The organism is Delftia tsuruhatensis (assembly GCF_903815225.1).
Lineage (GTDB): Bacteria > Pseudomonadota > Gammaproteobacteria > Burkholderiales > Burkholderiaceae_C > Comamonas > Comamonas tsuruhatensis_A.
Genome location: NZ_LR813084.1, coordinates 3,324,192 through 3,381,862, shown reverse-complemented (window position 1 = coordinate 3,381,862; position 57,671 = coordinate 3,324,192). Strand labels below are relative to the sequence as shown.

45 protein-coding genes and 1 pseudogene (2 of these 46 cut by a window edge) are annotated in these 57,671 nt (G+C 64.3%); 25 read left to right on the top strand and 21 right to left on the bottom strand.

Features of this window, described 5'->3' with window-relative positions; translation table 11 throughout:
- The 5 genes from dnaE to sbcB form a co-directional block, all read left to right on the top strand.
- Positions 1 to 2,614 carry the 3' portion of a DNA polymerase III subunit alpha gene (gene dnaE, locus L1Z78_RS15265; RefSeq protein WP_234637252.1) on the top strand. 920 nt of this gene lie to the left of the window's left edge, so the window shows 2,614 of its 3,534 coding nt (coding positions 921-3,534); its start codon lies off the left edge, out of view; its stop codon occupies positions 2,612 to 2,614.
- A gap of 133 nt (positions 2,615 to 2,747) precedes the next feature.
- On the top strand, positions 2,748 to 3,125 hold the full coding sequence (gene clpS, locus L1Z78_RS15260) for an ATP-dependent Clp protease adapter ClpS (RefSeq protein WP_418921626.1): 378 nt from the start codon (positions 2,748 to 2,750) through the stop codon (positions 3,123 to 3,125).
- Between the two features lie 63 nt (positions 3,126 to 3,188).
- A complete protein-coding gene (gene clpA / locus L1Z78_RS15255; RefSeq protein ID WP_234637250.1) occupies positions 3,189 to 5,525 on the top strand; it encodes an ATP-dependent Clp protease ATP-binding subunit ClpA in 2,337 nt (778 codons plus the stop codon).
- Positions 5,526 to 5,609: 84 nt separating this feature from the next.
- Positions 5,610 to 7,064, top strand: coding sequence for a cardiolipin synthase (gene cls / locus L1Z78_RS15250; protein ID WP_234637249.1), 1,455 nt, complete (start codon positions 5,610 to 5,612; stop codon positions 7,062 to 7,064).
- A 186-nt stretch (positions 7,065 to 7,250) separates the two neighbouring features.
- Entirely contained in the window at positions 7,251 to 8,690 is a 1,440-nt protein-coding gene (gene sbcB / locus L1Z78_RS15245; protein ID WP_234637248.1) for an exodeoxyribonuclease I, read from the top strand.
- 23 nt (positions 8,691 to 8,713) lie between these two features.
- Here sbcB and L1Z78_RS15240 read toward each other — a convergent pair whose 3' ends face one another.
- Positions 8,714 to 9,943 carry a nucleoside recognition domain-containing protein gene (locus L1Z78_RS15240; protein WP_234637247.1) on the bottom strand — a complete coding sequence of 410 codons (1,230 nt, stop codon included), beginning with the start codon at positions 9,941 to 9,943 and terminating at the stop codon, positions 8,714 to 8,716.
- Positions 9,944 to 10,066: 123 nt separating this feature from the next.
- The gene (gene tam, locus L1Z78_RS15235; protein WP_234637246.1) at positions 10,067 to 10,840 is read right to left on the bottom strand and encodes a trans-aconitate 2-methyltransferase; all 774 of its coding nucleotides are present in this window, start codon (positions 10,838 to 10,840) and stop codon (positions 10,067 to 10,069) included.
- A gap of 107 nt (positions 10,841 to 10,947) precedes the next feature.
- Between tam and L1Z78_RS15230 the strand changes: the two genes are divergently transcribed.
- A complete protein-coding gene (locus L1Z78_RS15230) occupies positions 10,948 to 11,865 on the top strand; it encodes a LysR family transcriptional regulator (protein WP_234637245.1) in 918 nt (305 codons plus the stop codon).
- Between the two features lie 17 nt (positions 11,866 to 11,882).
- Here L1Z78_RS15230 and L1Z78_RS15225 read toward each other — a convergent pair whose 3' ends face one another.
- Positions 11,883 to 12,800, bottom strand: coding sequence for a LysR family transcriptional regulator (locus tag L1Z78_RS15225; RefSeq protein WP_234637244.1), 918 nt, complete (start codon positions 12,798 to 12,800; stop codon positions 11,883 to 11,885).
- Positions 12,801 to 12,875: 75 nt separating this feature from the next.
- On the opposite strand from L1Z78_RS15225, the gene L1Z78_RS15220 reads away from it, so the two are divergent.
- From L1Z78_RS15220 to L1Z78_RS15200, 5 genes are all read left to right on the top strand, one after another.
- Positions 12,876 to 13,745, top strand: a complete 870-nt coding sequence (locus tag L1Z78_RS15220) for an HpcH/HpaI aldolase/citrate lyase family protein (protein WP_234637243.1) — start codon at positions 12,876 to 12,878, stop codon at positions 13,743 to 13,745.
- A 64-nt stretch (positions 13,746 to 13,809) separates the two neighbouring features.
- On the top strand, positions 13,810 to 14,787 hold the full coding sequence (locus L1Z78_RS15215; RefSeq protein ID WP_418921625.1) for a tripartite tricarboxylate transporter substrate binding protein: 978 nt from the start codon (positions 13,810 to 13,812) through the stop codon (positions 14,785 to 14,787).
- A gap of 58 nt (positions 14,788 to 14,845) precedes the next feature.
- Positions 14,846 to 16,015 carry a CoA transferase gene (locus L1Z78_RS15210; RefSeq protein WP_234637241.1) on the top strand — a complete coding sequence of 390 codons (1,170 nt, stop codon included), beginning with the start codon at positions 14,846 to 14,848 and terminating at the stop codon, positions 16,013 to 16,015.
- A complete protein-coding gene (locus L1Z78_RS15205) occupies positions 16,008 to 16,835 on the top strand; it encodes an amidohydrolase family protein (RefSeq protein ID WP_234637240.1) in 828 nt (275 codons plus the stop codon). The genes L1Z78_RS15210 and L1Z78_RS15205 overlap by 8 nt, the downstream gene beginning before the upstream one ends.
- 60 nt (positions 16,836 to 16,895) lie before the next feature.
- On the top strand, positions 16,896 to 17,873 hold the full coding sequence (locus L1Z78_RS15200; protein WP_418921624.1) for a tripartite tricarboxylate transporter substrate binding protein: 978 nt from the start codon (positions 16,896 to 16,898) through the stop codon (positions 17,871 to 17,873).
- 22 nt (positions 17,874 to 17,895) lie between these two features.
- Here L1Z78_RS15200 and L1Z78_RS15195 read toward each other — a convergent pair whose 3' ends face one another.
- Positions 17,896 to 18,975 carry a PQQ-dependent sugar dehydrogenase gene (locus tag L1Z78_RS15195; protein WP_234642183.1) on the bottom strand — a complete coding sequence of 360 codons (1,080 nt, stop codon included), beginning with the start codon at positions 18,973 to 18,975 and terminating at the stop codon, positions 17,896 to 17,898.
- A gap of 265 nt (positions 18,976 to 19,240) precedes the next feature.
- Here L1Z78_RS15195 and L1Z78_RS15190 point away from each other — a divergent pair, with 265 nt between their 5' ends.
- Positions 19,241 to 19,942 carry a YebC/PmpR family DNA-binding transcriptional regulator gene (locus L1Z78_RS15190; protein ID WP_234637238.1) on the top strand — a complete coding sequence of 234 codons (702 nt, stop codon included), beginning with the start codon at positions 19,241 to 19,243 and terminating at the stop codon, positions 19,940 to 19,942.
- Between the two features lie 68 nt (positions 19,943 to 20,010).
- Here the strand turns inward: L1Z78_RS15190 and upp are convergent, their stop codons facing one another.
- The 3 genes from upp to L1Z78_RS15175 form a co-directional block, all read right to left on the bottom strand.
- On the bottom strand, positions 20,011 to 20,640 hold the full coding sequence (upp, locus tag L1Z78_RS15185) for a uracil phosphoribosyltransferase (protein ID WP_234637237.1): 630 nt from the start codon (positions 20,638 to 20,640) through the stop codon (positions 20,011 to 20,013).
- Between the two features lie 54 nt (positions 20,641 to 20,694).
- Entirely contained in the window at positions 20,695 to 21,714 is a 1,020-nt protein-coding gene (locus L1Z78_RS15180) for a threo-3-hydroxy-L-aspartate ammonia-lyase (protein ID WP_234637236.1), read from the bottom strand.
- Positions 21,715 to 21,819: 105 nt separating this feature from the next.
- Positions 21,820 to 23,346 (bottom strand): helicase HerA-like domain-containing protein, encoded by a 1,527-nt coding sequence (locus L1Z78_RS15175; RefSeq protein ID WP_234637235.1) that lies wholly within the window; start codon positions 23,344 to 23,346, stop codon positions 21,820 to 21,822.
- Positions 23,347 to 23,424: 78 nt separating this feature from the next.
- Between L1Z78_RS15175 and L1Z78_RS15170 the strand changes: the two genes are divergently transcribed.
- The 7 genes from L1Z78_RS15170 (at position 23,425) to rng (ending at position 30,183) form a co-directional block, all read left to right on the top strand.
- Complete coding sequence (locus L1Z78_RS15170) at positions 23,425 to 24,144, top strand: YebC/PmpR family DNA-binding transcriptional regulator (protein WP_234637234.1); 720 nt, start codon at positions 23,425 to 23,427, stop codon at positions 24,142 to 24,144.
- Complete coding sequence (gene purD / locus L1Z78_RS15165; protein ID WP_234637233.1) at positions 24,141 to 25,424, top strand: phosphoribosylamine--glycine ligase; 1,284 nt, start codon at positions 24,141 to 24,143, stop codon at positions 25,422 to 25,424. The genes L1Z78_RS15170 and purD overlap by 4 nt, the downstream gene beginning before the upstream one ends.
- Positions 25,425 to 25,428: 4 nt before the next feature.
- Entirely contained in the window at positions 25,429 to 26,373 is a 945-nt protein-coding gene (hemF, locus tag L1Z78_RS15160) for an oxygen-dependent coproporphyrinogen oxidase (protein ID WP_234637232.1), read from the top strand.
- 234 nt (positions 26,374 to 26,607) lie between these two features.
- On the top strand, positions 26,608 to 27,315 hold the full coding sequence (gene rsfS, locus L1Z78_RS15155) for a ribosome silencing factor (RefSeq protein WP_234637231.1): 708 nt from the start codon (positions 26,608 to 26,610) through the stop codon (positions 27,313 to 27,315).
- Positions 27,316 to 27,336: 21 nt separating this feature from the next.
- Entirely contained in the window at positions 27,337 to 27,804 is a 468-nt protein-coding gene (gene rlmH / locus L1Z78_RS15150; RefSeq protein WP_234637230.1) for a 23S rRNA (pseudouridine(1915)-N(3))-methyltransferase RlmH, read from the top strand.
- 120 nt (positions 27,805 to 27,924) lie between these two features.
- A complete protein-coding gene (locus L1Z78_RS15145) occupies positions 27,925 to 28,539 on the top strand; it encodes a Maf family protein (protein ID WP_234637229.1) in 615 nt (204 codons plus the stop codon).
- Positions 28,540 to 28,695: 156 nt separating this feature from the next.
- The gene (gene rng / locus L1Z78_RS15140) at positions 28,696 to 30,183 is read left to right on the top strand and encodes a ribonuclease G (protein ID WP_234637228.1); all 1,488 of its coding nucleotides are present in this window, start codon (positions 28,696 to 28,698) and stop codon (positions 30,181 to 30,183) included.
- Here rng and L1Z78_RS15135 read toward each other — a convergent pair.
- The 5 genes and pseudogenes from L1Z78_RS15135 to tssA form a co-directional block, all read right to left on the bottom strand.
- A complete protein-coding gene (locus L1Z78_RS15135) occupies positions 30,180 to 31,223 on the bottom strand; it encodes an MBL fold metallo-hydrolase (protein WP_234637227.1) in 1,044 nt (347 codons plus the stop codon). The genes rng and L1Z78_RS15135 overlap by 4 nt on opposite strands.
- Positions 31,224 to 31,293: 70 nt before the next feature.
- A complete protein-coding gene (locus tag L1Z78_RS15130) occupies positions 31,294 to 32,088 on the bottom strand; it encodes a PP2C family protein-serine/threonine phosphatase (RefSeq protein ID WP_234637226.1) in 795 nt (264 codons plus the stop codon).
- Positions 32,085 to 33,215: a type VI secretion system-associated FHA domain protein TagH gene (gene tagH, locus L1Z78_RS15125; protein WP_234637225.1), complete on the bottom strand. Its 1,131-nt coding sequence runs from the start codon at positions 33,213 to 33,215 to the stop codon at positions 32,085 to 32,087. The genes L1Z78_RS15130 and tagH overlap by 4 nt, the downstream gene beginning before the upstream one ends.
- 754 nt (positions 33,216 to 33,969) lie before the next feature.
- Positions 33,970 to 34,206 (bottom strand): annotated as a pseudogene (locus tag L1Z78_RS27960) (FHA domain-containing protein); the annotation flags it as partial.
- A gap of 91 nt (positions 34,207 to 34,297) precedes the next feature.
- The gene (gene tssA, locus L1Z78_RS15115; protein ID WP_267967015.1) at positions 34,298 to 35,323 is read right to left on the bottom strand and encodes a type VI secretion system protein TssA; all 1,026 of its coding nucleotides are present in this window, start codon (positions 35,321 to 35,323) and stop codon (positions 34,298 to 34,300) included.
- A 277-nt stretch (positions 35,324 to 35,600) separates the two neighbouring features.
- On the opposite strand from tssA, the gene tssH reads away from it, so the two are divergent.
- Entirely contained in the window at positions 35,601 to 38,393 is a 2,793-nt protein-coding gene (gene tssH, locus L1Z78_RS15110) for a type VI secretion system ATPase TssH (RefSeq protein WP_234637223.1), read from the top strand.
- A gap of 90 nt (positions 38,394 to 38,483) precedes the next feature.
- On the opposite strand, the gene L1Z78_RS15105 is transcribed toward tssH, so the two are convergent.
- The 9 genes from L1Z78_RS15105 to tssB form a co-directional block, all read right to left on the bottom strand.
- The gene (locus L1Z78_RS15105; RefSeq protein WP_234637222.1) at positions 38,484 to 38,855 is read right to left on the bottom strand and encodes a hypothetical protein; all 372 of its coding nucleotides are present in this window, start codon (positions 38,853 to 38,855) and stop codon (positions 38,484 to 38,486) included.
- Positions 38,856 to 38,863: 8 nt separating this feature from the next.
- The gene (locus tag L1Z78_RS15100) at positions 38,864 to 39,433 is read right to left on the bottom strand and encodes a glycoside hydrolase family 104 protein (protein ID WP_234637221.1); all 570 of its coding nucleotides are present in this window, start codon (positions 39,431 to 39,433) and stop codon (positions 38,864 to 38,866) included.
- Positions 39,434 to 39,637: 204 nt separating this feature from the next.
- Positions 39,638 to 40,756: a type VI secretion system baseplate subunit TssG gene (tssG, locus tag L1Z78_RS15095; RefSeq protein ID WP_234637220.1), complete on the bottom strand. Its 1,119-nt coding sequence runs from the start codon at positions 40,754 to 40,756 to the stop codon at positions 39,638 to 39,640.
- Positions 40,757 to 40,760: 4 nt separating this feature from the next.
- On the bottom strand, positions 40,761 to 42,629 hold the full coding sequence (tssF, locus tag L1Z78_RS15090; protein WP_234637219.1) for a type VI secretion system baseplate subunit TssF: 1,869 nt from the start codon (positions 42,627 to 42,629) through the stop codon (positions 40,761 to 40,763).
- A complete protein-coding gene (gene tssE, locus L1Z78_RS15085; protein ID WP_234637218.1) occupies positions 42,629 to 43,165 on the bottom strand; it encodes a type VI secretion system baseplate subunit TssE in 537 nt (178 codons plus the stop codon). Before tssE ends, tssF begins: the two co-directional genes overlap by 1 nt.
- On the bottom strand, positions 43,162 to 43,944 hold the full coding sequence (locus L1Z78_RS15080; RefSeq protein ID WP_234637217.1) for a type VI secretion system accessory protein TagJ: 783 nt from the start codon (positions 43,942 to 43,944) through the stop codon (positions 43,162 to 43,164). Before L1Z78_RS15080 ends, tssE begins: the two co-directional genes overlap by 4 nt.
- A 74-nt stretch (positions 43,945 to 44,018) precedes the next feature.
- Complete coding sequence (locus L1Z78_RS15075) at positions 44,019 to 44,558, bottom strand: Hcp family type VI secretion system effector (protein ID WP_234637216.1); 540 nt, start codon at positions 44,556 to 44,558, stop codon at positions 44,019 to 44,021.
- 57 nt (positions 44,559 to 44,615) lie between these two features.
- Entirely contained in the window at positions 44,616 to 46,115 is a 1,500-nt protein-coding gene (gene tssC / locus L1Z78_RS15070) for a type VI secretion system contractile sheath large subunit (RefSeq protein WP_234637215.1), read from the bottom strand.
- Positions 46,116 to 46,152: 37 nt separating this feature from the next.
- The gene (gene tssB / locus L1Z78_RS15065; RefSeq protein WP_234642182.1) at positions 46,153 to 46,701 is read right to left on the bottom strand and encodes a type VI secretion system contractile sheath small subunit; all 549 of its coding nucleotides are present in this window, start codon (positions 46,699 to 46,701) and stop codon (positions 46,153 to 46,155) included.
- 315 nt (positions 46,702 to 47,016) lie between these two features.
- Between tssB and L1Z78_RS15060 the strand changes: the two genes are divergently transcribed.
- From L1Z78_RS15060 to L1Z78_RS15040, 5 genes are all read left to right on the top strand, one after another.
- On the top strand, positions 47,017 to 49,275 hold the full coding sequence (locus L1Z78_RS15060; protein WP_234637214.1) for a type VI secretion system Vgr family protein: 2,259 nt from the start codon (positions 47,017 to 47,019) through the stop codon (positions 49,273 to 49,275).
- A 14-nt stretch (positions 49,276 to 49,289) separates the two neighbouring features.
- Complete coding sequence (locus tag L1Z78_RS15055) at positions 49,290 to 50,300, top strand: DUF2169 family type VI secretion system accessory protein (protein WP_234637213.1); 1,011 nt, start codon at positions 49,290 to 49,292, stop codon at positions 50,298 to 50,300.
- Between the two features lie 9 nt (positions 50,301 to 50,309).
- Positions 50,310 to 55,568: an RHS repeat-associated core domain-containing protein gene (locus L1Z78_RS15050; RefSeq protein WP_234637212.1), complete on the top strand. Its 5,259-nt coding sequence runs from the start codon at positions 50,310 to 50,312 to the stop codon at positions 55,566 to 55,568.
- A gap of 1 nt (position 55,569) precedes the next feature.
- Positions 55,570 to 56,490 (top strand): hypothetical protein, encoded by a 921-nt coding sequence (locus L1Z78_RS15045; protein WP_234637211.1) that lies wholly within the window; start codon positions 55,570 to 55,572, stop codon positions 56,488 to 56,490.
- 806 nt (positions 56,491 to 57,296) lie between these two features.
- Positions 57,297 to 57,671, top strand: partial view of a pentapeptide repeat-containing protein gene (locus L1Z78_RS15040; protein WP_234637210.1) — the 5' end (the start) only. 591 nt of this gene lie beyond the right edge of the window; the window shows 375 of its 966 coding nt (coding positions 1-375); its start codon is at positions 57,297 to 57,299; the stop codon falls past the right edge of the window.

Genomic DNA, 57,671 nt, shown 5'->3' with positions numbered 1-57,671 from the left:
TGCCAAGCGGGAGGCACAGCGCGCGCGCTATGTCGAGCGCCTGGAGTTCGAGATCGGCACCATCCTGAAGATGGGTTTTCCGGGCTACTTTCTCATCGTGGGCGACTTCATCAAGTGGGCCAAGCTCAACGGCTGTCCCGTGGGGCCGGGCCGTGGATCGGGCGCGGGATCGCTGGTCGCCTACGTGCTCAAGATCACGGACCTGGATCCGCTGGAATACAACCTGCTGTTCGAGCGCTTCCTGAATCCCGAGCGCGTGTCCATGCCCGACTTCGACGTGGACTTCTGCCAGGCCAACCGCGACCGCGTCATCGACTACGTCAAGGAGCGCTACGGGCGCGACGCCGTCAGCCAGATCGCCACCTTCGGCACCATGGCCGCGCGTGCGGCCATCCGCGACGTGGGCCGCGTGCTGGACATGAGCTACACCTTCTGCGACGGCATCTCCAAGCTCATTCCCAACAAGCCGGGGCTGCATGTCACCCTCAAGTACCCGCCCAACCCGAAGAAAGAGGGCGACAAATATACCTACGCCATCGAGGCCGAGCCCTTGCTGGCCGAGCGCATCGAAAAAGAAGAAGACGTCAAGACCCTGATCGAAATGGCCCAGAAGCTCGAAGGCATGACCCGCAACATCGGCATGCACGCCGGCGGCGTGGTGATCGCACCCGGCAAGCTCGCGGATTTCTGTCCCCTCTACCAGCAGCCCGGCAGCGATTCGGCCGTGGCCATGTACGACAAGGACGACGTGGAGGCCGTGGGCCTGGTGAAGTTCGACTTCCTGGGCCTGGCCACGCTGACCATCCTGGAGATCGCCCGCGAGTTCATCATCAAGCGCCACAAGGGCCAGGAGAACTTCGCCTTCGAGAACATTCCGCTGGACGATGCGCGCACCTATCAGCTTTTCTCGGAGGGCAAGACAGAGGCCGTGTTCCAGTTCGAATCGCGCGGCATGCAGGGCATGCTGCGTGATGCCAAGCCCAGCCGCCTGGAAGACCTGATCGCCCTGAATGCCCTGTACCGCCCCGGGCCCATGGACCTGATTCCCAGCTTCGTCGCGCGCAAGCACGGCAAGGAAGTCGTGGAGTATCCGCACCCGCTGGTCGAGAAGGTGCTGGCCGAGACCTACGGCATCATGGTCTACCAGGAGCAGGTGATGCAGACCGCCCAGGTGCTGGGCGGCTACTCGCTGGGCGGCGCCGACCTCCTGCGCCGTGCCATGGGCAAGAAGAAGGTCGAGGAAATGGTCATGCACCGCGGGATCTTCCGCGAGGGCGCTGCCAAGCAGGGCATCAGCGAGGAAAAGGCCGACGAGGTCTTCGACCTGATGGAGAAGTTCGCGGGCTACGGCTTCAACAAGTCGCACGCCGCCGCCTACTCGCTGCTGGCCTACCACACCGCCTGGCTCAAGGTGCACTACACGGCCGAGTTCTACTGCGGCAACATGACCGTGGAAATGGACAACACCGACAAGCTCAAGGTGCTGTACGAGGATGCGTTGAAGATGGGCATCAGCTTCGAGCCGCCGGACGTCAACCGAGGCATGTACCGCTTCGAGCCCGTGACCGACAAGGTGATCCGCTACGGCCTTGGCGCCATCAAGGGCACGGGCCAGCAGGCCATCGAGGCCATCATCGCGGCGCGCGAGGGTCGTGGCGTGGGGCCGCGCGGCGCGGAAAAGGGGCCGTTCAGAAGCCTGGCCGACTTCTGCGTGCGCGTGGATCGAACGCGCCTGAACAAGCGCACGCTGGAGGCCTTGATCAAGGGCGGTGCCTTCGATTCCATCGAGCTCAACCGTGCGGCGCTGGTGGCCTCCATCGACCATGCCTTCGAGTTCGCCAACAAGACACTGGCCAATGCCAACCAGGGCGGGCTGTTCGACATGATGGGCGACGATGCCGTGGGCTCCAGCACACAGGAGCCCCCCCTTGCGGAGGTGCTTCCCTGGGGTGTCAAGGAGCGGCTGACCCAGGAAAAGACCGCCGTGGGCTTCTATCTCTCCGGCCATCTGTTCGACGAGGTCGAAAAGGAAGTGCGCCGCTTCGTGCGCACGCCGCTGGCCGAACTGCGCGACAGCCGCGAACCCCAGACCCTGGCCGGCATCATCAGCGACTTCCGTGCCATCAACGGGCAGCGTGGTCGGCTGGGCCTGTTCAAGATCGACGATGGCTCGGGCGTGATCGAGGCCTCGGTGGACGAGAACACCCTCAATGCCCACCGTGAGTTGCTCAAGGATGACGAATTCGTCGTCATCACGGGGCGGCTGCAACTCGATCACTTCAGCGGCGGCCTGCGCCTGAAGGCCCAGCAGCTCTACAACCTGGCGGATGCGCGTTGCCGCTTCGCGCGCTACCTGCAAGTCAGCGTGGGCGAGAAGATCCCCGATGTGGTTGACCTGCTGCGCCAGTTCCCGGCCCAGGTCGAGCAGGGCGAGCACGGCGAACTGCAGCGCGGTCTGAAAGTGCGCCTGGGCCTGGTCTGCGAAGACGAACGTGGTTCGGCGAGCTGCGAACTGGCGTTGGGCGAGGGCAGCCGTTTCTATCCCAGCGATGCCGCGCTTGCCGCCTGGTATGCCCAGGCCGGCAGCGCCCAGGTCAAGGTGGTCTACGAATAGGCCGCGCGGCGGTACGTCGCCCGCTGGCGCCGCGGATGCACTGGTCTGGTGCGATCGTGGCGGCGCGGGCTGGCGCCGGGCTTGAATTCTTCAGGCATGTCTCGCATATCCCTTCCGGAAAACAGTGGCTCCGATGGCTAGAATGATTTTCATGGCAACCCAACCCCCTTCGACCCCTCCGGCCATTCCCATCGTGCGGCCCGTGTCCGATGACGACGGCGCCGTGGTGCTGGAGCGGCGGCGCCAGCGCGTGCAGCCGCCGCAGATGTACCAGGTCGTGATGCTCAACGATGACTTCACGCCGATGGAGTTCGTCATCGTCGTCCTGCAGGAACTGTTCAACAAGGACCGCGAGACGGCCACCCAGATCATGCTCAAGATCCACCTGGACGGGCGTGGCGTCTGCGGTGTGTACTCGCGCGACGTGGCGGCCACCAAGGTCGAGCAGGTGCTGCAGGCCGCCCAGAAGGCCGGCCATCCGCTGCAGGCGATGTTCGAGCCTGTTGAATAAACCCGGGCCGCCCTGATTTATGGTTGCAGTCAATAATCCCCAGCAAGCGAAAAGGAGTCATCAATGATCGCCCAGGAACTGGAAGTCAGCTTGCACATGGCCTTTGTCGAAGCACGTCAGCAGCGCCACGAGTTCATCACCGTGGAGCACTTGCTGCTGGCCCTGCTGGACAACCCCAGTGCTGCGGAAGTGCTGCGCGCCTGCTCAGCCAACATCGATGACCTGCGCTCGGCCCTGTCGAACTTCATCAAGGACAACACGCCCCAGGTCGCGGGGTCCGACGAGGTCGACACCCAACCCACGCTGGGTTTCCAGCGTGTGATCCAGCGCGCCATCATGCACGTGCAATCCACGGGCAACGGCAAGAAGGAGGTCACCGGCGCCAACGTGCTCGTGGCCATCTTCGGTGAAAAGGACTCGCATGCCGTCTACTACCTGCACCAGCAGGGCGTGACGCGCCTGGACGTGGTCAATTTCATCGCCCATGGCATCAAGAAGGGTGAGCCGCCCGAGCCTGTCAAGGCCGAAAACCCGGCGGAGTCCGAGGAGGGCGCCGGTGGCGAGCGCAACGAAAAGGCCTCGCCCCTGGAGCAGTTCACGCTGAACTTGAACCAGGCGGCCAAGGACGGCAAGATCGATCCGCTGATCGGGCGCGACTACGAGGTCGAGCGCACCATCCAGATCCTGTGCCGCCGCCGCAAGAACAACCCGTTGCTGGTCGGTGAGGCCGGCGTGGGCAAGACCGCGATCGCCGAGGGCCTGGCCTGGCGCATCACCGAAGGCAAGGTGCCCGAGGTGCTGACCGAGGCCGTGGTCTATTCGCTGGACATGGGCGCGCTGCTGGCGGGCACCAAGTACCGCGGCGACTTCGAGCAGCGCCTCAAGGGCGTTCTCAAGTCGCTCAAGGACAAGCCCAACGCCATCCTGTTCATCGACGAGATCCATACGCTGATCGGCGCGGGTGCCGCCTCGGGCGGCACGCTGGATGCGTCCAACCTGCTCAAGCCGGCGCTGTCCAGCGGCCAGCTCAAGTGCATAGGCGCGACCACCTTCACCGAGTACCGTGGCATCTTCGAGAAGGATGCGGCACTGTCGCGCCGTTTCCAGAAGGTCGATGTGGTCGAGCCCACCGTGGCCGAGACCGTGGACATCCTCAAGGGCCTGAAGTCGCGCTTCGAGGAGCACCACAGCGTGCAGTACGCCGCAGCCGCCCTGCAGGCCGCGGCCGAGCTGTCGGCCAAGTACATCAATGATCGCCACCTGCCCGACAAGGCCATCGACGTGATCGACGAAGCCGGTGCCGCGCAGCGCATCATTCCGCTGGAGCAGCGCAAGCAGACCATCGACAAGGCCGAGATCGAGGCCATCGTGGCCAAGATCGCGCGCATTCCGCCTGCCAACGTCTCCAACGACGACCGCAGCAAGCTGCAGACGCTGGAGCGTGACCTCAAGAGCGTGGTCTTCGGCCAGGACAAGGCGCTGGAGGCGCTGGCCTCCTCGGTCAAGATGGCGCGCTCGGGCCTGGGCAAGCCGGACAAGCCGATCGGCTCCTTCCTGTTCTCGGGCCCCACGGGCGTGGGCAAGACGGAAGCCGCCAAGCAACTGGCCTACATCCTGGGCGTGGACCTGATCCGCTTCGACATGTCCGAGTACATGGAGCGCCATGCCGTCAGCCGCCTGATCGGCGCGCCGCCGGGCTACGTGGGCTTCGACCAGGGCGGGTTGCTGACCGAGGCCGTCACCAAGAAGCCGCACTCGGTGCTGCTGCTCGACGAGATCGAGAAGGCGCATCCGGACATCTTCAACGTGCTGCTGCAGGTGATGGACCATGGCACGCTGACGGACAACAACGGGCGCAAGGCCGACTTCCGCAACGTGATCATCATCATGACCACGAACGCGGGTGCCGAGACCATCAACAAGGCCTCGATCGGGTTCACCAACCCGCGCCAGGCCGGCGACGAAATGGGCGACATCAAGCGCCTGTTCACGCCCGAGTTCCGCAACCGCCTGGACGCCATCGTCAGCTTCAAGCCGCTGGACGAGCAGGTCATCCTGCGCGTGGTCGACAAGTTCCTGCTGCAACTGGAGCAGCAACTGGCCGAAAAGCGCGTGGAGGTCACCTTCACCGATGCGCTGCGCAAGCACCTGGCCAAGAAGGGCTTCGATCCGCTCATGGGGGCCCGCCCGATGCAGCGCCTGATCCAGGACACCATCCGGCGTTCGCTGGCCGACGAGCTGCTGTTCGGTCAGCTGGTCGACGGCGGCCGCCTGGAAGTGGACTGGGTTGCCGAGGCCGACGATGCCGACAAGGGGGAGGTCAAGCTCGACATCACGCCCTTGCCCAAGCGGGACCCCGAGTCCGAGCCGGCCGAGCCCAACGAGGCCACCGCGGGCTGATGGGCATCGCCTGATGCCGGCCGCCAAAGCCGACAGCCTCCGGGCTGCCGGCTTTTTCTTTGATGTGCTTCAAGGAGATCATTCGTGCAGTGGGTTCACCAGCACCTGACCCAGGACAACGCGACCTGGCTGCTGTCCATCACCTGGTCGGTCTACGTGGTCATCGTCGGGGTGTGGATCCTGCTGCAGCGCAGCGCTCCCGTGGCCACGCTGAGCTGGCTGCTGTCCATGGCAGTGATCCCCGTGGGTGGCCTGGTCATCTACTATTTCTTCGGGCCCCAGCGGCTCAAGCGCCAGCGCATCAAGCGGCTGCGCGCGCGCAAGGCCTCGCGCGTGCGCTCTGGCGTGCAGCGCCTGCGCGAGCGCATGCCGGGCAGTCCCGAGCGGCTGCATCAGGTCGCGCGGCTGGTGGCCGCGACCAGCGATTTTCCCGTGAGCACGGCCACCGATCTGCGCCTGCTCGTGGGCGGCGCGGCCACCTTCGACGCCATCAGCGAGGCCGTGAATGCCGCGCGCCACCACATCCACCTCGAGTACTACATCTTCGAACCCGACCAGACAGGCACGGCCCTGCGCGACCTGCTGATCCAGCGCGCCCGCGCCGGCATACAAGTGCGCCTGCTGGTGGATGCGCTGGGCTCCAAGAGGCTGGGGCGGCGCTTTCTCAGGCCTCTGGAGGAAGCGGGGGCCGAGGTGGCGCTGTTCCATGATTCCAAGGTCGGTCGGCGCCTGCGCCCGGTCATCAACTTCCGTACACACCGCAAGATACTGGTCTGCGATGGCAAGGTGGGCTTCACGGGCGGTGTCAACGTCACCGACGAAGAGAATGCCCGCGTCATGCCCGAGGCCTACCACGATGTGCATCTGCGCCTGGAGGGCGCCGTCGTCAACTGGCTGCAGACCGTGTTCCTGGAAGATTGGGCCTACGCCCTCGAAAAGGACCCGAAGAACGAGCCGGCCGACATCGACCTGCTGTTGCCCGACGCACCCGAGGGGGCGTTGCCCGTGCAGATCATCACCTCTGGACCCGACAATGGCTTGCAGGCCATCTACCGCGCCCACCTTGCGGCCATCAACGCGGCCGAGGAAAGGGTCTGGCTCACCACGCCTTACTTCGTGCCGACGGAGGCTGCGCTGGCCGCGCTCACCAATGCCTCGCTGCGCGGCGTCGACGTGCAGTTGCTGGTGCCGCGCCGCTCCGACTCGGCCCTGGTCACGGCGGCTGCGCGCTCCTACTATGACGAACTGATCCGCTGCGGCGTGCGCGTCTACGAGTACAGGGCGCGCATGCTGCACTCCAAGACCCTGGTGGTGGACAACCATATTTCCATCATCGGCACGGCCAACTTCGACTACCGCAGCTTCTTCCTGAACTACGAGGTCTGCGCCATCGCCTACGGCCCCCAGCTCAACGGCGACCTGGCGCGGCAGTTCGAGCTGGACCTGGAACAGTCCCAGCGCGTGCACTTCAAGCGCGACCTGGGGTTCGCGCTGCGCCTGTTCGACTCCGGCGCGCGCCTGTGCTCCCCCTTGCTTTGAATGGACCCCCTGAGTCGCTGCGCGCCTTCCCCCTGGAAGGGGGACGACACCCTCGGTGCGGGGCTGCCCTTCCTCGGTGTCCCTGAGTTGGGCCGCGCCGGTTTTGAAGCCTGAGGCACGCGTGCCTTCTCCGCTTGCTTGGGTAGAGGACCATCGACTGCTGTTTTTCGCAGGCATACTCGCCCGATGGCCCATACCTTCTTCTGGCACGACTACGAAACCTTCGGCGCCCAGCCGCGCTACGACCGGCCCGCGCAGTTCGCCGGCATCCGCACGGATGCCGAACTCAACGAGATCGGCGAACCTGTCATGTGGTACTGCCAGCCGGCGGGCGATTACCTGCCGGACCCCCAGTCCTGCCTGATCACCGGTATCACGCCCCAGCAATGCCTGGAGCACGGCGTGCCCGAGGCGCAGTTCGCGGCCCGCATCGAGGCCGAACTGGCCCAGGCAGGCACCGTGGGCGTCGGCTACAACACCATCCGATTCGACGACGAAGTCACGCGCTTCATGTTCTGGCGCAACCTCATCGACCCCTATGCGCGTGAGTGGCAGAACGGCTGCGGGCGTTGGGACCTGCTCGACGTGGTACGCATGGTTTATGCGCTGCGCCCCGAAGGCATCGTCTGGCCGAAGAAGGAGGATGGCTCCCCAAGCTTCAAGCTCGAAGACCTGGCGCGCGCCAATGGTCTGCTGCACGAGAAGGCGCATGATGCCCTGTCCGACGTGCGCGCCACCATCGGCCTGGCGCGGTTGATACGCAAGGTCCAGCCGCGCCTGTTCGACTTCGCGTTCTCGCTGCACAAGAAAGACCGCGTGCTGCAGGAGATGGGCTTGCCCGCCACCGCGGAACATGCCCGGCCATTCCTGCACGTCACAGGCATGATCCGCCCCGAGCGCGGCTGCATCGCCGTGATGTGGCCGCTGGCCACACACCCGACGAACAAGAACGAGATCATCTGCTGGGACCTGGCCGAGGACCCGTCCGAGCTGGCCAGCATCGACGTGGAGACGCTGCGCCTGCGCCTGTTCTCGCGCGCGGCCGACCTGCCCGAAGGCGTGCAGCGCCTGCCCATCAAGAACATCCACATCAACAAGTCACCCATGGTCGTGGGCAGCCTCAAGACCCTGAGCCCGGCCATGGCCGCGCAATGGGGCGTGGACATGGACCAATGCCTGCAGCACGCGGCCATCGCGCGCGATCTGCCCGACATGAGCGCGCTGTGGCGTGCCGTGCATCAGCGTCCGGCGCTGGAGGGCATGGATGCGGACCAGGACCTGTACGGCGGCTTCGTCGGCAACGAAGACCGGCGGCGCTTGAACCACCTGCGCGGCCTCTCGCCACAGGAGCTGGCGCTGGATCGCACGGGCTTCGATGACGCGCGCCTGGCCGAGCTGCTGTTCCGCTACCGCGCGCGCAACTTCCCGGCCACCCTGGCACCTGCCGAGCGCCAGCGTTGGCTGCAGCATTGCGCGGCCTGCCTGATCGAAGGCAAGGGCGGGGCGCGCACGGCCGAGCAGATGTTCGCCATGGTGGACCAGCTGTCGGAAAGCGTGGACGAGCGCGGCGAGGAAATCCTCGGCGCGCTCTACGACTATGCGGAAGCCATCATGCCGGAGCTGTAGCCCTTGCAAGGGCTACGGCCCGTTCACCCGAAGAACTTGTAGCAGACCACGATGGCGGCCACCACGCCGGCCAGTTCCGCCAGCAAGGCGCAGGGCACGGCATGGCGCGCGCGCTGTATGCCCACGGCACCGAAGTAGACGGCCAGCACGTAGAAGGTGGTTTCCGTGCTGCCCTGGATGGTGGCGGCGGTCAGGGCGGCGAAGCTGTCCACGCCCTGGGCCTGCATGGTCTCGATGAGCATGGCGCGCGCGGCGCTGCCCGAGAAGGGCTTGACCAGCGCCGTGGGCAGGGCGTCCACGAAGCGTGCGTCCATGCCCAGGGCATCGACCGCCCAGCGGATGCCCGACAGCGCGTACTCCAGCGCACCCGATGCGCGCAACACGCCCACCGCGCACAGCATGGCCACCAGGTAGGGCAGCAGGCCCCTGGCCACGTCGAAGCCTTCCTTGGCCCCTTCGATGAAGCTGTCATAGACGGCCACCTTGCGCCAGGCCCCCAGCACCACGAACAACACGATCAACCCGAACAGCGTGAGGTTGCCCATCAGGGAGGACAGCTGCGACAGCGCGGCGGCAGACAGCGTGGCCAGGAAGGCCATGAAGCCGGCCAGCGCCAGTCCCAGCGGCAGCAGATAGGCGAGCACCACGGGGCTGTACAGCGGCAGCCGCTGCACCACGGCCACGGCCAGCAGGCCGACCAGGGTCGATGCCGACGTGGCCAGCAGGATGGGCAGGAAGACCAGCGTGGGGTCGGGTGCGCCCTGCTGCAGCCGGTACATGAAGATGGTCACCGGCAGCAGTGTCAGCGACGAGGCATTGAGCACCAGAAACAGGATCTGCGCATTGCTGGCCGTGTCGGGCCGGGGGTTGAGCTCCTGGAGCGAGCGCATGGCCTTCAGGCCCATGGGCGTGGCCGCATTGTCCAGACCCAGGCCGTTGGCGGCGAAATTCAACGTGATCAGGCCCAGGGCCGGATGGCCGCGTGGCACCTCGGGCATGAGCCTGGCGAACAGCGGGCCCAGCACGCGCGCCAGCCATTCGACCACGCCGGCCTTCTCGGCGATGCGCAGAAAACCCAGCCATAGCGTCAGCGTGCCGAACAGCAGCACCATGACCTCCACCGACAGCCTTGCCATGGAGAACAAGGCCTGGACCATGGCGGAAAACACCTCGGCCTGTCCTCCCACCAGCCACTGCGCGCCAGCCGCCACGGCCGCCACCAGAAAAAAGCCCAGCCACAAGGCATTCAGCATAGGTCTCGCCTGTCCCGATTCAATTGCAAGGCGCCATTGTGCTGCCAGTCGCAGGGAGGACGGGCGAGGGTGGGCGGGCATTGACAAGGCAGGGGACAGGCGCACAGCCCAGCCCCCCGCGCCTCAGCGCCGCGCGACGATGAACAGGCGCGGAAAGGGCAGCAGCACCGTGCCATCGTCCAGCAGGGGGTAGGCCTGGGAGATGGCCTGCAGATAGGCGGCGTAGAAATCGGCTTTCTGTGCCTCGTCAAGTGGTGCGACGAAGGGCCGCAGCGCCGAGCCCTTGAACCACTCGACCACGGCCTGATGGCCGCCCGCCAGCGGATGGAAGTAGGTGGTGCGCCAGACATCGACACTGGTGCAGTGTGCGTGCAGCAGTGCGTAGTAGAAGTCCGCGCTGTGCCGCGCGGGATGGCGCACGTCGCCGATGCGGCCGGCCCAGGGGCCGCTGGCGGCAAGCTCGCGGGCCAGCCGGTGGGCGGGTTCCTCCAGGTTGTCGGGCGTCTGCACGGCCAGGGCGCCGCCCGGCGCCAGCTGGCCGACCAGGCGGGGATACAGCCGTGCGTGGTCGGGCAGCCATTGCAGCGAGGCGTTGGCCAGGATCACGTCCACGGGCCGGTGCGCAGTCCACAGGGCGATATCGGCCAGCTCGAACGCCGTCCCCGGCATGCGCTTGCGCGCCGCATCCAGCATGTCCTCGGAGTTGTCCAGTCCCGTCACGGTGGCGCCGGCGAAGCGCTGCGCCAGCACCTCGGTGGAATTGCCGGGGCCGCAGCCCAGGTCCACGGCCAGGCCCACCTCGCGGCCGGGAATGTCGGCGATGGCGGCGACCAGGTCGCGTACGGGCCGGGTACGTTCCTGTTCAAACGTCGTGTACTGTTTTGCGGACCAGCTCATCGTGAGGCCTTTCGATTGGTTGTTGTGGTGCTGCGCGAGCGTAAGTCCGACCATCCATGATGGCAAATGCCACAATCGATGCATTGCCATACTTCCAAGGTATCGATGTGCCCGAACTTCGCCAGCTGCGCGCCTTTGTCGCCATCGCCGAGGAGGGCCACGTCACCCGTGCCGCCGAGCGGCTGGGCATGCAGCAGCCGCCCTTGACGCGATTGCTGCAGGGCCTGGAGCATGAACTGGGCGTGGAACTGGTGCGGCGCCTGCCGCGCGGCGTGCAGCCCACGCCGGCAGGGCTGGCGTTGCTGGAGGAGGCGCGTGCGCTTCTCATGCGCTCCGATGCGCTGACCGATGTCGTGCGGCGCGCTGCCCGTGGCGAGACAGGGCGGCTGGCCGTGGGCTTCACCAGCTCCGCAGCCTTGCACCCCTTCGTGCCCGGGGTGTTGCGCATGTTCCGCCAGGCCTTGCCTGGTGTGAGCGTGGCGCTGGAGGAGGCGGGTACGGGCGAACTCATGGATGCGCTGCTGCACGAAAGGCTGGATGCGGCTTTCGTCCGATCCCCGCTGCATGGTGCGCGCGGGCTCCAGGCCATGCCCATCCTCGAAGAATCCATGCTGCTGGCTTTGCCGGCCGCGCACGCGCTGGCGCGCGGTCGGAGCGGGACCCTGCGCCCCGTGCCCCTGCCGCAACTGGCCTCCGAAGCCTTTGTGCTGTACCGGCGCAGAGTGGGGCAGGGGCTTTACGACGCCATCCTCAGGGCCTGCCTGGAGGCGGGGTTCAGCCCCCATGTGGTCCAGGAGGCGCCTCGCATGACGGCCACGCTGAGCCTGGTGGCGGCGGGTCTGGGCCTGTCCATCGTGCCGGCGTCCATGCAGCGCCTGCGCAGCGACGGCATTGTCTACCGGGGCCTGGCCCGCTGCCCGGCCCTGGTGGCGCCGCTGCACCTGGCGATGCGCGCGGGCGATGCATCCGCCGTGCTGGCGCGCTTCAAGGCCATGGTGGCAGACGCTGCGGCTGCCGAGTCCTGACAGCGGGGGGCGCAGGCCTATCGCCCTTCGCGCGTGCTCCGCGCGGCGGCCCGCGGCCCGCCGCGCTGGCGCACCACGGTGCGCGCGCATTCCACCAGCTTGTGGATCAGCGGCAGCCGCGCCGACGACCGCAGCCACATCACGCCAAAGCGCCGCGACTGTGACTCCTCGGGCAATGCCAGGCGCACCACGCCCCGGCCGTCGGGCAGATCGAGGGCCGTATCGGGCACCAGCGAGACGCCCAGCCCCCGGTCCACCATCATGGCGATGGCCACCAGCGAACTGAGTTCGAAGCGCTCCTGCGGTGCGATCTGTGCGGCGCGCAGGTAGCGCTCCACCATCTGGCCGCCGCCCAGGCTGCGGTCATAGCGGATCAGCGGCTGGGTGCGCAACAGGGTGTGCGGCTCCAGGTGGGCCAGCTGGCGCGGCACCAGCAGCACCAGGGGCTCCTCGCGCAGCAGGGTCCAGTCGAAGGTCTTGGCCAGCGCGAAGCTGGGGTGCAGGCAGACCGCGGCGTCCAGTTCGCCCTGCTGAACGGCCTGGTACAGCTCGCGGGTGGTGGCCGATCGCAGGAAGACCTTGGCATCGGGGCACTTCTTCACGAAGCCCGCGAGGATGTCCGGCAACAGGCTGTGCAGCGCCGTGTTGATGGTGCCTATCACCAACTCTCCCGCCGTTCCCTCCTGGCTGACATGGGTCTTGGCATTGGCCAGCTCGCGCAGCAGCAGCGGCGCGGACTGCGCCAGGCGGTGGCCGGCAGGGGTGGGCAGCACGGTACGGCCCGCGCGTGCCAGCAACGGTGCGCCGAATTCGCGCTCCAGGCCGCGGATCTGCTGGGCCACGGCGGCGGCCGTGAGGTCCAGGCGCCGTGCGGCCTCGGCCATGGAGCCGGTCTCGACGACGAGCAGAAAACTGTGCAGGTAGCTGGTTTCCATGAACAAATATTTTGTTGGTTTTGAAGAAATATTACCTGTGTTTCTGTTGGGTATTCGCCGCCCACAATGCGGCCCATGAGAAGCAAACTGTTTGTCCCCGGGTCGCGCCCCGAGCTGTTCGCCAAGGCCCTGCAAAGCCAGGCCGACGCCCTGTCCTTCGATCTGGAGGACGCCGTCGCCGAGGCCCGCAAGGACGAGGCGCGCGGCCTGCTCTGCGACTTCCTGCAAAGTCCGGCGAGCCAGGGCCATGGCAAGACCTTCATCGTGCGCGTCAATGCCATGGACACGCCGCATTTCGAGAGCGACATCGCCGCCGTGGTGCGTGAAGGCGTCCACCTCGTCAATCTGCCCAAGCCCGAAACCGCCGAGCAGGTCCGGCAGGCTGCCCAATGCGTGCAGCGCGCCGCCCGGGCCAATGGGGTGGCGGCCGTCCCTGGCCTGCTGCTCAACATCGAGACGCCCAAGGCGCTGCGCTGCGCGGCTGAACTGGCTGGTGCCCATGCCAGCGTGGCGGGCCTGCAGCTGGGCCTGGGCGACCTGTTCGAGCCCTTCGGCGTGAACCGGCGCGAGGCCGGGGCCATCGTCCAGACCCTGTTCGCCCTGCGCATGGCCGCTGCCGAAGCCGGCATCTACGCCTATGACGGCGCCTTTGCGGACATCCAGGACCGCGATGGCTTCGAGGCCGAGGCCCGTCTCTCGCGCAGCCTCGGGTTCCTGGGCAAGACCTGCATCCATCCCAGCCAGGTCGCCCTGGCCAACGCCGTCTACCAGCCCACGCCGGCCGAGATCGCCTCGGCCCTCAAGGTGGTCGATGCGGCCCGCCAGGCCGATGGGCAGGCGCTGGGCGCCTATGTGGTGGACGGAAAGATGGTGGACCGCCCCTTCGTGATCCGCGCGCAGGCCATCGTCGCCAGCGCGCGCGCCGCAGGCCTGCTGTCGGGCTGAACGGGTGTGCCGGCCTCGCCGGAGCCCGATGAAAACGATTTTCAAGGAGACAAAAATGTACGGATTGCAGACTTCCCTTCGTGCCGCCAGCCTTGCCGCCGCCGCACTGGCCGCCGTCTCGGCCCAGCCCGCGCTGGCCCAGGCCGGCTATCCGGCCAAGCCCATCACCATGGTCGTTCCCTATCCGCCCGGCGGCTCCAACGACGTGTTCGCGCGCCAGGTGGCCAAGGAGATGGGCGACCTGCTCAAGCAGCCCGTGATCGTGGACAACCGGCCGGGCGCCAGCGGCAACACGGGCACGGCCTTCGCCGCCAAGTCCACGGCCGATGGCTACACGCTGGTGGCGGTCTCGTCGAGCATGACCACCAATGCTGCCGTGCAGAGCAAGATGCCCTTCGACCCCGTCAAGGGCCTGGCGCCCGTGGCCATGTTCGCGAAGGGGCCACTGGTGGTGGCGGTCAACAACGAATTCGCCGCGAAGACGCCAGCCGATCTGGTGCGCGTGGTCAAGGCCAGCCCCGGCCAGTTCAACTATGCGACCTCGGGCACGGGCAGCGTCAATCACTTCGCCACCGAGCTGATGCGCTCCATGGTGCCGGGCCTGGACATCATGCATGTGCCCTACAAGGGCCAGGGCCCGGCCGTGACCGACGTGATCGGCAACCAGGTGCAGATGCTGGTGTCCAGCGGCCCCTCCATCCTGCCCATGGTGCGCAGCGGCAAGCTGCGCGCCATCGGCATCACCAGCTTGAAGCCCAGCCCCATCGCGCCCGAGCTCATTCCCATGGCCACGGCCATCCCGGGCTACGAATTCGACCTGTGGTGGGGCCTGCTGGCGCCGGCAGGCACGCCGGCCGATATCGTCGCCAGGCTCAATCAGAGCGTGAACCAGGTGCTGGCCAAGCCCGAGATCCAGGCCAGCTTCCTGCGCGAGGGAGCCATCGTCAACCCGGTGACGCCGCAGCAGTTCGGAGAGGTCATCCGCACGGACGTGGCGCGCTGGAAGCAGTTGGCCAGGGAGCGCAACATCCAGGCGGATTGAGCCCCGCCGCCGGGGGAGCGCATGCAGCGCTTGCCCCATTCCTACCAGGAGAGAGTCAATGAGTTTTGTGCCGGCTGAACGTCAAGGTCCCAGGGGCCCGCTGAGTGGCGTGCGCGTGCTGGACCTGAGTGCCTACATCGCGGGGCCTTACGGCTGTTCGCTGCTGGCCGACCAGGGCGCGGACGTGGTCAAGATCGAGCCGCCCGTGGGCGACAACCTGCGCAAGTACCCTTCCACGCTGGAGGCCGAGAGCCGCGCCTTCCTGGGCGTCAACCGCAGCAAGTGGGGCATGGTGCTGGACCTCAAGCAGGAGGCTGAACTGGCCGTGCTGCTGCGCCTGGTGCGCGAGGCCGACGTGCTGGTCCACAACTTCCGGCCCGGCGTGCCCGAGCGTCTGGGCATCGGCTTTGCGCAGCTGTCCGCCATCAACCCGCGCCTGATCTACTGCAGCGTCACGGGCTACGGCAGCAAGGGGCCGCTCAAGGCCAAGGCCGGCTACGACCAGGTGCTGCAGACCATGACGGGCATGTGCGCCATGCAGGGCAAGGCTGGCGGGCCGCCCGAGATCCTCTATGGCTCGGTGGTGGACTACTACGCCTCGGCCCTGGTGGCGGGCGGCGTGGCCTCGGCCCTGTACGAGCGCGAGAAGAGCGGGCTGGGCCAGCATGTGGGCGTGTCCCTGCTGCGCGCGGCGCTGACCATGCAGTCCGCGCGCATGGTCTGGGCCGAGGGGGAGCCGCGCGAAGTCGGCCGGGACATGCGCTCGGGCGGCATCACCGGCATCCACCCCACGCGCGAAGGACATATCTACATCTCGGCCAATACCGCGCATTTCTGGGCCGCTCTGTGCGACAGGCTGGGTCTGCCGGAGCTGGCGCAGCAGGAGCGCTACGACACCGTGCGCAAGCGCGCCCAGCACCGCGACGAGCTCGTGCCCCTGCTGCGCCAGGCGCTGGCCTCGCGCAGTGCGCTGGAGTGGGAAGCCCTGTTCGGTGAAGAGGTGCCCTGCGCGGCTGCGCGCACCGTGGAAGACATGTTCGACGACCCGCAGGTGCAGGCCGAAGACATGATCCGCCACTTCGCCCATCCCGTGGTGGGCAGCTACCGGGGCTTTGCGGGCGCCGTGGAATTCGACCGCACGCCCGGGCCCCAGGCATTTGCCGCGCCCACGCTGGGCCAGCACACCGAGGTGTTGAAGCAGTCCGCCACGGAGATGCCGGATGCATGACGCGCTGCCAGCGGGAGCCTGCGATGCCCACTTGCATGCATTCGATCCGCGCTTCGCCCCCGAGGCACCGGGCGCCATGCGCGAAGGCGCCACGTCTGCCGACTATGCGGCACTGCGTGCGCGCCTGGGCCTGGCGCGTGCCGTCATCGTGCAGCCGCGCGCCCATGGCACGGACAACCGCGCCACGCTCGAAGCCATACGCCTGCTGGGTGCCGCCGACACGCGAGGCGTCGCCGTCGTGCGGCCCGATGTGGGCAATGCCGAATTGCACGCGTTGCACGAGGGCGGGATCCGGGGCATCCGCTTTTCGCTGCACAGCGACCGCGACGCGGCGGTGAGCCTGGACATGCTGGAGCCCCTGGCACAGCGCATCGCGGCGCTGGGCTGGCATGTGCAGTTGCACTGGATGGCCGATCAGATCATGGCCCAGCGCGCACTGCTGCAGCGACTGCCCTGCACCCTGGTCTTCGACCACATGGCGCGCCTGCCCGTGGGGCAGGGCATGGCCCATCCGGCCTTCGGCGTGGTGCGTGCGCTGGTGCAGCAGGGCAGGGCCTGGGTCAAGCTGTCCGGCCCCTATCTGAACAGTGAAGCGGGACTGGCGGCCGGCTATGCCGACAGCGACGCCATCGCCCGCGCCTGGGTGCGCGAAGCGCCCGAGCGCCTGGTCTGGGGCAGCGACTGGCCCCACGTCACCGAAGCCGACCATCCGCCCGATACCGCGCTGATGCTTGCGCTGCTGCAGCGCTGGGTTCCCGATGCCGGCCAGCGCGCCCGCGTGCTGGCGGCCAACGCTGCCGAGCTGTATGGCTTCGGCTGACGGTGCCGGCGCAGACAAGAATTTTTTCAATCGCAAGACAAGCCAATAGGAGTCAAGGAGATGATGAACACACAACGAACCATGCTGCCCCTGCTGGTGGCGCTGGGCGCTGCCCTGGGTCAGGGCGCGCTGCACGCGGCCGAGTACCCGGCCGCCCAGGCCATCACCCTCGTCGTGCCGTTTTCGGCCGGTGGTGGCGCCGACAACGCGGCTCGCATCATCGCCAAGGCACTGGGCGAGGTCTCGGGCCAGAGTGTGGTGGTCGACAACAAGGCCGGGGCCAGCGGATCCATCGGAGCGGCCTTCGTGGCACGCGCCAAGGCCGATGGATACACGGTGCTCTATGACGCCTCGTCCTTCGCCATCAACCCGGCCCTGCGCAAGCTGCCCTACGACCCCGTCAGGGATTTCATCGCCGTGTCCCAGGCGGTCAGCGTGCCCAACATCCTCGTGGCCGCGCCGTCGTCGCCCTACAACAGTCTGGCCGATTTCATGAACGCCGCGCGCCAAAAGCCCGGCAGGCTCACCTATGCCTCCTACGGTCCCGGCAGCCTGGCGCAGATGGCGGCCGAGCTGCTCAAGGCCGATGGGAAGTTCGATGCCGTCCACGTACCCTACAAGGGCGGGGCACCGGCCATCGTCGATGTCATGGGCGGCCAGGTCGATGTCTACTTCGCCAACGCGGCCTCCAGCATCAACTATGTCAAGGGCGGCAAGCTCAAGGCCCTGGCCGTGTCGTCGGCCAGGCGCATGCCCGACCTGCCCGAGGTGCCTACGGTGGCGGAGAGCGGCATCAGGAACTTCGAGGTGACGGAGTGGAACGGCTTCTTCCTGCCTGCGGGTACGGCGCCCGACACGGTCAAGAAGCTGCAGGAGCTGGTGCAAAAGGCCCTTGCCCTGCCGTCCACGCGCGAAAGCCTGGACAAGCTGGGCCTGACGCCCGTGGGCAGTTCCTCGACGGCGTTCTCCACCTTCGTTGCGGCCGAGCGCAAGCGCTGGGATGCCGTGGTCAAGAGCAACGGCATCACGGTGCAGTAAGCCGGCGACCGGGGCGGGGTCCTCAGGGTGTGGTGGCAATGCGCAACAGTTGCCCGTCCGGGGAATCCGTCAACACATAGAGCCAGCCATCCGGACCCTGGCGCACATCGCGCACCCGCTGGCCCAGGCGCGGTTCCAGCGTCTCGGCGGACGTGACCTTGCCGTCCCGGATGGACAGTCGCTCAAGTCTCTGGAATTTGAGCGAACCCACGACCAGGGATCCTTTCCAGCCCGGCCCATAGCGGTCGCTGGTGATGAAGGCCATACCAGATGGCGCGATGGACGGTGTCCACTGGTAGAGCGGCTGCTCCATGCCGTCCTTGTGCGTGATGCCGGCGCCGATGCTGCCGCCGCCGTAGTTCTCGCCATAGGTGATCACGGGCCAGCCATGGTTCCTGCCGGGCTCGGGCCGGTTGACCTCGTCGCCGCCCTGGGGGCCGTGCTCGTGCATCCACAGGCTGCCGTCCGGCGCCAGGGTCGCGCCCTGGGGGTTGCGGTGGCCGTAGCTCCAGATCTCGGGAAAGGCATCGCGGCGCCCCGCAAACGGGTTGTCCCGGGGAATGCTGCCATCCTTGCCCACGCGCACGATCTTGCCCAGGTGGCTCTTGAGGTTCTGCGCCTCCTCCTTGAAGCTGGAGCGCTCGCCCAGCGTGAGGAACAAGGTGCCGTCGCTCCTGCCATCGACCATGCGCTCGACGATGCGGCAGCCGAAGTGCAGCGTGCTGTCGTACCTGGGGCGTGGCGCGAACAGGGTCTTGACCTGCTCCAGTGCGCTGCCATCGTCGGACAGGCGCGCGCTGGCCAGTGCCGTGCCGCTCTTGCCGCGGTCGGCACTGATGCCCGGCTCGGAATAGCAGAAGTACAGGCGGCGGTTGCGCGCGAAGTCGCTGTCCAGCACCACGTCCAGCAGTCCGCCCTGGCCGCGCGCGTCCACGGCCGGCAGGCCGCGCAGCGGCGGACCCAGGCGGCCACCGGCCTGCACGATGCGCATGCGGCCCGGGCGCTCCGTGACCAGGAAGCGGCCGTCGGGCAGGAAGGCCAGTGCCCAGGGGTGTTCCAGGCCCTCGGCCACGATGTGCGGGGACAGGGCGGGGCCGGCCATGGCAGATGTCGCCGCCAGCAAGGCCGTGGCAAGCAGGGGTCGGGGCGTGAAAGGTCGTGGCGGCATGCAGGCTTCTGAAATGGCGGGTCGGGGTTGCGAGCATGCCATGAGCCAATGGCGTGCTGTCAACCAATGCGCGAAAAGCCTGCGACCGTCCCTGCGCGGGTGTATAAACAGCGCTCTTTCGGTGCCGGGCCGGATCCCTGCGGGGGGCGGTCGGCGCCGCCTCCAACTCATCCAGAGAATCCGCAAGGGAAAAGCAGCCATGGGCGCGCAATGGAAAGCAAAGGGCAAGGCGCTGGTCGCTGATGCCAAGGGAAAGCTGTTCGGCAAGCTGGTCAAGGAAATCATCGTCGCTGCACGCGCCGGTGCCGATCCGGCAGGCAATTCCCGCCTGCGCATGGCCGTGGAAGCGGCGCGCAAGGCCTCCATGCCCAAGGACACGCTCGAACGTGCCATCAAGAAGGGCTCGGGCGTGGGCGCCGATGCCGTGAACTACGAGCGCGTGGTCTACGAGGGCTACGGTCCCAACCGCGTGCCCGTGATGATCGAGTGCCTGACCGACAACGTGAACCGCACGGCGCCCAATATGCGCGTGTGCTTTCGCAAGGGGCAGATGACGGCCGTGGCCTGGGACTTCGACCATGTGGGCATGATCGAGGGCGAGTCCGAAGCCGGTGCCGATGCCGAGCTGGCGGCCATCGAGGCCGGAGCGCAGGATTTCGAGGCAGGCGAGGAAGAGGGCACAACCCTGTTCATCACCGATCCCACCGACCTGGACACGGTGAGCAAGGCATTGCCCGCCCAGGGCTTCAAGGTGCTGTCGGCCAAGCTGGGCTACAAGGCCAAGACGCCGGTCAGCATGGCCAGCCTGTCCGCCGAGCAGCAGGAGGAGGTGCAGGACTTCCTGGCCGGCTTCGAGAACGACGATGACGTGCAACACGTCTATGCGGGACTGGTGGATTGATCTGCCTGTTCCTGCCCCAGCAAAAAAGCCGCACATCGTGCGGCTTTTTTGCTGGGAGTGCGCCACGCCTACTTGGTGCCGAAGATGCGGTCGCCTGCATCGCCCAGGCCGGGCAGGATGTAGCCATGCTCGTCGAGCTGGCGGTCCACGGCGGCCGTGTAGATGTCCACGTCGGGATGGGCCTTCTGCATGGTCGCCACGCCTTCGGGCGCGGCCAGCAGGCACATGAACTTGATGGACTTGGGGTTCAGCTGCTTCAGGCGCGCGACTGCGGCGGCGGCCGAGTTGCCCGTGGCCAACATGGGGTCGACGACGAGCACGTCGCGCTCCTCCATCTCCGAGGGCATCTTGAAGTAGTACTCGACGGGTTGCAGCGTCTGGGGGTCGCGGTACAGGCCGATGTGACCGATGCGCGCGCCGGGCACGACGTTGAGCATGCCGTCCAGAAAGCCGTTGCCGGCACGCAGGATGGACACCAGCACCAGCTTCTTGCCATCGATGACCCGGCCGGTCATGGTCTCCAGCGGGGTTTCGATCTCGATGTCCTGCAGCGGCATGTCGCGCGTGATCTCGTAGGCCATCAGCGTGGACAGCTCGCCCAGCATGCGGCGAAAGCTGTTGGTGCTGGCTTCCTTGCGGCGCATCAGCGTGAGCTTGTGTTGGACCAGCGGGTGGTCGATCAGGTGCAGAGTACTCATGGTTTTCTTCGGAAAAATGGGGCGCCGGCATGAAGGCCGGTGCCGGAGGGCGGGTCAGTCGTGCAGGAAGCGCGCATAGCGCGTCAGGTCCACATTGCCACCGCTGATCAGGATGCCCACGCGCGCGCCCGACAGTGCAACCCCGCCATGCAGGGCGCCCGCCAGCGAGAGCGCGCCCGTGGGTTCGACCACGATTTTCTTGCGTTCCGCGTAAAAGCGCATGGCCTGCACCAGATGCTCGTCCGCCACGGCCAGGATATCTTCCACATGCTCGCGGATGATGGCGAATGTGATATCGCCGATAGACTGGGTCTGGGCGCCGTCGGCGATGGTGTGAGGGGTAGGGATCTGCACGATCTGTCCCGCGCGCAGCGACTGGCGGGCATCGTCGCCGGCCTGGGGCTCGACCCCGTAGACCTTGCAGCGCGGCGCCAGTTGCCCGGCCGACAGCAGGCTGCCAGACAGCAGGCCTCCGCCGCCCAGGCAGACGAAGAGGTAGTCGAGATCGGGCACGTCCTCGAACAACTCCTTGGCCGCCGTTCCCTGGCCGGCGATCACGTCGCGGTGGTTGAACGGGGGGATCAGGGTCATGCCGCGCTCGTCGGCCAGGCGGCGGGAGATGGCCTCGCGATCCTCGGTGAAGCGGTCGTAGGTCACGACCTGGGCACCATAGGAGCGTGTGGCGGCCATCTTGGCGGCCGGCGCGTCCTCGGGCATGACGATCAGCGCCGGCATGTCCAGCATCTGCGCGGCCAGGGCCACGGCCTGGGCATGGTTGCCGGAGGAGAAGGCCAGTGCCCCGCGCTTGCGCTGCTCGGGCGTGAACTGCGACAGCGCGTTGTATGCGCCACGGATCTTGAAGGCACCCGTGCGCTGCAGGTTCTCGCACTTGAAGAACAGCTGGGCGCCCAGCAGCTCGTCGGCGGTGCGGCTGCGCAGTATGGGTGTGCGGTGGGCCACGCCTTCCAGCCGGCGAGCGGCGGCGGCGACATCGTCATAGGTGGGCAGCGAGGGAGGACTGGTCGTCGTCATGGCGTGCGGTTCCGCAAAGTGGATGGAGGCGCTTTCGATCATAGCCGCATGCGCGGGCTTCCAAGGCCCTGAAATGCGCCAGCCGTTGCATGGCAACGGCCGGGTGCTATGGTGTTTGATGCGGTGCAGTGCCGGTGCGTCAGCGCTTCAGCGCTTCTTGTTGCCCAGGATGCCGCCGAGCACGCCGCGCAGGATTTCCTTGCCCAGCGAGTTGCCCATGGTGCGCATGGTGGACTTGGCCATGGTCTGCACCAGGCCGTCGTGCTTGCCGCCGCGCGGGCCCGTGGTGCCGAACAGCAGATCCTTGAGCCCGTCCATCATGGCGCCACCTTCGCTCGCCGCGGGCGTGGCACCGGCCGGGCCCGTGCCGGTTGGCACTGCGCCGTCGCCGGTCGCTGCCGTGCGGCCGCGCAGCACCTCGTAGGCCGACTCGCGGTCCACGGCCTTTTCATAGACGCCGGCCACCAGCGACTGTGCCAGCAGGGTCTTGCGCTGCTCCTCGTTGATGGGGCCGATCTGGCTGCCGGGCGGGATCACGTAGGCGCGCTCGGTGATGCCGGGGCGTCCCTTGTCGTCGAGGAAGCTCACCAGGGCCTCGCCCACGGCCAGCTCGGTGATGGCGGCCTCGATATCCAGCCCGGGCTTGGGCCGCATGGTGGTGGCTGTGGCCTTGACGGCCTTCTGGTCGCGCGGCGTGAAGGCGCGCAACGCATGCTGCACGCGGTTGCCCAGCTGGGCCAGCACGGTGTCGGGCACGTCCATCGGGTTTTGCGTGACGAAATACACGCCCACGCCCTTGGAGCGCACCAGGCGCACCACCAGTTCGATGCGTTCGAGCAGCACCTTGGGCGCGTCGTTGAACAGCAGGTGGGCCTCGTCGAAGAAGAAGACCAGCCTGGGCTTGTCGGGGTCGCCGATCTCGGGCAGACGCTCGAACAGCTCGGACAGCATCCACAGCAGGAAGGTGGAGTACAGGCGCGGCGAATTCATCAGCTTCTCGGCGGCCAGGATGTTGACCACGCCCTTGCCGCCGGCATCGGTCTGCATCAGGTCGTTGATGTCGAGCATGGGCTCGCCAAAGAACTTGTCACCGCCCTGCGACTCGATGGCGACCAGCCCGCGCTGTATGGCGCCCACGCTGGCCGCGCTGATGTTGCCGTACTCGGTGGTGAACTGCTTGGCGTTGTCGCCCACGTGCTGGAGCATGGCGCGCAGGTCCTTGAGGTCCAGCAGCAGCAGGCCGTTGTCGTCGGCAATCTTGAAGACCAGGTTGAGCACGCCCATCTGCGTGTCGTTGAGGGCCAGCATGCGGCCAATCAGCAGCGGACCCATGTCCGAGACCGTGGCGCGCACCGGGTGGCCCAGCTCGCCGAACACGTCCCACAGCGTGGTGGGGCAGGCCAGCGGCTGGGGAATCTCGATGCCGCGCTCCTGCAGGGAGGCCGCCATCTTGGCGCCTGTGCTGCCGGCCTGGCTGATGCCGGACAGGTCCCCCTTGATGTCGGCCATGAACACCGGCACGCCGATCTCGGAGAATCCCTCGGCCATTTTCTGCAGCGTCACGGTCTTGCCGGTGCCGGTGGCCCCCGTGATCAGGCCGTGTCGATTGGCCAGCGCGGGCAGCAGCAGGCATTCTGTGGCAGAGTGGCGGGCGATCAGAAGTGGAGCGGCCATTTCGGGTTTCCTCGGGGGAGCATGCGGTCAAAAGTAAAATCCCAGCCGCTAGGTTAAATCAATATCAAAGGACAGCCTGTGGCAGGACACAGTAAATGGGCCAATATCCAGCATCGAAAAGGCCGCCAGGACGAGAAGCGCGGCAAGGTCTGGACACGCATCATCCGTGAAATCATGGTGGCCGCACGCACCGGCGGCGGCGATCTCAGCGCCAACCCGCGCCTGCGCCTGGCGGTGGAAAAGGCCAAGGCGGCCAACATGCCGGCGGACAATATCAAGCGCAACATCGACAAGGCCACGGGCAACCTCGAAGGCGTGACCTACGAGGAAATCCGCTACGAGGGCTACGGCATCGGTGGCGCCGCCATCATTGTGGATACCATGACCGACAATCGGGTGCGTACCGTTGCGGAAGTGCGTCACGCCTTCAGCAAGTACGGTGGCAACATGGGCACGGAAGGTTCCGTGGCCTTCCAGTTCAAGCATGTCGGACAACTGATCTTCGCCCCCGGAAGCAGCGAGGACCAGATCATGGAAGTAGCGCTGGAGGCCGGCGCCGAGGATGTGATCACCGATGACGAGGGAGCCATCGAGGTGCTGACCGCACCCGCAGATTTCGAGACCGTGCGCGACGCGCTGCAGGCCAGGGGCCTGACACCCGAGGTGGCCGAGGTCACCATGCGCCCGGAAAACACCATCGCCCTGGAAGGCGATGACGCAGCCCGCATGCAAAAGCTGCTGGACATGATCGAAGACCTGGATGACGTACAGGACGTCTACCACAACGCTGAACTATGAAAATTCTTGTGATTGGTGGCGGAGGCCGCGAGCACGCCCTGGCGTGGAAACTGGCCGAATCGCCGAAATCGACCAAGGTCTATGTGGCGCCCGGCAACGGCGGCACGGCCCTGGCCGGCGGCAAGCTGGAAAACCTCAACATCACCGACCCGCAGGCACTGCGCGAATGGGCGCAGGCCGAGAAGGTCGCGCTGACCGTGGTCGGCCCCGAGGCGCCGCTGGCCGCCGGCGTGGTCGATGAGTTCCGGGCCCACGGCCTGCGCATCTTCGGCCCCACGAAGGCGGCCGCGCAGCTGGAGAGCTCCAAGGCGTTTTCCAAGGATTTCATGGCTCGCCACGGCATTCCCACGGCGCTCTACGAAACCTTCACCGACCCCGTGGCCGCCCATGCCTATGTGGACCGCCTGGGCGCCCCCATCGTGATCAAGGCCGATGGCCTGGCTGCGGGCAAGGGTGTGGTGGTCGCCACGACGCTTCAGGAGGCCCACGACGCCGTGGACTTCATGCTCGTGGACAACAAGTACGGCGTGACGCACAACGACGGCGGCGCACGCGTCGTGATCGAGGAGTTCCTCGCCGGGGAGGAGGCCAGCTTCATCGTGCTGTGCGACGGCAAGAACGTGCTGGCCCTTGCCACCAGCCAGGACCACAAGCGCCTGAAGGACGGCGACCAGGGGCCGAACACCGGCGGCATGGGAGCCTACTCGCCTGCGCCCGTGGTCACGGCCGATGTGCATGCACGCGCCATGCGCGAGATCATCCTGCCGACCATCCGCGGGATGGAAAAGGACGGTATCCCCTACACCGGCTTTCTTTATGCCGGCCTGATGATCGACGCCACGGGCCATCCCAAGACGCTGGAGTTCAACTGCCGCATGGGCGACCCCGAGACCCAGCCCATCACCATGCGCCTCAAGAGCGATCTGGTGGATGTGATGCTGGCGGCCACCGACGGCAAGCTGGACCAGGTCGAACTGCAGTGGGACCGCCGCACGGCGCTGGGCGTGGTCATGGCTGCGGCCGGCTACCCCGAGGATCCCCGCAAGGGCGACGCCATCAGCGGCCTGCCGCACGATGCCGACGATGCCATGGTCTTTCATGCCGGAACCCAGCTCAAGGACGGCGTGCCTGTCAGCAGCGGTGGCCGCGTGCTGTGCGTCACGGTGCTGGCCGACAGCGTCAAGCAGGCGCAGCAAAAGGTCTACGACGTGGCACGGGGCATCCATTTCGATGGGGCCCAGTACCGCCGTGACATCGGCTTTCGCGCCGTGAAGAACTGAGTCCATGGCAGAGCAATCGACGGGGCAGGCACTGCCCGTTGGCCAGGCGCGCGCATACCTCATGGGCCTGCAGGCCCGCATCACCGAGGCATTGGAGCTGGTGGAGGGTGAGGGCGGTGCGCGCTTTCTTTCCGATGCCTGGAGCAAGGGCCCTGGAGAGCGCCTGCAGGGTGATGGCATCACCCGCATCCTGGAGGGCGGCCGCGTATTCGAGCGCGCGGGCTGCGGCTTCTCGCATGTGCGCGGGCTGCAGCTACCGCCTTCGGCCACGCAGCACCGGCCGGAGCTGGCGGGCGCCCCCTTCGAGGCCATGGGCGTGTCCCTGGTCTTCCATCCGCGCAATCCCTATGTGCCTACCGTGCACATGAACGTGCGCATGATTGCTGCCGGCCATCCCGGCGCCGAGCCCACCTGCTGGTTCGGCGGCGGCATGGACCTGACGCCGGTGTATGGCTTCGAGGAAGATGCCCGGCATTTTCACCGTGCCTGCCGCGATGCGCTGGCCCCGTTCGGCGATGCGTTCTATCCGCGCTTCAAGGCCTGGTGCGACGAGTACTTCTGCCTGAAGCACCGCAGCGAGCAGCGCGGCATCGGCGGCATCTTCTTCGATGATTTCTCGGAGCTGGGCCAGGAGCGCAGTTTCGCGATGCTGCGTTCGGTGGGGGATGCATTCCTGGGGGCCTACCTGCCCATCGTCGAGCGCCGTCAGGCGATGGACTACGGGCAGGCCCAGGTCGATTTCCAGCGCTACCGCCGTGGCCGCTATGTGGAGTTCAACCTGGTCTGGGACCGGGGCACGCATTTCGGCCTGCAGTCGGGCGGGCGCACGGAATCCATCCTGTTGTCCATGCCGCCCCATGCCAGCTGGAGCTACCAGCGCGAGGATGCGCCGGGCACGCCCGAGCGCGCACTGCTGGAGCAGTTTCTGGTGCGCCGCGACTGGTTGTGAGCGCAGACCCGCATGCGCTGCGAAAGCATCGCGTGCAGGGGAATATGCGGCAAAACTATAATTTCGATAGCTTGAGGCGCGGCGATTGCCGCGCTCTCCATTTCTGCGGCGCGAAACCTTGCGGCGATCTGTGGGCGCATTCCATGCATTTGGAGCGCCACTACGGCCCGGCCCCTGCGGGCCCGCACGGCGCTCGCGCTATATTGATCCATTCATTCCATTGATCACCGCCTGATGACCACTTCCACCAAATCGGATTCCGCAGCCAAGCGCGACGTGACCAAGCTGCAGCGTGCCATCGTTGACGGCCTCGAGGACGTCAAGGCCCACGACATCCAGGTCTTCAATACCGAAAAGCTCTCGCCCCTGTTCGAGCGCGTGATCGTGGCCTCGGGCACCTCCAACCGCCAGACCAAGGCGCTGGCCGCCAGCGTGCGCGATGCCGTCAAGCAGGCGGGCTTTCCCGTGCCGCGCCAGGAAGGCGAGGACAACGGCGAGTGGATCATCGTCGATTGCGGCCAGGCCGTGGCCCACATCATGCAGCCTGCCATCCGCCAGTACTACCGCCTGGAGGAGATCTGGGGCGAGACGCCTGTACGCATGAAGCTCGGCGCACCCAAGCCCAAGGCCGCGGCACCGGCGAAGGAAGGGCAGGCCGCCAGGAAGAAGGCCGCTCCCGCCAGCAAGGCGACCACCACCAAGCCTGCCGCGAAGTCCGCCGTGGCCAAGCCGGCTGTGAAGTCCGCCGTGGCCAAGCCGGCTGTGAAGTCCGCTGCGGCAAAGCCGTCCGCCAAGGCGCCAGCACGCAAGGTTCCGGCCACCGGGAAGGCTGCTGCACCCAAGGCGGTCAAGACCGTGGTCGTGAATCGCCCAGCCAAGGCCAAGGCCGCCCCCGCAGCCGCCAAGCCGGCCGCCAAGCGTGCTCCTCGCGCCAAGGCCTGACCGGCTGCGGGCTGACAGGCAATGAAGCTGTTGATCGTGGCCGTGGGCCAGCATGTGCCCGACTGGGCGCAGACGGCATATGACGACTACGCCAAGCGCTTTCCCCCCGAGCTCAAGGTCGAGCTCAAGGCGGTCAAGACCGAGCCCCGGGGCTCCAAGACGGTCGAGACCCTGTATGCGGCCGAGCGCAAGCGCATTGAGGCGGCCATTCCGCGCGGCATGCGCATCGTGGTGCTGGACGAACGTGGGGCCAATCTGGCGACCAAGGCCCTGGCCCAGCGCCTGCAGGGCTGGCAGCTCGAAGGCGACGACGTGGCCCTGGTCATCGGAGGGCCGGACGGACTGGACCCGGATTTCAAGCAGGCGGCGCACGAGCGCATCCGCCTGTCGGACCTGACCTTGCCGCACGCCATGGTGCGCGTGCTTCTCATCGAGCAACTGTACCGGGCCTGGTCGGTCAACGCGGGCCATCCCTATCATCGGGAATAAAGGCTCGGGAAGGGAAGGGCGGCAGCCCGGTCATGCAGATCGGGAGATCTCGTGATACTATGATTTTGATAGCCTTCAGTGCTTTTGAACAAAGGGCTGAAGGCATTTCCTTTTCATACCATGCCGCCATTCATCTACCTCGCCTCCCAAAGCCCCCGCCGCCGCCAGCTGCTCGAACAGCTCGGCGTGGCCCATGAGCTTCTCCTGCCCAATGCGGCTGGCGACATCGCCGAGGATGCGGAGGCGATGGAGGCCCTGGTGGCGGGAGAACCGCCCCATGGCTATGTGCAGCGCGTCACGGCGCTCAAACTCGATGCCGCCGTCGCCAGGCACGCGCGCCGCCGTCTGGCGCCGGCCCCCATACTGTGCTCGGACACCACGGTGGCACTGGACGGGATGATCCTGGGCAAGCCGCATGATGCCGAGGACGCGTGCCGGATGCTGTCCCGGCTCGCGGGCCGCGAGCACGAGGTACTGACGGCCGTGGCCGTGCAGCAGGGCGTGCGCCGGCTGGCGGCGCTGTCGGTCTCGAAGGTGCGCTTCGCTGCCATGAGCGCACGGCAGATCGAGGCCTATGCGGCCTCGGGTGAGCCCATGGGCAAGGCCGGTGCCTACGGCATCCAGGGTAGGGCCGCGGCCCATGTGCAATACCTGCATGGCAGCTACTCGGGCATCATGGGGCTGCCGCTGTTCGAGACGGCGGAAATGCTGCGTGAACTGGGCTGGGAGCTGTAGGTCGCAGCCTCGTCCTGCGCCAGCAGGCAGACCTACGGCGGATACAGGCCCAAAAGATGGCGGCAGGCACGGCAAGATAGGGGCGTGGCCCTTGCCCCCTGGGGCATGTCTCCTGATGCACAAGAACTCGACGACAAAGCACACCACAGGCACAACATGCAGCAAGACATCCTGATCAACTGGTCGCCGCAGGAAACCCGCGTGGCCATCATCGAGGGCGGCGCCGTCCAGGAGCTGCACATGGAGCGACCGCTGGAGCGCGGCCTGGTCGGCAACGTCTACCTGGGCAAGGTTTCGCGCGTGCTGCCCGGGATGCAGTCGGCCTTCATCGACATCGGGCTCGAGCGTGCGGCCTTCCTGCATGTGGCCGATGTCTGGCAGCGCCAGGAAGGGGGCGAGGCACCCATGTTCGCACGCAAGGACACGCCGCCCGTGCCCATCGAAAAGCAGGTCTTCGAAGGCCAGACCATCATGGTGCAGGTCATCAAGGACCCCATCGGTACCAAGGGTGCGCGCCTGTCCACGCAGATCAGCATCGCCGGACGGCTGCTCGTGCTGCTGCCGCAGGACGACCATATCGGCATCTCGCAGAAGATTCCCCAGGGAGAGCGCGATGCACTGCGCGCGCGCCTGCAGGGCCTGGTCGGCACCAAGGAGACAGGGGGGGGTGGTGGATTCATCCTGCGCACCAATGGTGAAGACTCCAGCGACGCGGAACTGGCCGACGACATCCGCTACCTGCGCAAGACCTGGAGCCGCATCAAGGAGGCGGCGGTGCGTCTGCCGCCCATGTCGCTGCTGCACCAGGACCTGAACCTGCTCCAGCGTGTGCTGCGCGACCTGGTGGGCGAGGGCACCCAGAGCATACGCATCGACTCCAAGGAGCAGTTCGCCCTGCTCAGGACCTTCGGCCAGGAGTACATGCCGGCGGCCGTGCCCAAGCTGCAGCACTACCGGGGTGAGCGGCCCATCTTCGATCTGTTCGCCATCGATGAGGAGATCGCCCGTGCGCTGGGCCGGCGCGTGGATCTCAAGTCCGGCGGCTATCTGATCGTCGACCAGACCGAGGCGCTGACCACCATCGATGTGAACACCGGCGGCTATGTCGGGGCACGCAACTTCGACGACACCATCTTCAAGACCAACCTGGAGGCGGCGCAGCAGATTGCGCGCCAGCTGCGCCTGCGCAACCTGGGTGGCATCATCATCGTGGATTTCATCGACATGGTGCGCGACGACCACCAGGCCGAGGTGCTATCCGAGTTCAAGCGCCAGCTCGCGCGTGACCGTGTCAAGACCATGGCCGGCGGCTTCTCGCAACTGGGCCTGCTGGAGATGACGCGCAAGCGCACGCGCGAATCCCTGGCTCATATGCTGTGCGAGCCTTGCCCCGTCTGCCTGGGCAAGGGCCATGTGAAGACCGTGCGCAGCGTCTGTTACGAGGTGCTGCGCGAGATACTGCGCGAGGCGCGCCAGTTCAATCCGCGCGAGTTCCGCATCGTCGCATCCCCCAAGGTGGTGGAGATGTTCCTTGATGAGGAGAGCCAGCACCTGGCGGGGCTGTCCGATTTCATCAGGAAGCCCATCTCCCTGCAGGCCGAGACAGCGATGGCCCAGGAGCAGTACGACATCGTGCTGCTCTAGGGCGAAGCCGGCTGCCGCTGGGCGGGCGCTGACAGGGCCTGCGAGTACTCGATCGGCAGCCAGCGGTAGCTGGTTTTCCCGGCGGCCTGCACTCTGCCTATGCCAGGAAAGGGCAGATGGGAGCCAGCGATCCAGATGCCGGTCTGGGCTGCATTGCGCATGGCCTTGGCGCGGGTAGCTCGTGCGGATTTCTGGTCCACGTCGAATTCAAGGGAAATCAGGGGGTCCGGGAACTGCGTGGCGAGATTGTGGACGATGTCGCCCCAGATGAGCAGGCTGTCCCCGTTCGAATGGATGAAGTATCCGGTGTGCCCGGGCGTATGCCCCGGCAGGGCCACGCTGTCCACGCCTGGCACGGGGGAGGCTCCCTTGGCAAAGGTATGGAATCTGTTTTCCGCCTGGTACTTGAGCAGGAGCTTGCGGGTGCCCTGGAAGTAGGGCTGCCCGGCGCTCAGGCGCGTATCGGAGAGCCAGTACTGTGCCTCGGCTTCCGGCACGTGGATATGTGCGTTCGGAAACACCGCCGTGTCCTCTTCGGCAAGCCCGCCTGCATGGTCGGGGTGCAAATGAGTCAGAAGAATGGCCGTCACATCCGAGGGCGTGTATCCGGATGCCGCCAGGCTTTGCAGCAGTCGCCCGGTGGATGCTCCCAGCATGCTGCCGGCGCCGGCGTCGATCAGCACGATGTTTTTGCCATCGTCCAGCAGGAAGGCGTTGGTGGCCGTGGGGACGTCGACCGGCTGTTTGGCATCCTTGAGCAGCTTGTTGATGCTTGCCTGGGGCCTGCCTTTGAACAGCTTGCTGTTGATGTCGAAATTGCCGTCGTAGAGCGACGTCACGGTCACCGCCCCGAGTCGCATCCGGAAGAAGCCGGGAGCCTGGGCATCCCGGTTCACGGCGGTGGCCGAGGCATCCTCGACCGGCGATGGCGCCTCTTTGTCCGCATCGGGTGCCTGCAGGCTGGCGCACCCGGCAAGCAGCAGCGCTGCCGTCATGGTGCACAGAAAGCGCCAGGAAGTAGGTGTGGTCATGGTGTTCATGGGTTGGGCGGGAGCCGTGGGGACTGTGCGCCAGTGTGATTGGCGCGTGCGAAACGTTGGGCGGCCGGCATCAGCGAATGCTGGGAAGGGTCTTGTCCGAGCCGGCGGTGATCCAGATCCCCGTCGCTGTGTAGTTGTCATTGCTTCCCGAGCCGATGGACTCCACCTGGGCGGCCATGGTGGAGATCCACTCCTGGACATGTCTGGACTGTTGCAATGTCTCGGTGATGTATTCCTTGTTCAGCACGCTCCACAGGCCGTCGGTGCAGATGAGGAAGGCATCGCCCGGAAGCAGGTCGACGGGAATGCTGGTCGTGGATGGTCCCACTTCGCTGTTGGCCCCGAGGGCGCCCAGCAGGATGTTGCGCTTGGGGTAGTTCACGGCATCCTTTTCCGATATCAGGCCTGCCGTGACCAGGCTCTGGACCACGCTGTGGTCTTCGGTGACCGACATCAGCCTGCGGTTGCGGAACCAGTAGATGCGGGTGTCGCCCCAATGGGCCCAGGCAGCCTTCTGCGTGCAGGTGTCTATGCGCAGTTCGGCCAGCGTGGTGCACATGTCGGAGAATTCCGGCAGATTGCGCTGCTCCTGCTTGACCTGATCCGACAGGGATTCGAAGTGCGTGGCCAGCGAGTCGGTATCCAGCGTCAGTCGCTCCTTCCTGACGAGATCCATGGTGAAGTGGGATGCGTGCCGTCCTCCGGCGGCCCCACCCATGCCGTCGGCCACGGCGAAGGTGACGATATCGCCATCGCGGGCGTGGCAGTAGGCATCCTCGTTGTAACTGCGGTCACCTTTCTGGGAAATGGAGTAGTGGACCAGTCCCAGTGTATGCGCGCTGAGCAGTGAATTTTCCCCCGTCACTTGGTGTTTCCTTCTTGGTCATATTTGTGTGCCTCGGCGTTGTAGGCCGAGTGGAACTCATCGCCCCAGGATGCCGGACTCTGGCTTTTGACTTCTTCCTTCAGCCATTCGTACCGGGCCCTGTACAGCTCCCACAGACGTGCATTGCGCTGGGACGCAAAGAGCGTGCGCTGCCGTCCCTGGCTGTCCAGCTGCTCCTCCAGGGTCCTGGGGTCGAAACGCTCGAACAGGCCCTGCAGTGCCGCCTGCGTTCCCGCCGCCATGCCGGCCTGGTGCAGGCGCAGGTCGAGGTAGGCATCCTCTACGGCGGCGGGTCCCGCCATGAAGCCGGGCATCTTGGGGCCGAACATCTGGGCCATCGCTGATGGTGCGGCAGGCAGAAATTTCAATGGGTTGTTGGCTTCCGCATTGATGAGCGTCACAGCCATGCGGACTTCCTGCTTGGTGGATGCGCGTGAGCCGAGCAGGTCCATGCAGCCTTGCAGGGACGAGGCCAGCATCCTGCCGATCATGTGCATCAGCTCCGGCGTGAGTGCCTCGGGGTAGCGGCAGTCGTTCAGGCCTGCGCCGGCCTTGAACGCCTGCAGCAGTTGCCAGGCATCGGATGAAGCTTGCTCGGGCTGATCATGGGGTTGCGGCTGCGTGGCACAGTTCTGGGTCTGTGTCTGTGGCTGTCCCGTGACGGCTTCACTGCTGCCTGTCGGTATGGCTCGCTCCACCGCGGCTGGATCGCCGCCGATGGCCTGGCTGTGCCCCGGTTGCGGCGGGGGAGCCTCCTGTCCAGGGGGGAGGGGGTCGTGCGGCGGGCTCTGGAAGCCTGCCAGTATCGGTACAGCGGCCGCATCGGCGGGCGGGCTGGGGTCCAGGTCGAACAGGGATTCCAGGCTGGTGGGGCATCGTGGCGCGGGGTCTGGATCTGGGGCACGGCCTGGGGAGGGTCTCTTCCGTCTCGACGACCCGGTACGGTTCCTCGCCAGGCGCCGACGCGGGTTGCGCGGGCAGGGTGGACGCGCCGATCGGGGAGTACGGATCTTCCTGCGGAGACTGCCTTGATGGTGTTGGCGGGCGAAAGAAGGCGCCCAGCTCCGATGTGTGGTTGCTGAAGACCGGAGCGTCGTCAGCGTCACTGCTTTCGGTGAAATCTCCGTCGAGCAGCGAGTGGGGGGGGCCGGCGTCCTTGCTGGAGAACATGGCCAGGGGGTCGAGTCCCCTGTTGATTTTCAGGACGGAATCATGCGCGCTGGCGTCGAGCGGATTCCGGGTCATCGGCTCAATGGATGTGCCGGATGGGGAAAAGATGGAGTCCACCGATCCTTGGGGAAACATCTCTCCGACAGTGCCAGTGCCTGACAGTCCGTGCAGGGGGTCGGCCGCATTGCGGCTGGACAGGCTCGCCATCGCCATGGGGTCGAAGTCGTCGGGAATGGCCGCCTGCGATTGCCAGCGCTGTTCCTGGCCAGGCGCCTGCGCTATCTGCTGTGTGATGGATGTGGACAGGATATCTGCAAAAGGATCCCCGCCCAGTGCTGGAGGGGCGACGGCCTGCGCCTGTACAGGCGGGGAGATGCCGGGATTGGCAAAAGGATCGGCAAGTTGGGGTGAGGGGTCCGGGGCGCCATGGCGGGATGGCTCTCCCGCGAAAGCCGGCGGGATTTCCACGGAGGCACTCAGCAGGTCGTCAAAGGGACCGGGGGGCTGGGCTGTATCCGGCCTGATGGAAAGCTTGTCCTGCGCAGCGGAAGAAAGTGTGGGAGGGGGCGTGGCCAAAGCTGCCCCGGCAGATTGTGTACTCCCCCGTGGATCGGCCGGAGGGGACTTTGCCAGGGTGTTGCTCTGGAGTACCGTGATGATGTAGTTGCCGGCGCGCCATTCGTCTCCATGCCGTATGGGTGAATTCTCTCCCGGCTTGAGCTCAATGCCATTGACATAAATGGGGTTGGAAGAGCTGGCATTGTTCAGGATGAAATGGCTTTCTTCAAAGAAGACCTGTGCCTGTATTCTGGATATTCGGCGATGTGGATCGGGAAGAACCATCTGGCAGTTGACATCCCGGCCAATGGATCCGCCGGCGGTACCGAATGTGGTGCTGATCTTGTCTACGGCACCTGCGGCAGACATCGCGCTGGCTATGAGTTGCAGTTGCATGAATGATCCTGGGCCCTGTGCAATTGGCAAATGTCCTTGTCTGGCGATGGATGGCGGAGGGGCCTCAATTTCCATCCTCTTCAGAGGCTTCTGCACCAGTGATGAACATGGCCTGATTCAACCCATCGGGGGCAAGATGCTTGATGATATCCATGAAGTTCATCTCCATGAGCTTGATGGCGCGCCGGATCAGCAGTGGAGCCGGATTGGTGGGCTCGCTGTTCTCGATATATTGGCAGGCCAGTTCGAGGCAGTGGATGGCATCCTTGCGGGACGCCAGGCCCAGGGGGATGCCGGTGGATGCCAGGCCTGCTTGGGGCACGGTCTCCACTGCCTGGGAGCCGGAGGGAACTGGCGAGGCGCCAGCCGCCACGTCCTGCCGTCCCTCGAACAACATTGCCAAGCGTTGCAAGGGGCGCTTGAGCATGCCGTAGTCCGGCTGGAATTCGGAGCCGAGGTGGTGCTGGCAAAGCACCAGCATCGCATCCAGTTGTTCAACAATCAACCGTGGAAGTCGCAGTGCAACAGAGTTGTTTGATTCTGAAATGTCATCGACAATTTGTTTCAATTGCAGTCGATTGACGTTGATTCCGTTGATCTCCGTCGCACCCGTGTCCCACAGCCTGTCCAGATCCTTGACGCTGAACACGCCCAGATGTGAGGTGAGCGCGGCGCTTTGCCGCATGTCGGCGCCCAGGCCATCGATTGCGCCGAACTCGCTCAGTGCATTGAAGCGCATCTGGGGGTCGTCCTCGCCGTCGATGGTCAGCTGCGGGTGCACGCTGTCCCAGAATTGATCCAGCACGGTATGGGCCGACCTCAATCCATAAAGCGTTCCCTGCAGGCCGTGCAGATGCGTGAGTGCCCGGGTCAGCAGCACCAGGACGCGCAGGTCCTTGGTCTGGGTCGATAGCGTGGTGGCCAGGGTCAGTACCTGCTGCCAGTCCGGTCCTTTGCCTGCAATCACGGTATCACCGTATTGCTGCTCCGGCGTGGCGATGGCGGCGGTCTCCAGCTCGGCGAAGATGGATTCGTATTCCATGTCTGCCCCGGACGGGGCGTCTGGCGAGATGGGGGTCGACCAGCTCACACCAACATCAAACTCATCCACTGCGTGCTCCCTTTGCGTGTCATATCCGTGTCTGCATGCGCAGGCTATCGTCTATGATAGTGCAAGCTTGCGCATGTCTGTAGTCAAAATGCAAACGCATTTTCACGGGGCGGCGTCTGAAATCAGATCTTTGATGCTATTGATCAGAGTTATCTGCCTTGTTTTTATGTTCGTGATGGGTCAGGGGGTGCGGATCGGCTCTCGACGGTTTCGAGAGTCGGACTGCTTTCAATAGATGTCAGCCTGTGAGGTATCAATGTCTGAGATAAGTAGAAATAATCTGTTCGGGAAAATGAACGCACAGCTGTTTCGCGCGGCGGAAGCGGCAACGGTCACATGCAAGCTGAGAGGGAATCCGTATGTGGAGCTGGTCCACTGGCTGCATCAGATAATCCAGGATCAGGATTCGGATTTTCGCCATATCTTCAGGCACCATGACCTGAGCCTGTCTGCCATTGAAAAGGACATCACGGCCGAGTTGGAGCGCCTGCCCAGGGGGGCGACTGCCATTGTCGATTTTTCCGAGCATATAGATCTGGCCATAGAGCGGGCCTGGATCTATGCCAGCTTGCTGTATGGTGACAATGTCATTCGTGGCGGTTATCTGCTGGTGGGCATTCTGAAGACTGCGAACCTGAGGCCGGTATTGCTGCGCATGTCGCAGGAGTTTCGCAAACTGCAGCCCGACCTGGTGGCGGATGGGCTGGCGGCAGTCATCAAGGCCTCTCCGGAAGAGAAGCTGGGGGCCAGCGACGGCTCGGCGCTCACGGCGGGAGCGCAACCTGGCGAGGCCAGCATGGCGCGGGCCGCGGAGTCTGGCGTCAAGGGCAGCGCGCTCAAGAAGTTCGCCGTGGATCTCACGGACAGGGCCCGGCAGGGGTTGCTGGATCGCGTGACCGGGCGGGACGACGAGATTCGCCAGATCATCGATATCTTGCTGCGGCGACGCCAGAACAATCCCCTGCTCACCGGGGAAGCCGGGGTGGGCAAGACGGCCGTCGTGGAAGGTTTCGCCGCCCGGGTCGTCTCCAACGACGTGCCCCCGGCATTGCGGGACATCACCGTGTACACGCTGGACGTCGGCCTGTTGCAGGCCGGGGCCAGCATGAAGGGGGAATTCGAGCAGCGGCTGCGCCAGGTCATCGACGAGGTCCAGGCCAGCCCGGGCAAGATCGTGCTCTTCGTGGATGAGATCCACACCCTGATAGGTGCCGGCGGCGCTGCCGGGACGGGGGACGCCGCCAACCTGCTCAAGCCGGCGCTGGCGCGCGGCAATCTGAGGACCATCGGCGCCACGACCTGGGCCGAGTACAAGAAATACATCGAGAAGGATCCTGCACTGACGCGGCGCTTCCAGGCGATACAGATCGACGAGCCCACGGAGGACAAGGCCATCGCCATGCTGCGCGGCGTGACCGATCAGATGGAGGCGCACCACAAGGTGCTGGTGCTGGACCAGGCCATCGATGCCGCCGTGCGGCTGTCGCACCGCTATATTCCGGCGCGGCAGCTGCCCGACAAGGCGGTGAGCCTGCTGGATACCGCCTGCGCCCGGGTGTCGCTGACGCAGCATGCCACGCCTGTGAGCGTGGAAGCCATTCAGCGGGAGATCTCGTTGCTGGAGATCGAGCGCTCCATCCTGCTGCGCGAGGAGTCGATCGGCATGGGGCATGCCGAGCGCGTGCAGCAGATAGACGAGCGGCTGCAATCCCTGGAGGCCGCACTGGTGCGCAGCCGCGAGCGCTGGGAGCAGGAGCACGCACTGGTGCAGCGCATGTTCGACCTGCGGCGCCAGCTCAACCCCCGGGCTGCCCTGGGCTCGCTGTCGGCCTTGCCGGTCGACGCAGCGCAGCAAGGCGATGGACCGGCCGCAGCAGGCACGGTGTCGGCGCCGCCCTTGCCGCAGCAGGCGGTCCTGGCCGATGGCGGCGCGACCGAGGTCCCGCTTTCCGACGAGCAGCGCCAGCAACTGATGGCAGAGCTGGAGCAAGTGCAGGCACAGCTGGGCCAATTGCAGGGGGAGCAGCCGCTGGTATTGCCCGCTGTGGACGAACAGGCGGTGGCGACCGTGGTGTCGGAATGGACCGGCATCCCCGTGGGCCGCATGGTCAAGAACGAGATCGCCGCCGTGCTGTCGTTGGCCGATACGCTGGGCAGGCGCGTGGTCGGGCAGGGCCACAGCCTGGACATCATCGCGCAGCGCATCCAGATCTCGCGCGCGCGGGTGGAGGATGCTTCCAAGCCCATCGGCGTCTTCATGCTGGTGGGCCCCAGCGGCGTAGGCAAGACAGAGACGGCGCTGGCGCTGGCCGAGTCGCTGTATGGGGGGGAGCAAAATCTCATCACCATCAACATGAGCGAGTTCCAGGAGGCGCACACGGTGTCCACCCTCAAGGGCGCGCCGCCCGGCTATGTGGGCTATGGCGAAGGTGGGGTGCTGACCGAGGCGGTGCGCCGCAAACCCTATAGCGTGGTGCTGCTCGATGAGGTGGAGAAGGCGCATTCGGACGTGCACGAAATCTTCTTCCAGGTCTTCGACAAGGGCTTCATGGAGGATGGGGAAGGGCGCCACATCGACTTCAAGAACACGGTGATCATCTTGACCTCCAACGTGGGCACGGACCTGATCATGAACATGTGCAACGATCCGGACCTCATTCCGGATGCGGGTGCGCTGGCGAGCGCCATGCGAGAGCCTTTGCTGAAGGTCTTCCCAGCCGCCTTTCTGGGCCGGCTGACCGTGGTTCCGTATTTCCCGCTGGCACCCGAGATGCTGTCCAGGATCATCGACCTGAAGCTGCGCCTCATCCAGCGGCGCATGCAGGAGAACCACCAGATCGATTTCTCCTGGGATCAGGCGGCCATCGATGCCGTGATGTCGCGCGCCACCGATATCGAATCGGGCGGTCGCATGATCGATGCCATCCTGTCCAGCCATGTTCTCTCGGGCATCAGCCGGCAGGTGCTGCAAAGCACGATGGAGGGCCGTGCGCTGGCCTCGGTCGGCCTTTCGGCCAGCGGCAAGGACCTCCAGCTCGAGTTCCAGTGAAGCATCTGCGTGTTTCGGCGTGCCTGTGCGCGCCCTCGGGGCCGAAGAGCGCATCGAGCGATGCGCGGCCCGCAAGCCTGTTGCGCGGGCTCAGTGTTCAGGGCGGCAGTGGTAGGTCCACCTGAGCACGGTCATGTCCGGCAGTTCCTCTCCGCGGGTCGTCACCTGCAGGCATGCCTTCTTCTTGCGGTACTTGAAGGTGCACAGTGCCTGGTCGATCGCGCAGAACTCCACTTCGGTGATGCCCTGGTCGATGAGCAGCCGTTCCACGCCGATGGGCTCGCTGTCACGCGATTCCCTGGCGGGGTCGGGAACCCACCGGGACAGGATGATCTGCTGGCGCACTTCCGTGAAAGGCATGCCTTGCTTGATCCGCAGTGGCTTGGCGTCGGACGCCACGGGTCCCAGCAACAGGCACAGCCCCAGCAGGGCAGCCTGAACGATGTTGGTTCTGCTCATCATGCGGGAGGCTAGTTCTTGATGCTTCCACCGGCCGACTTGTACAGCTTGATGAATTCCTCATAGCTGATGTGCGGCTGTCCGGATACCCGATTGCCCTGCTTGGGGCCTTGCGGCAGGGCGTTCCATCGCTGGGCGGCCTTTTTCAGGGCCGCATCGATGTTGCCTGCGACGATGGAGTTCAATGCGCCGATGGTGCGCAGGATCTCCACGGCGAGCAGGTCCTGGGTCTGGGCGCTGAAATCCGTCAGTCCCATGCGACCGCCCATTTCCTTCCAGGTGGCCTTGTTGATCTGGTACATCCCGGCTGCCGTGGTCTTGCCGTCATAGCCTGCACCCGGATGTGTGGAGTAGTCGGTGATCCGCCACTTGTCGTTTTTCTTGCCCTTGACGCCTCCATACTTGAGGTCGTAGTCACCGCCCTCGGCCTGGGAGATGGCGGAGAGAAAGGCCTTGACGTTGGCGTGGGCCAGTGAGTCCTGGTTTTCCTCCTTGCGGGTCTGCTCCTTGCTCTTGGTGGGCGGGTCACCCTCCAGGCTCGAAGACTCTTCGCCGATGAAGCTGGGGACGGGGGAGGGCATGAGGCAGCGCGTTCCCGGGTCTATCGGTCTGCTGCTGGTGCCGCACAGAGGGCCGGGCTTGATGAACTGGGGCATAGGGCTTACTCCATTACAGGTGCCCGGTCCTGCGGTGGATCGGGCCGTGGATCGGTACATGGGCGTGGGAGTGGGCCACGGGGCCTGCGGTCCCGAGATTGCTGTCCCGCACCGTTCTTTCGCAATGCATCATGGGGCAGGCCTCCCGTCTGCCATGGTGGACGGGCCGCTGGTCGAAGGATGGGGCAGGGGAAAGCGCCTGGCATCCTTTTCCGGATTCAGGCGTAGCTCATTGGCGGGCGTGCGGCTGGGGCGCCGGCCCAGCCAGGAGGTCCAGCCCAGTTGTTGGGACGCTCCCAGCCGGGCCTGCGGGACCTCGTCGGCATGCAGCAGCAGATCGACATCCCAATCCCTCTCCAGGCCGATGTAGGAACGTACCCAATCGCGCAACTGTCGGTTGCTGCCGTTGGGGGGCAGGAAGGATTCGAACTGCCGAAGCCGCATGGGACCCAGGGTCAGCCGGAACTTGGACTGGACATCCTGCACGCGGCTGCCTGCGATGGCTCCCCCGCCCAACTGGTTTTTCACATGCATGCCGGACAGCGTGGTCTGCTCGCCAGGAGCGATCGGAACCCAGGTCGGCACGAATTCCGTGATCCGTGCCGTCGTGCGGAAAAAATGGCCGAGTATCTGTTCCAGCCCTTCGGGGTTGCGGGTCAGCCTGACCAGATGCCCTGCCGCGTAGAGCCTGGCGCTGTCCGGCACGGTATCGCGCTCCCAGCTGCCTTCGAAGCCCATGCCCACCAGCGCGCCGGCGTAGAAGCTGAACTTGTCCAGCCCCGGCCGGTCCAGTTGCACGGTGGCCTGCGCGTCGGCCCAGGCGCGGTAGAACAGGCTGATGAGCCGGTGGTGGAACATGTCCACGAAATCCGCGGGAGCGCTGTCCCCGTGGTTGTGCAGACGCTCGCGCACATACTCCGTCAGATGGATGGGAAGCGCGCCGTTGGGGCCGAAGACGCCCAGGCTCAGTATCTTGATCCGGGGCACTTTCCCTGCGGGGTCCACGCTGTAGATGGTGGACGGGGCGAAGATGGTCGACGGGTGCTGCCCCAGGCGCACGGCATCCTCCCGCGGCGTCTGGGAGTAGCCCAGCCTGGCGGAGGCGGGTCTGGAGGCATCCACATGGCGCAAAAGCGCGAACAGGTCCAGCTTTTCCGGAGCGGCCTCGGCCTGTTCAAGCCATGCGTACCGGGCGGCGGGCGTGCCGTCCGGCCTGTCGTGCCCAGTTGAAGAAACGGAGGGTTCCATGGTGTCAGGCGATGGGGCGCATTCCCATGCGTGCCGGCCAGGTGGCGAATTCGCCGTGCTGTATCGTGCTCATCTTCAGCCGGCTGGCGGTATTGATGCCCACATGGCGTGCGAGAAAGTGCTCCAGCACGGAGCCGAACAGCCAGGGGCTGGATCCCGCAAACCGGGTTTCATCCACTGCAACCTCCATGTCCACGCCTCTGCCGAACACGATGGGTCCCTTGCGCGGGATCCGTACATGCATGGGCGTCAGCGACATGGTGGCCACGGCATCGGCCTGCTGGGCCACGTCACGCTGGCTCAACTGGGCATACAGGTGAAGCAGCTCCCTGAGGACCTTGGCACCCTCGGCGGGAGAGACATCCGTCAATGTGTGGAAGTTCAGTTGCAGGTGGCTCAAGAGCCGCCATGTGGCTTTCTGCTCCGCGATGGCCGGGGCAGGCCGGGTCAGCGGGCTGATGAGTTCGATGCGCTCCGTGGGGGCCGAGACGGTCATCTGCAGGTTGCGTTCCCCAGTGGCGGTGATCAACAGCGGCAGATCGCGGTTGGTGCACAGCATGTCGGGGGCGACACGGTCCAGCGTGTTGGCATAGGGCGCGTCGTTGCGGTCCACCAGTTGAACGAAGACCTCGCTGCCTATGTATCCTGTGCGGGGCCCGCTGCGCCTGGCCACTTCGGACAGCTTGCGGGGTTCCCTGCGCATGGAAAAATAGGCTTGCGAGCCGCCTTCCTCCCCCGCACCCAGGGTCTCGTACAGCGGGCGAAAGCGCTGCTCGTCGGTGTTGTTGGAGGAAAAGCCCTGGATGCTGGAGATGGAGAAGATCTCGTAGTCCAGCGGCCTCGTGCGATCGCCGAGCAGATGGTGTTCATAGTGGCCCAGGGAAATGTCCATCCGGTCCCCGCGCTTGGGAAACAGGTTGACGATGGGGGTGCTGAAGAGCGCGAAGTCGTTTTCCGTGACCACTTTTTCCAGCTCGCTGGCCTCCCGGTCGAAGTGCAGGATGATCTCTAGACGGTTCGAGGCCACCTCCTGCAGCAGCTTGCCCAGCCCGCTGATGCAGAAGAACCGGTAGCGGTCGGGGCATGCGAAATATTCCTGGAGCAGCCGATATCCCCCGAACGATTTCTCTCCGTAGGGGATGATGGACTCATTGTCATCAAAGCCCATGCCGCTCACATGATCTGGAGCAATCCAGGCTTGCTGTGGCCGTCCGTTGCGGGTCCATCGCAGCGTCCCTCCCACCAGGCGTCCCGCGATCAGCTCCAGCAGTAACAGTGCGCGGGCAGAGGGGCCGGCGATGTAGACGGGCAACCGGTCGAAGCCGATTTTCCGGACCTCTTCGGTGCCGGGGCTCTCCAGTACCAGATGCAGGCTGCTGCCCGGCTTCTTGTGCCCGGGCGGTACGCGCACATCCACGGCATGGCCTTGTACCCAGGCCTGTGTCAGCGCGAGCGGCAGCAGTTCGACGTCATGCGCGGTGCGGAACTGGCAGGGCGTCGTCTGTCCCGGCGAAATGGGCGCAGTCAGCACGGTGTGGCGCGGGATGAGGAAGGGGCTGGTCAGTCCGTTCGCGGTCCGGTTGGGCTGGAATCTGGCAATCCCCATCGCCGGAGTAGGGGCCAGATAGTGGGGGTAGACCAGCTCCAGAAGGCGCTGGGAAAAGCGCGGGAACTCCGCGTCCATCTTGAGCTGTATGCGCCCTGCGATGAAGGCGAAACCTTCCAGCAGTCGCTCCACATACGGGTCGGCCACATCCAGCCCGTGCATGCCCAGCCTGCCTGCGATCTTGGGGTGCTGCTGGGCGAATTCCTGGCCGAGCTCCCGGATGTAGGCAAGCTCCCGGTTGTAGTAATCCAGTAGCTTCGGGTCCATCAGCGGTCTCCCAATTGATCAAGCAGCGCTGCCGCGCCCGTCTCCAGGTCGATGCTGGATTTCAGAAGCATTTCTATCGGATAGGGGTTGGCCCATATCTGGCCGCGGATCTCGAACACCACCAGGTTGTGCGAGGCCTCGCCGTCTGTGGATGTGACGGCGCGCACCTGGAGACTTCCTGGAATGATCCTGGGCTCGAACAGCCGGATGGAGTTCTTGATCTCCGCCTCCAGATCCGCCATCTGCACGTCCGAGGCCCGTTTGCCGGAAAAGCCCGGCAGGCCGAAATTGAGGGTGGATGCCTTGGCTTCGGGGAAGTCCGCGAACTGGCCGCCAGGCTCCGCATTGGTGGCGTTGAGAAGCCAGGACAGATCCCTCAGGATGATCTCCCGCAACTGGCGCCGCGTCACTGCCAGCTCTGCTGGCGTGTCATGGGAGCGCTCCGGTGCATGGTCGGTCAGGCGGTCGAGCAAGGTGGGCAGCAGCCGGTCCGCACTGCCATGCAGTGGAAGCAGGTCGTCCGTTGCGTGGCTCATGGCAGGGCACGCGAGTCCAGCCGGATGTGGCGTGCGTCGAGGAGGGAGGCCTCGTCCGTATCGGTCGCGAGAATCTTGACGCCACTGCCCTGCCAGTCGTCTTTACCGAGTGCGCTCCACCGGGTCAACCGTGACTGGAGCAGGGCGTCTTCGGCATTCGCCTGCAGCAACGGATAGCGCGCCGGCAGCAGCACCGGATGCAAGCCTTCGTTCACGAGCTTCAGGTGGGCGGGCACCCACACCAGGTCGCGCAGGTCCACAGGTGCGTCCAGCTTGATCTCCGAGATCGTTTCGAAGGGGACCCAGTAGTAGTCTCCGTTGACGAACACCTCCAGGACGGGGCCGATGCGCGAATCCGCGTCTGTGATCCATTCGAAGGGGGTCTCATCGATACGGCCGGGGGTCGGCGCGGCGGCATCCAGCGCCCATGCCCTGAGCTCCGCTGCCCGCTCTTGTTCGCCCTTGCCATCCGCCTGCAGTGCATCCACCAGATAGCTGATCCATTGGAGCGGCTGGCCCAGGATATTGGGTGAGCGCGTGCCGCGAAAGACATCCTCCCGAAGCAGCTCCGCACGCAAGGCCAGGCGGTAGGCGTGTGCCAGCATCTTGTGGGCATCGTCGAGCTGTGCGGCCACTTGCAACTGGGCCAGCGCCTTCTGCCAATACCCCGCCTGCGCGTACAGCTGGAACAGGTGCACGCGCAGCTTGTCGTCGCTGGGCTTCTGGCGTATCGAGTCCTGGACTTGCGCGATGGTGGAGGCAATCGTGGAGGAAGGCATGGAGGGTCGGATGCTGGAAGTGAACAAAAAGAGGGGCGAACGCCCCTCTGTACATGCTTTGCCGAAGCGGCTTGTCAGATCTTCTGATTGCGCTTGACGTCGTAACCGGCCACCACGGTGCCGCCCATGCTGCCCTTGGCGGTCTGGGACTTGCCTTCGACGGTGATCTTGGCGAAGTTGAAGCCGCAATCGAACATGGGTTCGGTCGACTCGGCGCCGGACAGGTTCAGCGACGAGATGATCACGTCTTCCATCTTGATCTTCAGGAACTCCTGCTGCTCGCCACCGGCCTTGCAGGCGGAGATTTCGACCTTGCCGATGTGTTCACCGGTCGCGCACTTCTGCATCAGCGTGGCGAAGCACTTGTCGAACTTGCCGCGGACCGTGATGTCCTGCCATTGCGCCTTGCCGGAGCCGCCGCCACCACCGTAGGCGAATGCGCCGGCATTGGCCACACCACCCGCGATGGATTCCACATGGATCCAACCCTTGTGCTTGGCATCTTCGGCTTCGCCCTCGACGCCGTCGATCTTGCAATAGATATCGACGATACCGCCGACACGCTGCTCGGGCGCTATGTTGGCGACAGGGGTATTCAAACGGTTCACTGCCATAGGTTCTCTCCCTTCACTAAGAAAATAGAAATTGCTTGCTCAATGCCAGATAGGCATTCACTGGGTTGCGGTTTGCTTGACCGACGGCAACTTGGACACAAGTCGCAAGGAAACCGTCAAACCTTCCAACTGGTAATGAGGACGCAGGAAGAATTTTGCCGAGTAATACCCTGGATTCTCTTCGATCTCCTCAACCACGACTTCTGCGGCTGCCAGGGGCTTCATGGCCTTGATGCCCTCTGAGGAATTGGCGGGGTCGCCATCCACATAGTTCATGATCCAGTTATTCAACCAGCGCTCCACATCGTCGCGCTCCTTGAATGAGCCTATTTTATCGCGAACAATGCATTTAAGATAGTGCGCAAAACGGCAGCATGCGAACAGATAGGGTAGTCGTGCAGAAAGATTTGCATTTGCCGTTGCATCCGGGTCGTAATACTCGGCAGGCTTTTGCAGCGATTGCGCACCAATGAATGCGGCCACATCGCTGTTCTTTCGGTAGACCAGGGGCATCAGGCCATTCTTGGCCAGTTCGGCCTCGCGCCGATCACTGATGGCGATTTCAGTGGGGCACTTGATGTCCACGCCGCCATCGTCGCTTGGGAAGATGTGCACTGGCAGGTCTTCCACGATGCCGCCGGACTCGACGCCGCGTATGGAGGTGCACCAGCCGTAGTACTTGAACGACCGGTTGATGTTGGTCGCCATCGCATAGGCGGAATTGGACCAGCAGAAGTGGCTGTGGCTGGCGCCTGCCGTATCTTCCTCGAAATCGAAGCCGTCCACCGGGTTGTCCTTGGTGCTATAGGGCAGGCGCGCCAGAAATCGCGGCATCGTCAGTCCCAGATAGCGCGAGTCATCGGAATCGCGCAGCGCGCGCCACTTGATGTATTCGGTATTGCCGAAGATCTTGGTCAGGTCGCGGGGATTGGCAAGCTCCTGCCAGGACTCCATCTGCATCAGGCTGGAGTCGGCGCCGGCGATGAACGGGCAATGTGCGGATGCCGCGACCTTGGACATTTCCGTCAGCAGCGCCACGTCCTGCGGGTTGTGGTTGAAGTGGTAGTCGCCCACGAGGCAGCCGAAAGGCTCGCCACCGAACTGGCCATATTCCGCCTCGTAGACTTTCTTGAAGATGGGGCTCTGGTCCCACAGGATGCCCTTGTGGCGTTGCAGGGTACGGCCCAGATCCTTCTTGCTGATGTTGAAGATCTGGATCTTCAGCATCTCGTCGGTCTCGGTGTTATTCACCAGGTAGTGCAGGCCCCGCCATGTGCCTTCCAGCTTCTGGAATTCCTCGTGGTGGATGATCAGGTTGATCTGCTCCGAGAGCTTCCTGTCGATCTCGGCAATCATCGCCTCGACGGTGCGGTAGGCGTCGCCGGAGATGACGTTGGTGTTGGAGAGTGCCTGTTCCGCCAGCGTGCGAACCGCAGACACCACGGCCTCCTGGGCCTGGTCCGTCTTGGGCTTGAACTCCTTGTTCAGGAGGGCGGCGAAATCGCCGTGCTCCAGCGTGACGGTCTGGCTTGCACCCTGAGCTGCTGTTGTGGCCATTGTTTACTCTTGTTGGTCTATCGGTTGCAGAAGCCGTTTACTGCTGTTCGTCAGCAGGCTGAGCGCCATCCTTTTGCGCGTTGGGCGTGGAAGTCAGGGCCTTCATCAGGGCAGGATCGGCCAATACCTTGCCAATCAGGTCTTCGGCGCCCGATTTGCCATCCATGTATGACAGCAGGTTGGCAAGCTGCGTGCGGGCCTCGAGCAGCTTGTTCAGCGAGTCCACCTTCTTCGCAACGGCATCGGGCGAGAAGTCGTCCATGCTGTCGAAGGTGATGTCGATGGCCATGCTGCCTTCACCAGTCAGCGTATTGGGCACCTGGAACGACACACGCGGCTTGATGGCTTTCATGCGCGCGTCAAAGTTGTCAACGTCGATTTCCAGGAATTTGCGGTCACCGATTTCAGGTAAAGGTTCGGCGGGCTTGCCGGACAGGTCGGCCATGACGCCCATCACGAACGGCAACTGGATCTTCTTTTCAGAGCCATAGACTTCCACGTCGTATTCAATCTGGACGCGAGGTGCTCTATTGCGGGCGATGAACTTCTGGCCGCTCTTCCCTCTTGCAGCCAGGCGCTGCTTCATGTTCATGCTGGTGGTCATATTCCGTCCAATGAAATGCTGTGTTCCACTGCGAAGTGGTCAAATGGAGTCGAGTTGCAATTTGTGTATCTTTGTGCAACAGATTTCTGAATGATCCCCGGGCTCCTCTCAAGCCCTCGGCAATCCACGGCGTGTAATCTACATCAATTTGCCAGGCCGCAGCATGTCAAGACTGCACATGGCTGTTGGGAATGCTGATGATCATCAGGTCTTGGGCTACTATCTTCGCCGCCTGCCTGGATGGCCGATTGCGCCAAGGTTACAACAGAACAGTTGAATTGTGAGGAGAGCCGTGCAATGAATCGCACCTTCGTCGCGCACAGTCCATTGGGGGAGCAGCTGGAATTCCGTTCCCTGTCCGGGGAGGAGCAGATCTCCCGCCTCTTCGAATTCCGCGTGAGCCTGATCAGCGAAAGCCCCTCCATCTCCGCCAAGGCCCTGCTGGGCAAGGACATGAGCGTGGAGGTGGACCTCACCACGGAATCAGGCGGAGGTGGAAAGCGTTTTCTCTCTGGACAAATCACGCAGTTCACGTATACGGGTCGCGATGGAGACTTCTATAGCTACGAAGCCCTGCTGCGCCCCTGGCTATGGCATGCCACGCGCCGATCGGACTTCAAGATCTTCCAGTTCAAGAAGGTACCGGACATCATCCAGGAAGTGCTGGCGCCCTATGGCTTTTCCATCGACAACAAGCTCACCGGCCATTACCGTGAGTGGGTCTACATGGTCCAGTACGGCGAGTCGGACTTCAACTTCGTCTCGCGCCTCATGGAGCAAGAGGGAATTTTCTTCTTCTTCTCCCACAGCCAGGGCAGCCACACCCTGGTGCTGGCCGACGACATCGGCTCGCTGAGCCCGCTGCCCAACGGACCTGCCACCATCCCCTACTACTCGGGCGACCGCGCGGCCCACGTGAAGGACGAGGACCACATCGATGGCTGGACCTTCGCCGAGGACATCGCCTCGGGCCACTTCGAGGCCGACGACTACGACTTCGAACGCCCCAAGGCCGACCTGACCACGCGCCACCGCCAGCCTGCGGGCCACACCGAGGACAGCCGCGAGATCTTCGACTGGCCCGGCGGCTACACCCAGCAGGGCGATGGCGAGAACTATGCCCGCGTGCGCATCGAGCAGCAGAAGGCGCAGCGCGAGATGGCGCAGGGCGAGGGCAACGCGCGCAACATCGCGCCGGGCTACCTGTTCACGCTCAGCAAGTACCCGCGCCAGGACCAGAACAAGCCCTACCTGATCGAGTCGGCCACCTACCGCTTCGAGGAGAACGTGCGCCGCAGCGACGGCGCGGGCGGCAGCGGCCGCTCCAAGCGCGCGGGCACGGACAGCCCCACCACCTACCGCATCAGCTTCGCCACCGTGCCCAAGAGCGTGGCCTACCGCAGCCAGCGCAGCACGCCCAAGCCCCACACCACGGGCCCGCAGACGGCGGTGGTCACGGGCCCCGCGGGCGAGGAGATCTACACCGACAAGTACGGCCGCGTGAAGGTGCAGTTCCATTGGGACCGCTACGGCAAGATGGACGAGAACTCCAGCTGCTGGATCCGCGTCAGCCAGACCTGGGCGGGGGCGGGCTACGGCAGCATGCACATCCCGCGCATAGGGCAGGAGGTCATCGTCGACTTCCTCAACGGCGACCCGGACCATCCCATCATCACGGGCCGCGTCTACAACGCCTTGCAGATACCGCCCTGGGATCTGCCGGCCAACAAGACGCAGTCGGGCATCAAGACGCATTCCAGCAAGGGCGGCGTGCCGGGCGACGGCATGAAGAACAGCCCGGGCACGGCCAATGTCCTGCGCTTCGAGGACAAGGCCGGTGCGGAGCAGCTGTGGCTGCATGCGCAGAAAGATCAGCTCACCGAGGTCGAGAACAACGAGGAAAAGTGGGTCGGTAACGATAGGCGCAAGGTCATAGACCGGGACGAATTCAACACCATCCACCGCGACAGGACGGAGGTGGTGGACCGCAACGAGAAGATCAACGTGCATGGCTGGCGCACGGAGGAAGTCGACCTGGACGAGACCATCACCATCCACAAGAACCGCAAGGAGCGGGTGGACCTGAACGAGAAGATCTCCATCGGCATCAACCGTACCGAGGACGTCGGCAACAACGAGAAGATCAAGATCGGCGTCAACCAGAACATCAAGGTCGGCTCCAACAAGCAGGAGACCATCGGCCTGACGAGCCTGAAGAACGTGGGCATTGCCCAGATGACCAATATCGGTGCTGCCTACAACCTGAACGTGGGCGCGGTGTGGATGAGCAATGTCGGCTTCATGCACACGCACAACGTGGGGGTCAAGTACTCCACGACGGTGGGCAGCAGCTACTCGCTCGACTCCGGCAAGACCATCAGCACCAGTGCCGGCAAGACCATGACGCACCAGGCGGGCGAGGAAATCAGCCTGGTGTGCGGGGCCTCTTCGATCACCTTGAAGAAGGACGGCACCATCATGATCCGCGGAGACAAGGTCAAGATCATCGGCTCCACCATCGTGGATGTGGACGGCGAAATCATCGACATGAACTGATTGCGGCCCACATCGTGACCATAGAGTTCTTCAACGAAACCCCTTACCCTGCTTTCGGCTTCGAGACGGAGCTGTATGACCGCAGCGAGTTCTTCTGCCTGGCCGCCAAGCTCAGCTTCGATCTGGCCGCCAATGGCGTGAAACTGCGCGAGGAACAGGACCCTCTACAGATGGGTGATCGCTATGTCGGCGAGCCAGGCGCCTCCAGCCTGATGGCCGCGACGGACTTGATCCCCATACGCAAGCGCACGGACATTCTTCTGACCGGCCAGGCCCGGGCTCCCGATGCCACGGCCGTCGAGCGCTGGCTTGCGGAAATGAAAGTGGGCAGCCTCTACAAGGCCGTGCAGTTGACGGCGCCGCGTGTCTGGCGCCATCGCGCCCTGGGAGGGTGGCAGCTGTCCCCGCTCAAACCCGTCATGTCCGTGCCCTTGCAGTATGAGCTGGCCTTTGGGGGCGAGCGTCCTGCTGCGGATGATGAAGAGCGCGACGCCTGGCTGCCCAATCCCGTGGGACGCGGCTATGTGGGCCGGCGGCGTTGGGAAACTGACCGGGAATGGCCGGCGCCACAGCTGCTGGCGCCGCGCGACAGCCTGAAGGATCAGCCCGGGCGCGAGCACGCTACCTGCGGCTTCGGTCCCATCCCCGGGGACTGGGCGCCCCGCGTGGGCCGCATCGGCACGACCGATGCCGCATGGCGCCGCGACGTCGCACCGCACCTTCCGTCGGACTTTGACCTGCGTTTCTTCAACTGTGCCCCGGATGACCAGCAGGCGGACGGTTTCCTGCAAGGCAACGAAGAGGTCGTCCTCTCGGGCCTGCTCGACAAGCTCTATGCGTTTCATCTGCCGTATTGGCGGGCTACGGCGCTGATGGTGGACCACGACGACCTCGTCCTGTCCCTGGACATGGACTTGAGCACCGTACAGATCGACCTGGACCGGCGCGTGCTGTCCCTGGTCTGGCGCCTGACCACGCCGGCGAACCGCTGGAAGCAGGCCAGCCTGAGCCTGATTCCCCGCTGAGGATCGAACATGGCAACCCCCGAACAGGCAGAAAAGCGACACGAGCACATTGCCGTCGCCAAGGCCGCCGACTGGAAATACACGCCCCAGAAACCCAACAAGGGCGTACCGGTACCGTACTGGACCGTTTCCTATTTCGATGAGGCGGTGAACACGGCTGGCAACTCCAACGGCCGCAGGAACGACTACTTCATCAGCGTCTCGCGCGTCCCTACCAGCCGCGGCGGAGAAGCCGGCAAGGGCAAGGGCGTGCTAAGCAACGCCTACATGGACGAATTCGAGCCCAAGGAATGGTCCAACACCTTGCAGATCGACCAGGGCAAGGCGGTCTTCCATGGGCACATGGGCACCATCAACAAGGGCAATGCACCCGCCAAGGTCTATACCAACGTCAATCCGGCGGCCGCCATTGCCGACAGGGCCTGCTGGGAGCAGCTGCAGACCAACATGGCGGCGCTGGGCGTGGCCAGCAAGGACCGCATGTTTGCCGACCCCGCAGGCTGCGGCAAGGACGTGATCTCGGGTGCCTGGAATCAGGTGGCGGGCGACGTCCAGGCCGCGGGCGACTTGCTGGGCAGCCTCTGGGGCGGCATCACGGCATTTTTCTCCGACCCGCTGGGCACTGCCGGCAAGGCGGTGGACGGACTCAAGAAATTCGGAACCCAGGCCTATGAGGCCGGCAAACAGGTCGTCAGCGTCGTGGAGGGGCTGCGCAACGGCTCCATCACCATGCAGGACCTGCTGGATTTCGCGGGCGACATGTTGCAGGACGGCCTGTGCGATGTCGCCCGGCAAGTGGAGGAGATGGTCAAGAACGGCAAGGGATGCGAAGCCGTCGGCATGCTCCTGGGGATCGCCGCCGAACAGGTGGCCATTGCCGTGGCCACCGCGGGCGCAGGGGCGGCGGCCAGCGGTGCCGCGAAGGGCGCACAGGTGCTGGCCAAGGCCGGCATCGGCAAGGGCGACGACATCGCGGCGGCCATCAAGAAGCTCAAGGACTTCAAGAAGCGCCAGAAAGATGGCCATGGCGATGGGCACAAGCCCCCGGCGGATCCTGGAAAGAAGGACTCCAGCACCCCGGGTTCAAAGGCGGGCGACGCATGCCCGCTGTGCCCGGTGGTGGGCAATCCCGTCAATCCGGTGCTGGGCGTCAAGGTGCAGGCCGGCGCCGAAGAACTGGACTTCGAACTGCCCGCGCCCCTGCCGCTGCCCTGGCAGCGTACCTATGTCTCCAGCAATGCCCACGTGGGCTGGCTGGGCCAGGGCTGGACCACGCCCTTGGGCATCCACCTCGAAGAGCGGCGCACCCAGCGTGGGCCGCAATGGGTGCTGGTCGATGAGTTCGGGCGGGACATCGTCTTCCCGACGCTGCGCCCCGGCGAAAGCCACTTCCACGAGTACGAGCAAATCACACTGACGGCGCTCGAAACCGGCTGGCTGGAACTGTCTCCACCCGACCAGTCGCAACACCTGCTGCTGGGGCGCTTGGCAGGGCAAACGCGCCGCTACGTCCTGCGTGCCATCGTCGACCGCAACGACAACATCATCCGCATCGACTACGGTGACGACGGCCTGCCCCGGCACATCACGGACAGTGCGGGCCGCGTCCTGGGGCTGCATTTCGAGACCCTGGGCACGCCGCCCGCGGACGCTTCCCGCCGTGGTGCCGCGCAGCGCCTGACACGCATAGACCTGCTGGCCGGTCCTGGCCAGCGCGACCAGCCTCCAGCCCGTACGAACGGTCAGGCGCTGGTGGTTTATCGCTACGACGCCGGGGGCGACCTCATCGCCGTCATCGATCGCCAGGGCCAGACATGCCGGCAATTCGAGTACAGCAACCACATCCTCACCGCGCATACGCTGCGCAGCGGCGTGCGCGTGCAGTACTTCTACGATCGCACCGAGCCCGACGGGCATGTGCTCTCCAGCCAGTCGAGCACGGGCGCGCACTACCGCTTTGACTACCGGGACGGCCACACCGTGGTCACCGATCAGCTGGGCCGCGTGGAGACCTACGAATTCGACGCGCGCAGGCAGTGGACCGGCCATATCGATGCCCAGGGCGGCCACACCGTGCGCGAGCTCGATGCCTTCGGCAACCTCGTCGCCTTGACCGACCCGGCCGGCCGCACCACCCGCTATGCCTACGACGGGCAAGGGCGCCCCGTGCGCGTGCAAAGCCCGCAGGCCCTGGGCCAGCCCATCCCCGTCACCTCGCTGCACCATGATCCGGCCAGTGGCCAGGTGGCCCGGATCATCAGCCCGGACGGAGCTGTCACCCGGTACCGATACGACGAACGCGGCAACCTAGTCGAAGCCGTAGATGCGCTGGGCCACAGCACCCGCTACCAGTACGACGCCCGCGGGCTGCCCATCGCCATCATCGATGCCCTGGGCAAGACCAAGCATCTGCGCTACGACCAGACCGGCCAGCTGGTGCAGTACACCGACTGTTCTGGCCAGTCCACGCACTACGGCTATGACGGCTGGGGGCACATTGCCACGGTGACCGACGCCCTGGGCCACACCACGCGCTACCAGCACGACGCCCTGGGCCGGCTCCAGGCCGTGCTGCACCCGGATGGCGCCCAGGAGAGCTTTGCCTACGACGCGGCGGGTCGCCTGGTCACCTACACCGACCCGCTGGGTCACACGACGCAGTACAGCCTGGCCCCCGACGGCCTGCCGCTGTCGCGCAGGAATGCGGAAGGCGGCGAGTTGCGCTACGAATACGACAGTGCGCGCCGCCTGCGCGCCTTGTTCAACGAAAACAACGCCCGATACGACTTCGCCTACGACAGTCTGGACCGGCTGGTGGAGGAAACCGGCTTCGATGGCCGCAATACCCGCTACCGCTACGACCCCACGGGCCTGATCCTCGCCAAGCTGGAAAACGGCTGCCTGACACCCCAGCAGCGGCTGGACAAACGCCTGGCCCAAGAGGCCGGACCCGCCTCCCCGGGCCTGCCGGCCCAGCGCAGTGCTCCGACCCTGGACGACCCCTGGGGCCTGGGCCTGGCCGACGAAACGGCACCTCTGGCGGCGCCACCGGGCCATGCCATTGCCACGCGCTACCTGCGCGATGCCGCCGGCCGCCTGGTGGAAAAGCAAGTGGCCGGCAGCGTGCTCGACGCGCAGGAGCAGGCACAACCCCAGTACAGAACCACCCGCTACGCCTACGACGAGATCGGCCGGCTGCTGGAAGCCACCAATGGCCAGGGCAGTCGCACCCGACTGGCCTATGACCTGCTGGGCCAGCTGCTGGAAGAAACCCGTACCGGCCAGGGCCTGCACCACAGCCTGCGCCACCAGTACGACGCCCTGGGCAACCGCACGCAAACACAGCTGCCCACGGGCCAGCGGCTGCACTGGCTGTACTACGGCAGCGGCCACCTGCACCAGATCAACCTGGACGGGCAGGTCATCAGCGACATGGAGCGCGATGCGCTGCACCGCGAGACCCAGCGCACGCAAGGCGCATTGCACAGCCGCTACGGCTACGACGCGCTGGGCAGGCTGACGGCCCAGGCCGCCTGGCGCATGGCTGCCGGTGGCGCCGGCCCAGGCGCCAGCGCCCCGCAACGCCCTGGCGCCTGGCAGGCGCTGGGTGACGAGGTCGATCCGAAGGCGGCCCACGGCCGCCCGGCACCTGCCGGCGCCCCGGTGCTGGGCAGGCGCTACCAGTACGACCTGGCCGGCAACCTCGCCTCCATCCAGGACAGCCGCCATGGCTCCACCCGCTACCAGTACGACAGGATAGGCCGCATTCTTGCCGCCACCCAGCCCGGCCTGGCCGAGCGCTTTGCCTTCGACCCGGCGCACAACATGCTGCCCGTGGAAGGAGCGAACCCGCAGGGCGGCAAGATGCCCAGCACCGGGTTCATCAAGGACAACCGCCTGGAAGTCTTCGAAGACAAGCGCTACCGCTATGACACGCATGGCAATCTGATCGAAAAGAAGGTCGGCAAACACACGGTGATCGCGCTGGAATGGGACGTGGAGCACCAGCTTCGGAAGGCCACCGTCACCAAGGCAGCGCATACGGCCCGGCCCGTCACCACGGCCACCAGCTACCGCTACGACGCCTTCGGCCGGCGACTGGAAAAAAAGGACGCCTTTGGCCAGACCCGCTTCGAGTGGGACGGCAACCGGCTGTTGTCCGAGCAAAGAGGCTCGCACCACCAGCTCTACGTCTACGAGGCCGACAGCTTTGCGCCACTGGCCCAGGTCGACTTGCTGGCAAAGCCGACTGGCCAGCCCTCCGCACAGGTTCCAGCCCCCATGGAACCGGATCCGGACCACGACGAAGACGACTGGCAGCCCCGAAAGGCGGCGCAGGCCCTCGGGGAGCGGATGCAGGCTTTCCAGCAGCAGTTGCAGGCGCGGGTGAAGGGTGCGCCGACACAAGAGGCTCCGCCAGCGGAAGGTGAGCAGCCGGCCAACGTGGTCCGACTCAAGGATTGGCGGGTCCGCTACTACCACAACGACCATCTGGGCACGCCAAGGGAACTCAGCGATGAGGGTGGGACGATTGTCTGGCAGGCTGCGTACAGGGCCTGGGGGAACACGCTCAAGGTGGAGGCTGCGCCGCTCCCGCAAAATGTCGATCCCAAACAGGTGACCGAGATTGTTGAACAGAACCTGCGGTTCCAGGGGCAGTACTTTGATGAGGAAAATGGGCTGCATTACAACCGGTTCCGTTACTACGAGCCGGATGTGGGAAGGTTTATCAGCCAGGATCCGATTGGATTGGATGGCGGGCAGAATTTGTATCAATATGCCCCCAATCCGAATGGATGGATTGACCCATGGGGAACGAAAAGGAGTGCAAGAAAATCGACCTCATGCCGTCCATGTCCATGCTCTTCGGGAGCGCAGGGCGAGGCAGCAGCGATCGATGAGTTGAAGAATTCAGGGAAATTTAAGAATATTTGGCAGATACAAAATAATTCAGGCCACGGGGTAGATATTATTGCTGAGCGTTGGAATGGGAATATTGTCGCTTATGAGGTGAAAACCCAAGTGGGAAATACTGGATTCCCATCACTATCACAAGCTCAAAAGGGTGGACAGACTTTCGTGGAAAGTCGTCTGGGAAGAGCGGCTGGTGGTAATGGACAGTGGGTGAATGTAGCAACGGGTGTTAAGGACACGGCGAGCGACTTATTAGATAAAATAAGATCTGGAGGGAAGATAAGCGGAGGAATTTTGCAGGTCGATTGTTCTAAAGGGACAGTTGGTAAAATATTTGACAAAAAATGGTTTTGATATGAATGATATTCAGAAGCTGTTAAAAAAGCTCGATGTATGGATTTCGCAAGCTGAGCACACCAGAGCGCGATCCGAGGGAAAACTTTCGGAATATTCAGAAATGTCCGTCAGAAAGTTTTCCAACATTAATGCTGAAAAGTCGGCTAATTATGTTCGTATTCCATCAAGTGTGTCGATGGACAACTTGGCATTGTGGAATGCCGCTATTGGTGCGAAGAAAATATACGCGCAAGAAATTGGATTTCAGAAATATTTTGGCATTTCGGCAGGATATTTGTACTTGTCATTCAGAACTCAACTCCAAGCCTACGAAAAAGGTGTCTCAGAGAAATGCTCGGTTTTGAGGGACTGGGCGGCTTCATTATATTTTCTCCTTGCTTCTTGCGAGCATTCAGATGAATTTGATAAAGTTTGTTGTGCTATAAAAAAGTTGAATGATCGAAGGGCGCTTCGTGATCTAGGATCAAAAGTAGCGGTTTTTTGTGTTTCCCTAAACGACATGGCACATGGTGATTCAGAGAGTGCCATCTCGAATTTTGAAAGGTTTTCAAAAGAATACAAAGATACAACCGGTGCCTTGGATATATATAAGAAGCTTATTCAAGCATTTGATGCAAAAACTGCAAACAGTGATTTTGAAGCATTGATTGAGCAGGCCTTGGATGTTCACCTGATGGAGGCCATTAAAAGAGAAAGTGACGATGAATTTTACGATTTTTCTCTAGAGCCTTGGTCGGTTGTTCCTTCTGAAGTCATCGGCTATGTGAATGTTGTTAAGAGGAAGTTTGGGATTGATATCGCATACCCTGCTTCTAAACTCGGTGAAATATGTCAAATCTTCTCGAAAAATATTCCTGTGCTTGAGTTTGATGAGCTTGCGCTGCGTGTGAGTTCGCGTGCTGAAAAAGTATTTTTTTGATTTAATTTATGGGGTTCAATGATCAATTGAATTGTTATTTGATAGAATAGCTAGCTATCATTGTTATTGATCTATAAAGAATTCAGAAAATAGTTGCTGCTCCGGTATGGGGCAAGAGCTTCAGAAGGCCGTCGTACATAGGAAAGAGAGTGCGTATCACCCTTACCACGGCCACCAGCGACCGCTATGACGCCTTCGACCGACGACAGGGGAAGGAGAACGCGCTTCGAGTAGGTCGGCAACCGGCTGCCGTCCGAGCAAAGGGGTTCGTATCACCAGCTCTACGTTTACGAGGCTGACAACTTTGCGCTGCTGGACCAGGTCGACCTGCTGGCTGAGGAGCCGACCGACCAGCCCTCCACGCATGTGTCAGCGTCCATCACAAACTGGCGCCGAACTAGGATGAAGACGACTGGCAGCCCCAAAAGGCGGCGCAAGCCCTTGGGGATAGATGCAGGCCCTCCTGCCGCAATTGCAGACGCGGGTGCAGGACAAACCGGTTGAGGAAGCCCTGTAAAAGGAAACCGGACAGCCGGGTAAGGCGGTCAGCCTGAGGGATTGGCGGTCCCAGTGCTAGTCAAGCTGCGAAGCATCTGGTCCAGATGGATCCAATGCTCTCTGCCCAGGTATCCAACCTGAGGCTGGTCCATTGCGGTCGGACTTTGAAAGAAAGAACTCCAGGAATAAGAAGTGCAAGTGGTTCGATTTGACTACCGCAAAGGGCTGGCCAAGCCATGTGTCTAAATATCTAAAGATCGGTCAAGGACGTTATATCTCGTATAGTACGCCGCAAAGGAATTTTTGAGATGAAAAATAATGAACTTGCCAAGCGTTGGAAAGAATTTCCTTCGTTGAACGAAATCTTGCAGAGTACACGTAAATTCAAAGTATCCCCATTTGGCAGAACGGAAGATGGATTGCTGGATTTTCGAGGGGTGTCTTTGATCTCGAAGCCTTTTGATGTAGGCGGCGGTTGGGATAACGAAATTCATAGGATTGATTTGTGCGATGCCGATTTTTCCTTTGGTGCATGGAAGGGGTTTGACATAGGAGGTGCAAGAATTCGCAATTGCAAGTTCAATTCTGTCGAATTCGTGGGTGAAATAAATTTTCATGGCACTTGTCTGGAAGAATGTGTTTTCAATAGTTGCTCATTCCAGAATGTTCATTTCGTGAAGTCA

Coding starts and splice junctions, on each gene's coding strand:
- clpS (WP_418921626.1), top strand. CDS start 2,748: ATGGCTAGAATGATTTTCATGGCAACCCAACCCCCTTCGACCCCTCCG.
- clpA (WP_234637250.1), top strand. CDS start 3,189: ATGATCGCCCAGGAACTGGAAGTCAGCTTGCACATGGCCTTTGTCGAA.
- sbcB (WP_234637248.1), top strand. CDS start 7,251: ATGGCCCATACCTTCTTCTGGCACGACTACGAAACCTTCGGCGCCCAG.
- L1Z78_RS15240 (WP_234637247.1), bottom strand. CDS start 9,943: ATGCTGAATGCCTTGTGGCTGGGCTTTTTTCTGGTGGCGGCCGTGGCG.
- tam (WP_234637246.1), bottom strand. CDS start 10,840: ATGAGCTGGTCCGCAAAACAGTACACGACGTTTGAACAGGAACGTACC.
- L1Z78_RS15225 (WP_234637244.1), bottom strand. CDS start 12,800: ATGGAAACCAGCTACCTGCACAGTTTTCTGCTCGTCGTCGAGACCGGC.
- L1Z78_RS15220 (WP_234637243.1), top strand. CDS start 12,876: ATGAGAAGCAAACTGTTTGTCCCCGGGTCGCGCCCCGAGCTGTTCGCC.
- L1Z78_RS15210 (WP_234637241.1), top strand. CDS start 14,846: ATGAGTTTTGTGCCGGCTGAACGTCAAGGTCCCAGGGGCCCGCTGAGT.
- L1Z78_RS15205 (WP_234637240.1), top strand. CDS start 16,008: ATGCATGACGCGCTGCCAGCGGGAGCCTGCGATGCCCACTTGCATGCA.
- L1Z78_RS15200 (WP_418921624.1), top strand. CDS start 16,896: ATGATGAACACACAACGAACCATGCTGCCCCTGCTGGTGGCGCTGGGC.
- L1Z78_RS15195 (WP_234642183.1), bottom strand. CDS start 18,975: ATGGCCGGCCCCGCCCTGTCCCCGCACATCGTGGCCGAGGGCCTGGAA.
- L1Z78_RS15190 (WP_234637238.1), top strand. CDS start 19,241: ATGGGCGCGCAATGGAAAGCAAAGGGCAAGGCGCTGGTCGCTGATGCC.
- upp (WP_234637237.1), bottom strand. CDS start 20,640: ATGAGTACTCTGCACCTGATCGACCACCCGCTGGTCCAACACAAGCTC.
- L1Z78_RS15180 (WP_234637236.1), bottom strand. CDS start 21,714: ATGATCGAAAGCGCCTCCATCCACTTTGCGGAACCGCACGCCATGACG.
- L1Z78_RS15175 (WP_234637235.1), bottom strand. CDS start 23,346: ATGGCCGCTCCACTTCTGATCGCCCGCCACTCTGCCACAGAATGCCTG.
- purD (WP_234637233.1), top strand. CDS start 24,141: ATGAAAATTCTTGTGATTGGTGGCGGAGGCCGCGAGCACGCCCTGGCG.
- hemF (WP_234637232.1), top strand. CDS start 25,429: ATGGCAGAGCAATCGACGGGGCAGGCACTGCCCGTTGGCCAGGCGCGC.
- rsfS (WP_234637231.1), top strand. CDS start 26,608: ATGACCACTTCCACCAAATCGGATTCCGCAGCCAAGCGCGACGTGACC.
- rlmH (WP_234637230.1), top strand. CDS start 27,337: ATGAAGCTGTTGATCGTGGCCGTGGGCCAGCATGTGCCCGACTGGGCG.
- L1Z78_RS15145 (WP_234637229.1), top strand. CDS start 27,925: ATGCCGCCATTCATCTACCTCGCCTCCCAAAGCCCCCGCCGCCGCCAG.
- rng (WP_234637228.1), top strand. CDS start 28,696: ATGCAGCAAGACATCCTGATCAACTGGTCGCCGCAGGAAACCCGCGTG.
- L1Z78_RS15135 (WP_234637227.1), bottom strand. CDS start 31,223: ATGAACACCATGACCACACCTACTTCCTGGCGCTTTCTGTGCACCATG.
- tssH (WP_234637223.1), top strand. CDS start 35,601: ATGTCTGAGATAAGTAGAAATAATCTGTTCGGGAAAATGAACGCACAG.
- L1Z78_RS15105 (WP_234637222.1), bottom strand. CDS start 38,855: ATGATGAGCAGAACCAACATCGTTCAGGCTGCCCTGCTGGGGCTGTGC.
- L1Z78_RS15100 (WP_234637221.1), bottom strand. CDS start 39,433: ATGCCCTCCCCCGTCCCCAGCTTCATCGGCGAAGAGTCTTCGAGCCTG.
- tssG (WP_234637220.1), bottom strand. CDS start 40,756: ATGGAACCCTCCGTTTCTTCAACTGGGCACGACAGGCCGGACGGCACG.
- tssF (WP_234637219.1), bottom strand. CDS start 42,629: ATGGACCCGAAGCTACTGGATTACTACAACCGGGAGCTTGCCTACATC.
- tssE (WP_234637218.1), bottom strand. CDS start 43,165: ATGAGCCACGCAACGGACGACCTGCTTCCACTGCATGGCAGTGCGGAC.
- L1Z78_RS15080 (WP_234637217.1), bottom strand. CDS start 43,944: ATGCCTTCCTCCACGATTGCCTCCACCATCGCGCAAGTCCAGGACTCG.
- L1Z78_RS15075 (WP_234637216.1), bottom strand. CDS start 44,558: ATGGCAGTGAACCGTTTGAATACCCCTGTCGCCAACATAGCGCCCGAG.
- tssC (WP_234637215.1), bottom strand. CDS start 46,115: ATGGCCACAACAGCAGCTCAGGGTGCAAGCCAGACCGTCACGCTGGAG.
- tssB (WP_234642182.1), bottom strand. CDS start 46,701: ATGAAGCAGCGCCTGGCTGCAAGAGGGAAGAGCGGCCAGAAGTTCATC.
- L1Z78_RS15060 (WP_234637214.1), top strand. CDS start 47,017: ATGAATCGCACCTTCGTCGCGCACAGTCCATTGGGGGAGCAGCTGGAA.
- L1Z78_RS15050 (WP_234637212.1), top strand. CDS start 50,310: ATGGCAACCCCCGAACAGGCAGAAAAGCGACACGAGCACATTGCCGTC.
- L1Z78_RS15045 (WP_234637211.1), top strand. CDS start 55,570: ATGAATGATATTCAGAAGCTGTTAAAAAAGCTCGATGTATGGATTTCG.